The sequence below is a fragment of the Aminobacter anthyllidis genome, assembly GCF_018555685.1.
Lineage (GTDB): Bacteria > Pseudomonadota > Alphaproteobacteria > Rhizobiales > Rhizobiaceae > Aminobacter > Aminobacter anthyllidis.
On record NZ_JAFLWW010000009.1, the window covers coordinates 1 to 53,370 of the forward strand.

At 64.3% G+C, this 53,370-nt stretch carries 62 protein-coding genes and 1 pseudogene (1 of these 63 only partly in view); 26 read left to right on the forward strand and 37 right to left on the reverse strand.

All coding sequences use genetic code 11. The annotated features are described in order from the left end of the window. The 5 genes from J1C56_RS25040 to J1C56_RS25060 form a co-directional block, all read right to left on the reverse strand. On the reverse strand, positions 1–121 hold a 121-nt coding region (locus J1C56_RS25040; RefSeq protein ID WP_214392927.1), incomplete at its 3' end, for a hypothetical protein. A 64-nt stretch (positions 122–185) separates the two neighbouring features. Next, the gene (exoK, locus tag J1C56_RS25045; RefSeq protein ID WP_246591931.1) at positions 186–1,007 is read right to left on the reverse strand and encodes an endo-1,3-1,4-beta-glycanase ExoK; all 822 of its coding nucleotides are present in this window, start codon (positions 1,005–1,007) and stop codon (positions 186–188) included. A gap of 115 nt (positions 1,008–1,122) precedes the next feature. Beyond that, entirely contained in the window at positions 1,123–1,524 is a 402-nt protein-coding gene (locus J1C56_RS25050; RefSeq protein WP_214392728.1) for a hypothetical protein, read from the reverse strand. Positions 1,525–1,663: 139 nt separating this feature from the next. Next, positions 1,664–2,680 carry a glycosyltransferase family 2 protein gene (locus J1C56_RS25055; protein ID WP_214392729.1) on the reverse strand — a complete coding sequence of 339 codons (1,017 nt, stop codon included), beginning with the start codon at positions 2,678–2,680 and terminating at the stop codon, positions 1,664–1,666. A 302-nt stretch (positions 2,681–2,982) separates the two neighbouring features. Further along, on the reverse strand, positions 2,983–3,249 hold the full coding sequence (locus tag J1C56_RS25060) for an exopolysaccharide production repressor exox (protein WP_214392730.1): 267 nt from the start codon (positions 3,247–3,249) through the stop codon (positions 2,983–2,985). Positions 3,250–3,862: 613 nt separating this feature from the next. Here J1C56_RS25060 and J1C56_RS25065 point away from each other — a divergent pair. From J1C56_RS25065 to J1C56_RS25095, 7 genes are all read left to right on the forward strand, one after another. After that, positions 3,863–4,537 carry a sugar transferase gene (locus J1C56_RS25065; RefSeq protein ID WP_214392731.1) on the forward strand — a complete coding sequence of 225 codons (675 nt, stop codon included), beginning with the start codon at positions 3,863–3,865 and terminating at the stop codon, positions 4,535–4,537. 90 nt (positions 4,538–4,627) lie between these two features. Further along, a complete protein-coding gene (locus J1C56_RS25070) occupies positions 4,628–5,878 on the forward strand; it encodes a polysaccharide biosynthesis/export family protein (protein ID WP_214392732.1) in 1,251 nt (416 codons plus the stop codon). 18 nt (positions 5,879–5,896) lie between these two features. Further along, a complete protein-coding gene (locus J1C56_RS25075; RefSeq protein ID WP_214392733.1) occupies positions 5,897–7,192 on the forward strand; it encodes an O-antigen ligase family protein in 1,296 nt (431 codons plus the stop codon). 66 nt (positions 7,193–7,258) lie between these two features. After that, entirely contained in the window at positions 7,259–7,465 is a 207-nt protein-coding gene (locus J1C56_RS25080) for a hypothetical protein (protein ID WP_214392734.1), read from the forward strand. A gap of 342 nt (positions 7,466–7,807) precedes the next feature. Beyond that, the gene (locus J1C56_RS25085; protein WP_214392735.1) at positions 7,808–8,239 is read left to right on the forward strand and encodes a hypothetical protein; all 432 of its coding nucleotides are present in this window, start codon (positions 7,808–7,810) and stop codon (positions 8,237–8,239) included. 191 nt (positions 8,240–8,430) lie between these two features. Next, positions 8,431–9,672, forward strand: coding sequence for an MFS transporter (locus tag J1C56_RS25090; RefSeq protein ID WP_214392736.1), 1,242 nt, complete (start codon positions 8,431–8,433; stop codon positions 9,670–9,672). A gap of 150 nt (positions 9,673–9,822) precedes the next feature. Beyond that, positions 9,823–10,278 (forward strand): SgcJ/EcaC family oxidoreductase, encoded by a 456-nt coding sequence (locus tag J1C56_RS25095; RefSeq protein ID WP_214392737.1) that lies wholly within the window; start codon positions 9,823–9,825, stop codon positions 10,276–10,278. 3 nt (positions 10,279–10,281) lie between these two features. Here the strand turns inward: J1C56_RS25095 and J1C56_RS25100 are convergent, their stop codons facing one another. The 6 genes from J1C56_RS25100 to hemC form a co-directional block, all read right to left on the reverse strand. Then, positions 10,282–10,992, reverse strand: a complete 711-nt coding sequence (locus J1C56_RS25100; protein WP_214392738.1) for a glutamine amidotransferase — start codon at positions 10,990–10,992, stop codon at positions 10,282–10,284. Positions 10,993–10,999: 7 nt separating this feature from the next. Beyond that, positions 11,000–11,479 carry a tellurite resistance TerB family protein gene (locus J1C56_RS25105; RefSeq protein ID WP_214392739.1) on the reverse strand — a complete coding sequence of 160 codons (480 nt, stop codon included), beginning with the start codon at positions 11,477–11,479 and terminating at the stop codon, positions 11,000–11,002. Positions 11,480–11,526: 47 nt separating this feature from the next. Continuing rightward, entirely contained in the window at positions 11,527–13,098 is a 1,572-nt protein-coding gene (locus tag J1C56_RS25110; RefSeq protein WP_214392740.1) for a heme biosynthesis protein HemY, read from the reverse strand. Between the two features lie 10 nt (positions 13,099–13,108). Continuing rightward, complete coding sequence (locus tag J1C56_RS25115) at positions 13,109–14,491, reverse strand: COG4223 family protein (RefSeq protein ID WP_214392741.1); 1,383 nt, start codon at positions 14,489–14,491, stop codon at positions 13,109–13,111. A gap of 122 nt (positions 14,492–14,613) precedes the next feature. Beyond that, a complete protein-coding gene (locus tag J1C56_RS25120) occupies positions 14,614–15,330 on the reverse strand; it encodes a uroporphyrinogen-III synthase (protein WP_214392742.1) in 717 nt (238 codons plus the stop codon). Then, positions 15,331–16,260 carry a hydroxymethylbilane synthase gene (gene hemC / locus J1C56_RS25125; RefSeq protein ID WP_214392743.1) on the reverse strand — a complete coding sequence of 310 codons (930 nt, stop codon included), beginning with the start codon at positions 16,258–16,260 and terminating at the stop codon, positions 15,331–15,333. 98 nt (positions 16,261–16,358) lie between these two features. Here hemC and tsaD point away from each other — a divergent pair, with 98 nt between their 5' ends. Genes tsaD through J1C56_RS25150 form a run of 5 tightly spaced genes read left to right on the forward strand, consistent with a single transcriptional unit; the run spans position 16,359 to position 19,869 of the window. Further along, entirely contained in the window at positions 16,359–17,444 is a 1,086-nt protein-coding gene (gene tsaD / locus J1C56_RS25130) for a tRNA (adenosine(37)-N6)-threonylcarbamoyltransferase complex transferase subunit TsaD (protein ID WP_214392928.1), read from the forward strand. Continuing rightward, a complete protein-coding gene (locus tag J1C56_RS25135) occupies positions 17,441–18,424 on the forward strand; it encodes an NAD(P)H-dependent glycerol-3-phosphate dehydrogenase (RefSeq protein WP_214392744.1) in 984 nt (327 codons plus the stop codon). Before tsaD ends, J1C56_RS25135 begins: the two co-directional genes overlap by 4 nt. Positions 18,425–18,446: 22 nt before the next feature. Further along, the gene (locus J1C56_RS25140; protein WP_214392745.1) at positions 18,447–18,743 is read left to right on the forward strand and encodes a YciI-like protein; all 297 of its coding nucleotides are present in this window, start codon (positions 18,447–18,449) and stop codon (positions 18,741–18,743) included. Positions 18,744–18,766: 23 nt separating this feature from the next. Then, the gene (locus J1C56_RS25145) at positions 18,767–19,201 is read left to right on the forward strand and encodes an EVE domain-containing protein (protein WP_214392746.1); all 435 of its coding nucleotides are present in this window, start codon (positions 18,767–18,769) and stop codon (positions 19,199–19,201) included. Further along, complete coding sequence (locus tag J1C56_RS25150) at positions 19,156–19,869, forward strand: class I SAM-dependent methyltransferase (RefSeq protein ID WP_214392747.1); 714 nt, start codon at positions 19,156–19,158, stop codon at positions 19,867–19,869. The genes J1C56_RS25145 and J1C56_RS25150 overlap by 46 nt, the downstream gene beginning before the upstream one ends. Positions 19,870–19,880: 11 nt before the next feature. On the opposite strand, the gene gcvA is transcribed toward J1C56_RS25150, so the two are convergent. Beyond that, the gene (gene gcvA, locus J1C56_RS25155; protein WP_214392748.1) at positions 19,881–20,837 is read right to left on the reverse strand and encodes a transcriptional regulator GcvA; all 957 of its coding nucleotides are present in this window, start codon (positions 20,835–20,837) and stop codon (positions 19,881–19,883) included. A 134-nt stretch (positions 20,838–20,971) separates the two neighbouring features. On the opposite strand from gcvA, the gene J1C56_RS25160 reads away from it, so the two are divergent. Then, on the forward strand, positions 20,972–21,220 hold the full coding sequence (locus tag J1C56_RS25160) for a hypothetical protein (protein WP_214392749.1): 249 nt from the start codon (positions 20,972–20,974) through the stop codon (positions 21,218–21,220). Positions 21,221–21,313: 93 nt separating this feature from the next. On the opposite strand, the gene J1C56_RS25165 is transcribed toward J1C56_RS25160, so the two are convergent. Then, the gene (locus J1C56_RS25165; protein ID WP_246591950.1) at positions 21,314–21,781 is read right to left on the reverse strand and encodes a L,D-transpeptidase family protein; all 468 of its coding nucleotides are present in this window, start codon (positions 21,779–21,781) and stop codon (positions 21,314–21,316) included. Between the two features lie 211 nt (positions 21,782–21,992). Here J1C56_RS25165 and J1C56_RS25170 point away from each other — a divergent pair, with 211 nt between their 5' ends. Together J1C56_RS25170 and J1C56_RS25175 are read left to right on the forward strand one after the other, a co-directional pair. After that, positions 21,993–22,676 (forward strand): response regulator transcription factor, encoded by a 684-nt coding sequence (locus tag J1C56_RS25170; protein ID WP_067956144.1) that lies wholly within the window; start codon positions 21,993–21,995, stop codon positions 22,674–22,676. A gap of 129 nt (positions 22,677–22,805) precedes the next feature. Further along, positions 22,806–23,261, forward strand: coding sequence for a cyclic nucleotide-binding domain-containing protein (locus J1C56_RS25175; protein WP_184768185.1), 456 nt, complete (start codon positions 22,806–22,808; stop codon positions 23,259–23,261). A 169-nt stretch (positions 23,262–23,430) separates the two neighbouring features. Here the strand turns inward: J1C56_RS25175 and J1C56_RS25180 are convergent, their stop codons facing one another. The 3 genes from J1C56_RS25180 to J1C56_RS25190 all read right to left on the reverse strand — a co-directional run bounded on the left by J1C56_RS25180 (position 23,431) and on the right by J1C56_RS25190 (position 27,939). Then, positions 23,431–24,237 (reverse strand): exodeoxyribonuclease III, encoded by an 807-nt coding sequence (locus J1C56_RS25180; RefSeq protein ID WP_214392750.1) that lies wholly within the window; start codon positions 24,235–24,237, stop codon positions 23,431–23,433. A gap of 266 nt (positions 24,238–24,503) precedes the next feature. Beyond that, positions 24,504–25,163 carry an outer membrane lipoprotein carrier protein LolA gene (locus tag J1C56_RS25185; protein WP_214392751.1) on the reverse strand — a complete coding sequence of 220 codons (660 nt, stop codon included), beginning with the start codon at positions 25,161–25,163 and terminating at the stop codon, positions 24,504–24,506. A 118-nt stretch (positions 25,164–25,281) separates the two neighbouring features. Further along, entirely contained in the window at positions 25,282–27,939 is a 2,658-nt protein-coding gene (locus tag J1C56_RS25190) for a DNA translocase FtsK (RefSeq protein WP_214392752.1), read from the reverse strand. Positions 27,940–28,193: 254 nt separating this feature from the next. Here J1C56_RS25190 and J1C56_RS25195 point away from each other — a divergent pair, with 254 nt between their 5' ends. From J1C56_RS25195 to J1C56_RS25205, 3 genes are all read left to right on the forward strand, one after another. Continuing rightward, on the forward strand, positions 28,194–28,445 hold the full coding sequence (locus J1C56_RS25195) for a DUF1344 domain-containing protein (protein WP_214392753.1): 252 nt from the start codon (positions 28,194–28,196) through the stop codon (positions 28,443–28,445). A gap of 136 nt (positions 28,446–28,581) precedes the next feature. Further along, positions 28,582–29,001 (forward strand): hypothetical protein, encoded by a 420-nt coding sequence (locus tag J1C56_RS25200; protein ID WP_214392754.1) that lies wholly within the window; start codon positions 28,582–28,584, stop codon positions 28,999–29,001. A gap of 100 nt (positions 29,002–29,101) precedes the next feature. Then, entirely contained in the window at positions 29,102–29,995 is an 894-nt protein-coding gene (locus tag J1C56_RS25205; protein ID WP_214392755.1) for a sulfotransferase family 2 domain-containing protein, read from the forward strand. 173 nt (positions 29,996–30,168) lie between these two features. Here the strand turns inward: J1C56_RS25205 and J1C56_RS25210 are convergent, their stop codons facing one another. The 3 genes from J1C56_RS25210 to J1C56_RS25220 all read right to left on the reverse strand — a co-directional run bounded on the left by J1C56_RS25210 (position 30,169) and on the right by J1C56_RS25220 (position 33,017). Then, positions 30,169–31,554 carry an ammonium transporter gene (locus J1C56_RS25210; RefSeq protein ID WP_246591935.1) on the reverse strand — a complete coding sequence of 462 codons (1,386 nt, stop codon included), beginning with the start codon at positions 31,552–31,554 and terminating at the stop codon, positions 30,169–30,171. Positions 31,555–31,584: 30 nt separating this feature from the next. Continuing rightward, positions 31,585–31,923, reverse strand: a complete 339-nt coding sequence (locus J1C56_RS25215; protein ID WP_055975214.1) for a P-II family nitrogen regulator — start codon at positions 31,921–31,923, stop codon at positions 31,585–31,587. A 221-nt stretch (positions 31,924–32,144) separates the two neighbouring features. Continuing rightward, a complete protein-coding gene (locus J1C56_RS25220; RefSeq protein ID WP_214392756.1) occupies positions 32,145–33,017 on the reverse strand; it encodes an acyl-CoA thioesterase in 873 nt (290 codons plus the stop codon). A 93-nt stretch (positions 33,018–33,110) separates the two neighbouring features. On the opposite strand from J1C56_RS25220, the gene J1C56_RS25225 reads away from it, so the two are divergent. Beyond that, positions 33,111–34,373, forward strand: a complete 1,263-nt coding sequence (locus tag J1C56_RS25225) for a ubiquinone biosynthesis hydroxylase (protein ID WP_214392757.1) — start codon at positions 33,111–33,113, stop codon at positions 34,371–34,373. Between the two features lie 7 nt (positions 34,374–34,380). Here the strand turns inward: J1C56_RS25225 and J1C56_RS25230 are convergent, their stop codons facing one another. Then, on the reverse strand, positions 34,381–34,935 hold the full coding sequence (locus J1C56_RS25230) for a hypothetical protein (RefSeq protein ID WP_246591937.1): 555 nt from the start codon (positions 34,933–34,935) through the stop codon (positions 34,381–34,383). A gap of 541 nt (positions 34,936–35,476) precedes the next feature. Further along, positions 35,477–35,833 (reverse strand): YciI family protein, encoded by a 357-nt coding sequence (locus tag J1C56_RS25235; RefSeq protein WP_214392758.1) that lies wholly within the window; start codon positions 35,831–35,833, stop codon positions 35,477–35,479. Between the two features lie 192 nt (positions 35,834–36,025). On the opposite strand from J1C56_RS25235, the gene J1C56_RS25240 reads away from it, so the two are divergent. Continuing rightward, entirely contained in the window at positions 36,026–36,451 is a 426-nt protein-coding gene (locus tag J1C56_RS25240) for an OsmC family protein (protein WP_214392759.1), read from the forward strand. A gap of 47 nt (positions 36,452–36,498) precedes the next feature. Here J1C56_RS25240 and J1C56_RS25245 read toward each other — a convergent pair whose 3' ends face one another. After that, on the reverse strand, positions 36,499–37,473 hold the full coding sequence (locus J1C56_RS25245; RefSeq protein ID WP_214392760.1) for an AraC family transcriptional regulator: 975 nt from the start codon (positions 37,471–37,473) through the stop codon (positions 36,499–36,501). A gap of 74 nt (positions 37,474–37,547) precedes the next feature. Here J1C56_RS25245 and J1C56_RS25250 point away from each other — a divergent pair, with 74 nt between their 5' ends. The 4 genes from J1C56_RS25250 to J1C56_RS25265 all read left to right on the forward strand — a co-directional run bounded on the left by J1C56_RS25250 (position 37,548) and on the right by J1C56_RS25265 (position 40,668). After that, positions 37,548–37,811, forward strand: a complete 264-nt coding sequence (locus J1C56_RS25250; RefSeq protein WP_214392945.1) for a hypothetical protein — start codon at positions 37,548–37,550, stop codon at positions 37,809–37,811. A gap of 279 nt (positions 37,812–38,090) precedes the next feature. Continuing rightward, a complete protein-coding gene (locus tag J1C56_RS25255; RefSeq protein ID WP_214392761.1) occupies positions 38,091–39,209 on the forward strand; it encodes a Glu/Leu/Phe/Val family dehydrogenase in 1,119 nt (372 codons plus the stop codon). 483 nt (positions 39,210–39,692) lie between these two features. Beyond that, on the forward strand, positions 39,693–40,151 hold the full coding sequence (locus J1C56_RS25260) for a hypothetical protein (protein ID WP_214392762.1): 459 nt from the start codon (positions 39,693–39,695) through the stop codon (positions 40,149–40,151). 7 nt (positions 40,152–40,158) lie between these two features. Continuing rightward, positions 40,159–40,668: a MarR family winged helix-turn-helix transcriptional regulator gene (locus J1C56_RS25265; RefSeq protein ID WP_246591939.1), complete on the forward strand. Its 510-nt coding sequence runs from the start codon at positions 40,159–40,161 to the stop codon at positions 40,666–40,668. Between the two features lie 86 nt (positions 40,669–40,754). Here the strand turns inward: J1C56_RS25265 and J1C56_RS25270 are convergent, their stop codons facing one another. The 7 genes from J1C56_RS25270 to sdhC form a co-directional block, all read right to left on the reverse strand. Beyond that, a complete protein-coding gene (locus tag J1C56_RS25270; RefSeq protein ID WP_214392763.1) occupies positions 40,755–41,393 on the reverse strand; it encodes a YceH family protein in 639 nt (212 codons plus the stop codon). A gap of 13 nt (positions 41,394–41,406) precedes the next feature. Beyond that, positions 41,407–42,186, reverse strand: coding sequence for a succinate dehydrogenase iron-sulfur subunit (locus tag J1C56_RS25275; protein ID WP_184768200.1), 780 nt, complete (start codon positions 42,184–42,186; stop codon positions 41,407–41,409). A gap of 10 nt (positions 42,187–42,196) precedes the next feature. Then, a complete protein-coding gene (locus J1C56_RS25280) occupies positions 42,197–42,646 on the reverse strand; it encodes a DUF3052 domain-containing protein (RefSeq protein WP_214392933.1) in 450 nt (149 codons plus the stop codon). Beyond that, positions 42,646–43,506: a glycosyltransferase family 25 protein gene (locus tag J1C56_RS25285; protein WP_214392764.1), complete on the reverse strand. Its 861-nt coding sequence runs from the start codon at positions 43,504–43,506 to the stop codon at positions 42,646–42,648. Before J1C56_RS25285 ends, J1C56_RS25280 begins: the two co-directional genes overlap by 1 nt. Positions 43,507–43,604: 98 nt before the next feature. Further along, positions 43,605–45,443, reverse strand: a complete 1,839-nt coding sequence (sdhA, locus tag J1C56_RS25290; protein ID WP_246591941.1) for a succinate dehydrogenase flavoprotein subunit — start codon at positions 45,441–45,443, stop codon at positions 43,605–43,607. Position 45,444: 1 nt separating this feature from the next. Further along, complete coding sequence (gene sdhD, locus J1C56_RS25295) at positions 45,445–45,840, reverse strand: succinate dehydrogenase, hydrophobic membrane anchor protein (RefSeq protein ID WP_214392765.1); 396 nt, start codon at positions 45,838–45,840, stop codon at positions 45,445–45,447. A gap of 1 nt (position 45,841) precedes the next feature. Further along, a complete protein-coding gene (gene sdhC, locus J1C56_RS25300; RefSeq protein WP_214392766.1) occupies positions 45,842–46,258 on the reverse strand; it encodes a succinate dehydrogenase, cytochrome b556 subunit in 417 nt (138 codons plus the stop codon). Between the two features lie 412 nt (positions 46,259–46,670). On the opposite strand from sdhC, the gene J1C56_RS25305 reads away from it, so the two are divergent. After that, complete coding sequence (locus tag J1C56_RS25305; protein ID WP_214392767.1) at positions 46,671–47,024, forward strand: hypothetical protein; 354 nt, start codon at positions 46,671–46,673, stop codon at positions 47,022–47,024. Between the two features lie 3 nt (positions 47,025–47,027). On the opposite strand, the gene J1C56_RS25310 is transcribed toward J1C56_RS25305, so the two are convergent. The 4 genes and pseudogenes from J1C56_RS25310 to J1C56_RS25325 form a co-directional block, all read right to left on the reverse strand. Beyond that, positions 47,028–48,245 (reverse strand): GGDEF domain-containing protein, encoded by a 1,218-nt coding sequence (locus J1C56_RS25310; RefSeq protein ID WP_214392768.1) that lies wholly within the window; start codon positions 48,243–48,245, stop codon positions 47,028–47,030. Between the two features lie 175 nt (positions 48,246–48,420). Then, positions 48,421–49,830: a 3-isopropylmalate dehydratase large subunit gene (leuC, locus tag J1C56_RS25315; protein ID WP_214392769.1), complete on the reverse strand. Its 1,410-nt coding sequence runs from the start codon at positions 49,828–49,830 to the stop codon at positions 48,421–48,423. A 70-nt stretch (positions 49,831–49,900) separates the two neighbouring features. Next, positions 49,901–50,053, reverse strand: a complete 153-nt coding sequence (locus tag J1C56_RS25320) for a hypothetical protein (RefSeq protein ID WP_214392946.1) — start codon at positions 50,051–50,053, stop codon at positions 49,901–49,903. A gap of 60 nt (positions 50,054–50,113) precedes the next feature. Then, positions 50,114–51,006 (reverse strand): annotated as a pseudogene (locus J1C56_RS25325) (haloalkane dehalogenase). Between the two features lie 71 nt (positions 51,007–51,077). Between J1C56_RS25325 and J1C56_RS25330 the strand changes: the two are divergent. Beyond that, positions 51,078–51,554, forward strand: coding sequence for a MarR family winged helix-turn-helix transcriptional regulator (locus J1C56_RS25330; protein WP_246591942.1), 477 nt, complete (start codon positions 51,078–51,080; stop codon positions 51,552–51,554). A 65-nt stretch (positions 51,555–51,619) separates the two neighbouring features. Here J1C56_RS25330 and J1C56_RS25335 read toward each other — a convergent pair whose 3' ends face one another. The 4 genes from J1C56_RS25335 to J1C56_RS25350 form a co-directional block, all read right to left on the reverse strand. Continuing rightward, positions 51,620–52,168, reverse strand: coding sequence for an MgtC/SapB family protein (locus tag J1C56_RS25335; protein ID WP_214392770.1), 549 nt, complete (start codon positions 52,166–52,168; stop codon positions 51,620–51,622). Positions 52,169–52,306: 138 nt separating this feature from the next. Next, the gene (locus J1C56_RS25340; protein WP_214392771.1) at positions 52,307–52,723 is read right to left on the reverse strand and encodes a CopD family protein; all 417 of its coding nucleotides are present in this window, start codon (positions 52,721–52,723) and stop codon (positions 52,307–52,309) included. Continuing rightward, positions 52,720–53,049, reverse strand: coding sequence for a DUF3817 domain-containing protein (locus J1C56_RS25345; protein ID WP_214392772.1), 330 nt, complete (start codon positions 53,047–53,049; stop codon positions 52,720–52,722). The genes J1C56_RS25340 and J1C56_RS25345 overlap by 4 nt, the downstream gene beginning before the upstream one ends. Before the next feature lie 75 nt (positions 53,050–53,124). Further along, positions 53,125–53,370: the 3' end of a class I SAM-dependent DNA methyltransferase gene (locus tag J1C56_RS25350; RefSeq protein ID WP_214392773.1), read on the reverse strand. Its footprint extends 390 nt past the window's final position; 246 of the gene's 636 nt are visible here — the last part of the coding sequence; its start codon lies beyond the right edge, outside the window — the gene reads right to left on this strand; its stop codon occupies positions 53,125–53,127.

Below are 53,370 nucleotides of genomic sequence, written 5' to 3' on the forward strand. Positions count from 1 at the left end.
GGTTCAAGCGCTCGACCTTGGCCGCATCGACATCGACGCAGACAACGTCATGCCCGACCTCGGCCAACACCGCTGCCTGAACCAGGCCAACATAGCCAATGCCAAAAACTGTCAGATTCATCCGGTCAATTCCTGCTTCTTGATGATGTTGAAACGCGAGCGAAACGCGCGTTGGAGGCTGCCGGTCATTTCAGCGTGCAAGCGACCGAGCGCTCGAACTGGCAGGGCTCGCCGAGTGCCGTGTAAGCCACCCTGTCGACCGCCATGGTCACGGCTTCAGTGGGTTCGGTAAACCGCCCCATCCATTCGCTGAGCGTGCCGGTGCCCCACAGGCTGAAGAATATCTTCTGCGGGTTGCTGGGCAGTTGCGAGGGTTCGGTCACCTCATGTACGAGCTGGCCGTTGACGTACCAGCGCAGCCGTTCCTTCTCCCAGACGAAGGCGTAGTCGTTGAAGCCCTTGTCGGCGCCGCCGGGAACGTCGACGAGTTTCTCGTCGTTGGATTTGCCGCCGACATAGGCGTTGACCTGCACCTTCGAGGGATCCTTGGTCAGCACCTCGAAGTCGATTTCGTCATGCGGCTTTTTGTGGACCGGGCCGATATAGGTGAAGAAGGCCGCGTTCAGGCCCGAGCCGGTGCCGGTCTTCATCCGCGCCTCGTAGGTGCCGTAGCCGAAGCGCTCCTTGGTCTGCACTTCGCCGCAGGAATAGTCGCGGTTTTTCAACGGCTTCTTGTCGAAACTCAGCACCAGGTTGCCATCGGCGACCTTGACCTGTTCCTTCGACCAGGTGCAGTTCTGGTGCTTGCCGTTGTCCCAGCCATCGGAGACAAACCAGCGCGAACCGCTCAGTTTGTCGAATGTCTCCACGAAGGACTTGCCGGTGGCATCCTGCGCCAGCGCACCGCCCGAGGCAGCGAGCAGGCCGGCGAGTGCGGCCGCCAGGCGCAACGCCTTCGAGCGGCAGCGGCCATCGCCGGCTGCGTGATGTGTGACGTTTGCGTTCATAGCCAAGTCATCCTTGTGCCTTCGCGCCTCCCGCCCGAGAACCGCATTGCAACAGCCGGCCAGGGTCAGCCCCAGCCGGATAAAACCTCCCATCCTCCCAAGAAAAGCTGACCCGTCAGAGCCGGCGCCGAACCTCCTCCAGCGCCCCGGATGCCGATGATTCCTCGACGGTCTCGCGACCTTCATCGACAAACGTGTCCAGCACATGACGAAGCTCGGCAACGAACTCGGTCTGACGCCCCAAGGCCTCGATGCGGCGCAGGCAGGTCTTGAGCGTTTCCGTCAGCTGGTCCATTTCGGTTGCCCGCCGCTGCGAGACTTCGGAATTGTCCATCGCCTCGACGAGGAAGGCCGCATTGGCCGAGACCGCCTCGTAGCGCTTGCGGATGCCGGTTCTTTCCGCCGCGATCTCGGACGACAGCTGGTCGAGTGACCGCGCCAATTGATCGAAGCGGACCTTGTCCGTCGCCCGGTCTCGGTCGGGGCTGCGCGTGCGGAAAGCGAAGATTGATGCCATGTGGTGCTACTCCGCCTTTGCTGCCGGGCGGTCATCTTCAATCGCTGGGCCGGAGCACGGTAGAGCAGGCAAAGGGCCCGAGGCGAGAATGTGCGTCATTGCGTGCGTGCTCCGTGGCTCGTTGCTCTTGGGGCGTTCATCATGCGCTTCCGCCTGCGGATGCGGTGCCTGGCATCAGGTAGCGTGTGCTCGGCTCGCAGCCTTTCGGCGCCGACGAAAGCGCCAGGCGAAGAGGCTCGAGTTTGTCGAGTGTCACCCCTTTCGCCACGGCCCCTAGGTTGGCCGGCGAGGCGAAGGCAAAGGCCATGGCGCTGGAAAGCCCGTTGGCGGCCTTGAGATCCAGGAAATGCCGCAGGCGATACTTGTCGCGCACGTGGCGTTCATGGCGGCGCAGGATGGGCCGGTGGGCGGTCGCCAGCCCCGCCTGGGCCAGCAGGCGAAGATCGGCATCGGCCAGTCGCCGCAAATCCTCCGTGCGATGCTGGCCGCTGAGCGAGTTGGGCCGGACGATGGCGCAGTAGCCGCAGGAGCGGATCAGCTTGAAGCGCGCGCCCTTGAGCATCGCCTCGGCATAAAGCGCATAGTCTTCGCCAAGCCGCAGCTGCTCGTCATAATGCAAGCCGTGTGCTTCGAGCATCGCCCGCCGCATCACCGGCTTGAGGAAGCCGAGCTCGCCGCGCCTGGCGCCTCGGCTGGAAATGTTGCCTGCGATGAACTGGGTCACATCGAGATGAGTAGGATCGGCGTCGAAATGGGCAACGCGGCCCGACAGCACGTCGCGCACCGATGCGTGTTCGACGAAGACGATGTTGTCGGCGACGAGTTCCCAGTCATCGCTCGCAACGAGGCGCGCAAACCTTCCCGGCAGGAAAAAATCGTCGGCATCGAGGATACTGATCAGCGGCGCCCTGGACTGGCGAATCGCCATGTTGCGGGCAAATGAGGGTCCCCGGTTGACGTCCAGCCGCAGCACCAGAAGCCTGCCGCTGCCATCGTCGGTAGCTCGTGCCATGGCTTCGGTCGCATCGGTCGAGGCATCGTCCACGACCACGATTTCGCTCACTTCGGGCTCCAGCAGCGCCGAGGTGATGGCCGTCGTGATCGTTTCCGCCGCGTTGCGCGCAGCGATGATGACACAGACGTTGGTTCCGCTCACGTCGGTTGCCTTTCCGTCATAGCCCGCCGACGCAAGAGCTATATTGCACCTGCTAACAAGGGAACCCCAACTTTTGTTACGACGATTCACGGTTGGGCCTGGACTGGTTTGCCGTCGACAGCATCCGGATGCGGCTTTCCAAGGGGTGCGGGCGCGTTGCGTCGATCACGCCGGTCGCCTCGACAAACATCGGCGACGGCGATGCTGTATCAGGTAAAGCAGGTGCCGCGGGGGTCCGGACCGTCAGGAAAGACAGGGCGATTCTGCCCGGACATACCGTCCGCGGCCATGCCTTGGCGACCTTAGTGCGCGCTGCCTTTCGGGGTCAGATCCTTGGCTGGAACGGTGGCAGTGCCGTCAGCCGCGGTCGCCTTGCCGGTTTCGGCCGGTTTCGGCGCGGCGCGCAGCACCATTGCCAGCACGACAAGGAAGTATCCGACCTGAAGAACGACGGCGCAGATCAGCACGCGCAGCAAGATCGTGCCCCAGCCGGCAGCATCCAGATAGGACCACAGCGCCACGACCGCGATGACCATTGCCATGCCGAACACGAACTTGGGTAAAGTCATGTCAGCTGATCGTCAGGCCGGAGGCATCGGCACTGATTTCGTCGCCATGTTGCTTGCAACTCCCCTTGCCCTGAAAGCTTCCGCCCACGTCCGTTCCTTCGTTTTGTTTTGATACCGTCGCGGCCCCAGCCGGTCGGCCCGAAGAACGTCATTCCACTATATTGGCCCGCCCAACTGTCAGCAAGCGGAGCCTCTTGGAAGGCGAGTCTAGATGCCGAAGATGAATGCTGCATTGCACCGTCAGACAATGCCCCAAGTCGAAACCATTTTTTGCTTAGATGGCGTTATTTCAGGACATTTTGGCAACGACCGGCTATTCAAGCAATATGTTCGTATCTTGCGACGCACATTGCTCACTTATCGGCAGAACGTCGAAGATATAATCTAAGGCATTTGCGCTTGATTGACGTCACCCATTCTGCCTACCCATTAATCCATTGGACATAAAACTGTCGCATTGAAATCTTTTTGTGCACGGCATGCATGGTTCTTGGACATCTACTGGCAGGAATATTTCAGGCGTCAAAAAAACGTGTGTTGCAGCGCAGCATACCAGCCGTATCCTGACACGGGGCGATTCTGGGGCGATTTATCGACCAATTGGAGTTGCAGCATGAGGGATCTAGCCAAGTCGGGCAGCTTGGAGTTTCCACACTTGGCCGCCGATCTTCCTCCGCTCGGTGGCGTGGCCAAGCGCGGATTCGACATCGTCGGTGCAGGTCTCGGGATTATCGCGCTGAGCCCGCTGTTCCTGCTCATCGCCCTTCTGGTGAAGGTCTCCGATGGCGGTTCGGTGTTCTACGGCCATCGTCGCATCGGCCGTGGCGGCCGTATCTTCCAGTGCCTGAAGTTCCGCACGATGGTTCCGGACGGCGATGCGGCTCTCGCCGCACACTTTCGCGACGATCCGGAAGCCAGGGCCGAATGGGAAGCGACACGCAAGCTCAAGGATGACCCGCGTGTCACCCGTGTCGGCTCCGTGCTGCGCAAGCTCAGCCTCGACGAGCTGCCGCAGATCGTCAACATTCTGTTGGGCGACATGAGCATCGTCGGCCCGCGTCCGGTGGTGCGCGACGAGCTCGAATATTACGGCAAGGCTGTCGTCTTCTACCTCAAGTCGCGGCCCGGCCTCACCGGGCTTTGGCAGGTCAGCGGACGGAACGACGTGTCCTACGACAGCCGTGTGGCGTTCGACCGGCACTATGTCGAGAACTGGTCGCTGGTCGAGGACATCCGCATCATCCTGAAGACGGTTCCGGCCGTCTGCATGTCGCGCGGCAGCTACTGAGCCAGCCGCAATCGAGGCTGCGCCCGGCTGGCGCGCCGCCTCTCGTGCCCGCGGCGTCCAACGACCGCGGCAAAGGAACGGACGACAACGTTGAACCCACATCCTGGCTTCCATCGCCATGCAAGACGCCTGCTCGGTGTGAGCGGCGCGCTTTGTCTTACCCTCGCCTTTTCGGCATCGACGGTTTTCGCCGACGACTACCATCTCGGCACCCAGGACAAGCTGACCATCCGCGTCGTCGAATGGCAGACGGTCGAGGGCGCCTTTCGCGATTGGTCGTCGGTAAGCGGCGACTACACGATCGGGCCGTCGGGCAATCTGTCCCTGCCCTTCGTTGGCGAGACGCCTGCCGCGGGCAAGACGACCGCCGAGATCGCCGAAAAGATCGGCAAGACGTTGCAGGACAAGTTCGGCCTTTCCGACCGGCCGGAGGCTTCGGTCGAGGTGGCGCAGTACCGCCCCTTCTACATCTCCGGCGACATCCAGGCGCCGGGCCAGTATGCCTATGCCCCTGAACTGACGGTGCTCAAGGCCATCAGCATCGCCGGCGGCATGCGCCGCGGCGCGGACGGCGCCCGCACCGAACGCGAGCTGATCACCGCCGAAGGCAGCCATGCCGTCCTGTCCGACGAACAGCTTCGGCTGATGGTAACCCAGATCCGGATTGAGGCCGAGCTTGCCGGCAAGACCGAGATCGCGGCACCCAAGGCGATCGCCGAGCTGCCTGCGGTGCCCGCCATGATCGCCAACGAAACCGCCATCATGGCTTCGCGCCAGAAGAAGCTCACCTTGAGGCTGCAGGCCCTCGACAACCTCAAGGGTCTTCTCGAACGCGAGATCGTGTCGTTGGGCCAGAAATCCGAGACGCAGAAGCGTCAGATCGAACTTGCAAGGAAGGAACTCAGCGGCATCGGCACGCTGGCCCAGAAGGGCCTCGTGGTGAACACACGCGTACTGTCGGCTGAGCGCTCGATCGCCGAGATGGAGGGCAAGATACTCGATCTCGAGACGGCCATGCTGCGCGCCAAGCAGGACATCAGCAAGGCTGAGCAGGAGGCGATCGACCTCAAGAACGACGCCGAATCCGAACTGGCGGTCGAGCGGCAGAAGATCGTCGCCGAGCTCAATGCGGTGACGCTGAAGCTTGGAACGCAAAAGGGGCTCATCGCAGAAGCCGGAGGCACGGCCCCCGCGATTGCCGGCAGCCAGGCGATCTCCTATGTACTCGTCCGCAAGAGCGGCGACGGCAAAGCCAAGGACATGGCGGCCTCCGAGGACACGCCCGTCCTGCCCGGCGACGTGCTCAAGGTCGAGCGGTCGGGCGCCCCGCTCATGCAGTAGCGGGCGGCGGGCCGGAAGATGCGGATCAGAAGATCGTCGCTGGTCGATCCCGACTGCAACACGCTTTACGGCGCGTTCGCTGTCGCCGTGTCCTTCGCTGTCTTTGCCTATTCGTTCCGGATCGGCCAGGTGGCGATCCTGGCCTATTATGCGGTCTGGCTGCCGTTGATCCTCGTCGACTACCGCTTCACGCTCGGCCGCCTTGCCAGCTCGCCGCAGTTGCTCGCCTTCGCGCTGCTGGCGTGCCTGTCCTACTTCTGGTCCGACGCGCCTGACGTGACCATTCGGGCCGCAATGCAGTATCTGTCGCATGTGACCTGCGCCGTGATCGCTGCCCGGGTGATCAATGCGCGCACCCTGTCGATCGGCGCCATGACGGGCATCGCGTTCATCCTCGCCTATTCGATTCTTGTCGGCGGCTATGTCTACGACGCGCTCGACGGCACCTACAGTTTCGTCGGCGCTTTCGGCTCCAAGAACCAGCTCGGCTTCTACGCGTCGCTGGGCGTGCTCTTCGGCTGCTACTTCGCGCTGTTTCTGACACGCGGACGCATCGCCCGGCTTCTCGCTCTCGGCGTGGTCCTGCTCTCGGCAGCGTCGCTGGTCATGTCACAATCGGCGACCTCGATGCTCGCCACGCCAGCGGCCGTCGCATTGGTGATCGCGATCGCCGGACTGGAAGCGTTTTCGCCTGCTCATCGCAAGATCTTCTTCGTCGCGGGCACCATGCTTGCCGCAACGGCGGTGCTGGCCGCACTGAATGTCGGTGCCGTCGACATGGTGCTTGGCGCATTCGGCAAGGATTCGACACTGACCGGCCGCACCTATCTCTGGCAGCAGGGCATCGACGCATCCGTCAACACGCCGTTGCTCGGGGTCGGCTACGCCGCCTATTGGGTGCAGGGTTTTTCCGAGGCTGAAAGGCTGTGGAACGAGTTCTACATCGCATCGCGAACGGGCTTCCATTTCCACAACACCTACATCGAAGCGCTGGTGGAACTTGGCTATGTCGGCGCCGCCATGATCGTTCTGCCGCTGCTCGCCATCCTCAGGCTCTGCATCCTGCGCCTCCTCAATGAGGGCGACTGGACCGAGGCCCTGCTTCAGACGGGATTGCTCGCCCTGCTGATCATCCGCTCCTTCTTCGAGGTCGACATCCTCCAGCCCTACGTGATCGGCTCGTTCCTGCTCTATTATTGCTGGGCGCGCGCCAAGGAACCGGTGGTACGACGAAGGTCCAGATCGGCATCAGACTGGCGCCAGCATGCCACGACGACATCATCGAACAACGCTGTTTTAAGCATCCAGCGATAACGAAGCCGCCAGCATCAGGCTGCCCTGAAACCGGCATCAGCCCTCTGCCAATTCCTGAGCGACGTCATGGAACTGTCCGTCGTCTTGGGAATTGATTCAGCGAACATCGCTGGAGCCGACACAATGCCGACGCCACTACAGCCACAGCGCCCCAGGAAGGGCGAGCAGCGGACAGAGTTGTATTTTGTCGCGGCCACGATGGCGGCGATGGCAACAACGATGCTTCACACCAATGCGACCGCCTTCATCCTGGTTCTGCATCTGTTGCAGTGATTGGTGTGCCGGTTGGCCGGCATCCGGCCGCCGCGATTCGCAGCAGACACCGTTGGGCGGACCACCGCAGGTCATGCCCCTATCTCGGGAGTCACCGATGGATTGGACAGACTGGTTTTATCTCGCCCTGGTGTTTGGAGCATCGAGCGCGGTGATCTGGATGATGGGCGCATGATTCGACTTCGGCTTCGCCAGGCATCGTCCCGCCGAACGCAGTGCGAAGCTCGCCTGTTGGACCACAACGGAAGCAGGACTTTTGCCCACACCCGCATTTGGAACGGAACCGAAGCCGGTTCGGTCGATTAGTCATATGCGCGGGGACCAAAATTCGAGAGGAAGAAGATGAGACATTCACTCGCATTCGCGATCCTGCTTGCAACTGCGATGGCGGCTGCGCCCGCAGTCGCCGAAGACGCCGCAAAGGCGGCAGCGCAGGTGGACACCTCCACCACGGCCAGCACCGGTGCCAAGGCCGACCTCGGTACCGTCATGTCGGCCATCGAGGCCAGCAGGAGCACCGCTACGGCCATCCAGGCGATGACGTCGGTCCGCAGTGTCCAGATCGTCAAGGTCTCCGAGATTGCCACGGGCGACGACAAGCAGGCGCTGGACAGTGCGGTCAGCGACAATCAGTCTGACATCACCGGCGTGCAGGCAGCGATCATGGCCAACGCCACGCTGAAAAAGCAGCTGGACGCCGAAACGGTCGACACTTCGTCTATCGTTGCCGCTGCCATCAATGCCGACGGCTCCGTTACGGTCTTCGTCAGGTAGGAAGCCTTGCCAGGACCGCGCAGCATGGCCCGGGGGCTGAAAGCGCCGGGCCATGCTGGCCACTCCGGCCGAAAAACTTTGATCCAGCCGCACAAAACCAACCACGGAGCCACAAACTGCGCTATGCCAGCGCCGGTCGGTCGATCCAACACTGGTGGCCGGCGCTGCAACAGGTGCATTCTCCCGTCCCGATGACATCCCAGCCCGTCACAGCACCCGAGCAGCGCTTCGCCGCCTTTCGCCATGGCGCTTTCGCGCGTTTCTGGATCGCCCGCTTCCTCGCCACCTTCTCGACCCAGATCATCTCGGTCGGCGTCGGCTGGCAGGTCTATGACCTGACGCGCAATCCTTTCGACCTCGGCCTTGTCGGCGTCATCCAGTTCGCACCCGCCTTGCTCCTGGTCCTGGTCACCGGGGTCGTTGCCGACCGCTTCGGCCGAAGGCTGATCATGGGGCTCGCGGCGCTCGTCGAGACCGCCTGTGCCGCGGCCATGCTGGCACTGACTTTCCACGGCATGGCCAGTCCCTTGCCAATCTTCATCGTGCTTGGCGTCTTCGGCATCGCGCGCGCTTTTTTTGGCCCGGCCTCGGCCTCGCTTGTCGCCAATCTCGTGCCCGCAGAAGATTTTGCCAACGCCGTCGCCTGGAACTCCTCGGCCTGGCAAACCGCCACCATCGTCGGCCCGGTCGCCGGCGGCCTGCTCTATGGCGTCTCGCCCGAAGCCGCATACGGCGCCGCCACCGTGCTGATGCTCGCCTCGGCGGTACTGATCTTTTCGATCCCCAGGCCCAACCAGCGCAGCGAGACCAACAAACCCTCGGTCGAGACGCTGTTCGCCGGCTTCCGCTACATCTGGGGCGAAAAGATCGTGCTCGGCGCCATCTCGCTCGACCTGTTCGCCGTGCTTTTGTCGGGCGCCGTCGCCTTGCTGCCGGTCTATGCCCGCGACATCCTCGAGCTTGGGCCATGGGGCCTCGGCCTGCTCCGCTCGGCCCCCGGGGTCGGTGCACTCGCCGTCGCGGTCTGGCTCGCCGGCCATCCGATCCGCGACCATGCCGGCCTGGTCATGTTCGTTTTCGTCGCTTTGTTCGGCGTCTTCACCACGATATTCGGCTTCTCGACAATTCCGTGGCTGTCGATCGTTGCCCTCGCCTTCATCGGCGCCACCGACATGGTCAGCGTCTATATCAGGGAGACGCTGATCCAGCTGTGGACGCCCGACCATGTCCGCGGCCGCGTCAATGCCGTCAACGGCGTCTTTGTCGGCGCCTCGAACGAGCTTGGCGAATTCCGCGCCGGCACCATGGCCGCCCTCATCGGCACGGCGCCCGCGGTGGTATTCGGCGGAATTGGTGCCATTGCCGTCGCCGGCATCTGGGCCTGGACGTTTCCTGCCCTGCGCAAGGTCAGGCGCCTCGACGGGCGCGTCTGAACTTTCCAGCCTTGGATGCTTTGCCGGCGTTGCAAACATCACAACGTATTCATACATTCTTCTACATCGATTGGGGGATTGCGATGCTTGCTCCGCCAGATCGCGGCAAAGACGAACACTGTGCGAGCATCAGAATAGCGCGGAATGACCATGGCTAACGCGAATGAAAACGACCTCGCCTTGATCAACAAGCTGATCTCCGAGGTCGAGCGATCGCAGAACGAGCGCTCCGCCGAGGATTTCCTCGCCTTGTTCCGGCCCGACGCCATCTGGGTCACGGCCTTCGGCCGGCGCTTTTCCAGCAAGGCCGAGATCGCCGACTTCACCCGCAAGGTGCTGACACCGGATCTTGGCGACCAGTACGCCCGCTACGATGTCGCCCATGTCACGATGCTGAGCCCCGAGGTCGCGGCGGTGAATGTCCGCCAGCGCCCGATCCACAAGGATGGCAGCCCGATCGAAGGCGAACTGGAAGGTTCGCCGCTCTACGTGCTTGTCAAGGAGAACGGCCACTGGATGATCGGCGCCGGCCAGAACACCAAGGTGCAGACGGTGGCGATTGACACGCAGCAAGGCGAAATCGACGCCCGCGATGGCAAGAAATAGAACTCAGCCCTGTGCCGGCTCGCCGAAGATTTTTATGAGGAATTCGTCGAGCCAGCGCTTGAGGTGCATGTCCCAGATCAGCCGGCCGCCGAGGTGGTCGCGGCCGGGCTGGGCGCCGGGCAACACGAAACGCTCGGCCCCGCGCACCACCCAGCGCTGCATCATCACCCGCGTCAGCTCGGCGTGGAACTGGATGCCCCAGGCATTGTCGCCATAGCGGAACGCCTGGTTGGGATAGGTGTCGGACGATGCCAGAAGCACCGCATCGCCAGGCAGTGAAAACCCCTCGCGGTGGAACTGGTAGACCATTTCGGGCCAGTGCATCAGCTTGCGGCCCTCTTCGGTCGCCTTGATCGGATACCAGCCGATCTCGACAAGCCCCTCGCCATGGCCCTCGACCTTGCCGCCGAGATGGTTGACCAGCATCTGGGCACCGAGGCAGATGCCGAGAAACGGCCTGTTTTCCCTGAGCGGTACCGCCAGCCAGTCGGTCTCGCGGCGGACGAACTCGTCGTGGTCGTTGGCGCTCATCGGCCCGCCGAACACCACGGCACCGGCATGTCCGTCGAGTGTTTCGGGCAGATGATCGCCAAGCGGTGGCCGGCGGATGTCGAGATCGAAGCCGTTTTCGATCAGCACATGGCCGACGCGGCCGGCACTCGAATGCTCCTGATGCAGTATCACCAGGATCTTTGGTCGCGCCCCGCCCGGCATCGGCCGCCTACTCGTCCGTTTCGGGTCCGACGAAGCGCTGCGCCTTCTGCGCCGCCTTGCGCTTGGCCTCGACGCGGTCGCGGCTTTCGACGCCGATCAGCTCGGCGATGCGCCAGATGGTGTTGTCTTCCATCTCGTGCAGCTCGCCATCGGCGTAGACGATCTCCCACATCATGCCGATGAAGTCCTTGCGCGCCTGATCGTCGAGGCTGCGCTTCAGCACGCTGGTGAAGGCGTAGAGATCGACCGCCTCGTTGTCGGCCTGCTCGCCGGCCTTGATCAGCCTATCGAGTTCCGCGCCCGAAATGCCGTAGCTCTGGCTCAGCAGCTGCTTGACCCGCTCCCACTCGACGTCCTGCCGGTCGCCGTCGGCGTCCATGACATGGTACATCAGCGCCGCTGCCGCGACGCGCGGATCGTCCTCGCGGCTGGCCTTGGACCCTGCCGCCGGCAGGTCCTTCAGAAACGAAATCATGCGTTCGAACATCGTCGAATCCTGTTTGAACCAAGCCTAGACTTAGGGTCGGCGGGAAATCAAAACAAACGGAACCGTTTCTGGGCGTTTTCCCGCTCTACTTCGGGATCGACGCCCGGATCGTCGGGCAGGCGGATCGGCTCCGCCTTGTCGTCGTCGACAAGGGCTTCGATCCCGTCGGGCGCGGGCGGCACTGCCTTCGACGGCTCGACTGCCTTTTCCGGTTCGGCATCGCTTTCGACGATCACGTCGACGATGTCGTCGCCAGCCGGCTGTGCGGCGGCAATGCTCGGGATCGACACGCGTTCGACGGGCTCCTCATCCTGCTCGATCAGATGTCCGAGCCGCTCCTCCGGCGCCTTCCACTCGAAGGCGTCGAGCCTGCCGGTGACCGGCGAAAACGGTGCCCAGCGCTCGGAGATCACGCCATCCGCCACCCAGGCCGGGTCGCGCGGCGCGCGCACGGCACGCGACAGCCACTGCCGCACCTTGCCCTGGTCGCCGCTCTGCGCTTCCTCGATGTCGGCGAGCAGAAGGTAAGCGCCTTCGCGCGGCTGCATCCGCGCCGCTGCCTCGGCCTCGGAACGCGCCAGCTTGTAGTCCTGCGCCTCCAGCGCGGCGCGCGCCACGGCGAGCGAGGATTCGGGATGGTTCTGCTTCAGCGACTGCAGCTTCTTTGCCCGCGCCAGCCGGTCGAGCACGGCATCGCCGGGACGGCCATGGACGTAGAGCTCGGCGATGTCGGGCAGCGGCTCGGCCTTCCACGCCGTTTCCAGCACCTTGGAGCCCTTGCGCACGTCGTTCTGGCGCAACAGCGCCTTGGCGGCAGCGAGCGCCGCCGGCCCGAACTCCGGCCGCAGCCGGGCGGCTTCCAGCGCCGCCGTCCGCGCCGCGTTGAAGTCGCTTTCAAACAGCGAGATCGCCTTGGCGGTCAACAGCACCGAGCGCTTGTTGTTGGCCACGTCGCGCTCGATCTGGCGCGTCGACTTCTGCGCATCGATGAGCGCCAGCGCACCATCCCAGTCGCCGCGCTCGGACTTTTCCTCGAGCGTCGAATCGGCGGCCCAACCGAGCTGCGGCGCAAGCCCGGCAGCGCGGCCGGCATAGTGGCGCGCCGCCGCGCGGTCGCCGAGCCGTTCGGCTTCGAGATAAAGGCCGCGCAGGCCGAGCAGGCGCATTTCGGGATCGTCGAGCATCGCCTCGAACTTCTGCCGCGCGCCGTCATGGTCGCCCTCGAGCAGCGAGGCCTGGGCGTCGAGCAGGTGGATCAGCGGCTCCTGGTCCGAGTTGATCAGCTTGGCGGCTTCCTTGTTCTTCTTGCGCGCAAGCACCGCATCGCCCGCACCGGCGGCGATCATGCCGGTCGACAGCGCCTGGTAGCCGCGGTCGCGCCGGCGGGCACGGAAATGCCGGGCAATGGTGAAAGGGCTGTTCCAAACCGCTTTGGTCAGCCACCAGGTCAGCATTGTCGCCGCAACGATGGCGGTGACCGCCACCGCCGCCACCATCAGGCTGACCTTGTACTGGTAGCCGCTGAAGGTCACGACCATGTCGCCCGGCCGGTCGGCCAGCCAGGCAAAGCCCAGTCCGAGTACAAAAATAAAGGCCAGATAAAACAGGATGCGGATCATCTGGCGTCCCTCATGCCTTCATCGCGCCGGCGACGAGCTTGTCGACCAGCGTTTCGACATCGAGCCGCGCCTTGAGCTTGGTTATGAAGTCGGCGCCAGCGGCCTTGGCCGTATCGGGCAGCGTGTCGTATTCGGCCAGCGCCTTGGCGAAATCGCCCTGGGTGACCGCCACTTCCATGCGCGCCACCGTCTCCGGCACGCCAGTGCCTTCGACGGCGCCGATCGGGCGCACCTGCACCAGCTGCTCGGCGCTCGAAACCAGGCGTTCGAGGATGCCGGCATCCTCGCTGACCGGCTTGGCCGCCGCGATCATCGCATTCGCTGCCGCATCGGTTTCCGCAATGATGTCGGCGCGCGTCGCCACGCCCTTTTCGGCATGCGCCCTGAGTGCCGCCAGTTCCGGCGCCTCGGGTGAAATGGCGGCGAAGGTTTCGAGCTCGGCGCCAAAGCCCGCGCCGCGGTCGACAGCCGCCTTGAGCGCCGAGGCGGCGATCGCCAGCGCGATCTTGGGTTGCGACGCCTGCGCCTCGACCTTGGAGGTGAGCGCGGAGACAGACTGCTCCAGCGTCGCGATCTTGCCGTCGTCGGCGGTCGCGGCCTCGCCAGCCGACTTCACCGCGGCATCTAGGCCCGCGACGCGTTCGTTCAGCGTTGCGATCTCGCTCGAAGCTCCGCTGTTCTGGCTGAGTGAGGTCACCGCCGTTTCGATCTGCTTGATGCGTCCGTCGAGCCCGGCGAGCACTTCGCTCGATCCGGCCTGGGCCGGTGCCGATTTCAGTGCTTCGATCTCGACCTTCACCTCGTTGACCGCCGATGTCAGGCCCTCGACCTGGCCCTTGAGTTCGCTGCCGCCACTGGCGGCAGCGCCGAGATCGGCAAGCTGCGACTTCAGCGAGGCGATTTCGGCTTGCGTTTGCTCGTCGCCCGCGGTCCCGGCGGCACCGCCCGCCGAGCCCAACACGCCGGCATATTGCAGCCCGCCCGCGACCAGCAGCGCGATCAACCCGCCAGCCAGCCCCGGCAGCAAGCCGGACGTCGACTGGCGTGCCGGTGCGGTGGAAGTTGGCGCTGCGGAAGCCGCGCTTGCGGCACCCGAACCGGCATTCGAGGAGGCCGTACTTGTCGATGCTTCGGCCTTGGGCTTTTCGGCCGCCTTTTCATTGTCGAAGCTGTAGTCGTAGGAGGCGTAGCCGCTTTCGGCCTTGGCCGCTGTCTCCGCCGAACGGGTCTCTGCCGCCGCCATGGCCTCGTCGCCTGTCGTCGCCGAAACCGCCTCGGCCTCAGCTTCAGGCTTGCCCGGTTCTTCGACGCGCGACACGGCACCGGGCTCCAGCTCGATCGTCACCGGCTCGCGATGCGTCTTTGAATGGCGCGTCTTCGGCGTCTTGACCATGCTTGGGGCTCCGCGATTTCGTTGGCGTAGATCCCGCGACAGATGCGGGGTTCGAAGATCAAAATCAGTAACACCCACCGTCCCGCGAAAAAAGGCCGGTTGATGGCAAGTAGCTGTTCCCCTCAGTCCGGATCGCCGAGAAGGGCAAGCAGCGCGTCCTCGTTGGGGTCGGGAGCGACCTCGACCCTCAACCCGTCGACCATGGATGCGGCGATGCGCCCCGACAGGCAAAAACACGTCGCTTCCCGCATCAGGAAATCCGCCTCGGCCTGCATTTGCATGAGCGAACCGAAGGCAGCGGCGGCACGTGCCGAATAAACGAGCACGGCATCGATTGGTTGCCCGCCAAGCTGCTGGCGCACAAAGGAAGGAGCCGGATTGAGCGCGACCGTGTCATAGGTTTCGATCGGCACCACCCGCAAGCCATTGACGCCAAGGCGGCGTTCGAACTCCGGCATCCGCACCCGCCCACAGAGATAAGCGAGCGTCGCCTTGCCGAGTTCGATGGATATCATGTCGGCAAGGGCGGCAGCATCGCCAGGACCTTCGCTGACGGAGAAGAAGCCGGCTTTGCGGGCGCTTTCAGCTGTGCGCGCACCGACCGCATGGCAGGGCAGGCTTCGCAGCCGTTCGATCAGCCCGCTTGGGGCGTGCCGCAGCGCATTGGCGCTTGTCACCGCAATGGCAGTCGCATCGGCTGGAACGCTGTCGCGTGCCACCGGCAAAGCACGCGTTTCGGACAGCGGCAGCAGTACCGGTTCGAAGCCAAGCGCTTCAAGGCGCCGCGCGGTGCGGGTGGCGCCGGGTTCCGGCCTCGTCACCAGCACCCGCTGTGCCATCTAGCTCCATCCCTCGAAGAACGTCGTGCCGGCCCGTGCCCGCACCTCATCGCCGGCATTCCGGCCGATGTCGGCGGCATCCGCCACCCGACCCTCGGCCTTGGCCTCGTGCCACAGCGTACCATCTGGCGTCAGGATAAGCCCGGAGAAAGACAGCCTGTCACCATCGATCTCGGCATATCCGGCGATCGGCGTCCGGCACGAACCGTCGAGCGCCGCGAGAAACGCCCGTTCGCAGGCCAATGCCTGGCCGGTCGGCCTGTGGTCGATGGCGGCCAGCATAGCGGTGACAGCAGTGTCTCCGATGCGGCTTTCGATGCAGATCGCGCCTTGCCCTGGCGCCGGCGGAAACACATCGAGCGGCATCAGGTCGGTGATGACATTCTCAAGCCCAAGCCGCCGCAGTCCGGCATTGGCGAGGATCGTACCTTGCGCCACGCCCTCGTCGAGCTTCCTCAGGCGCGTCTGCACATTGCCGCGAAACATCACCACGTCAAGATCGGGGCGCATACGCCGGATCAGTGCCTGCCGCCTGAGGGAAGACGACCCGACAACGGCGCCTTGCGGCAGCTCCGATATGCTGGGTGCAGCTCGGCCGATGAACGCATCCCTTGGGTCCTCGCGTGGCAGAAACGCCGACAGTTCGAGCCCGTCGGGCAGTTGCGTCGGCATGTCCTTGGACGAATGCACGGCGATATCAATCTCGCCGGCATACATCGCCTCTTCCAGTTCCTTGGTGAACAGCCCCTTGCCGCCGGCCATCGATAGCGGCCGGTCCTGGATGCGGTCGCCGCTGGTCGAAATCGCCACGATCTCGAACGCCTCTTCCGGCAGGCCATGCGCCGCCATCAGCCGCGCACGCGTCTCGTGCGCCTGGGCGAGCGCCAGCAGGCTGCCGCGGGTTCCGATTCTCAAGGCTCTAGTTTGCATAGCGCTTGGTCCGTGATAACCCCGCGCTGGCGGGGCGGTCCCGTACCTCCTATCTAGGAAATTACCACCGGGCAATCATGCAGGGTAGCGACCAATTGATCCGTGTTCTTGGCATCGAGACAAGCTGCGACGAAACCGCGGCCAGCGTCGTTGCGCTTGAACCCGGCCAGGCCCCGCGTATCCTGTCGAGCACCGTGTTCAGCCAGATCGAGGAGCATGCGGCCTTCGGCGGCGTCGTTCCGGAGATCGCCGCGCGTGCCCATGTCGAGGCGCTCGACGGCATCGTCGAGGCAGCACTAGAGGATTCCGGCGTTGGCTTTGAAGACATCGATGCCATCGCTGCCACCGCCGGTCCCGGCCTCGTCGGCGGGCTGATCGTCGGGCTGATGACGGCCAAGGCGATCGCCGCGTCAGTGGGCAAGCCGCTGATCGCCATCAACCATCTTGAAGGCCATGCGCTGACGGCGCGGCTGACCGACAACCTGGCGTTTCCTTATCTGTTGCTGCTGGTTTCAGGCGGCCACACCCAGATCGTGCTGGTGCGCGGCGTCGGCGACTACCAGCGCTGGGCCACCACCATCGACGACGCGCTTGGCGAAGCCTTCGACAAGACCGCCAAGATGCTCGCCCTGCCCTATCCCGGCGGCCCCAATGTCGAAAAGGCGGCCCAGTCGGGCGATGCCACCCGTTTTGTCTTTCCCCGCCCGATGAAGGGTTCGGCCCAGCCCGATTTCTCCTTCTCCGGCCTCAAGACCTCGGTGCGCCAGGCGGCCACCGCCGTGGCCCCGTTGAGCGACCAGGATGTCGCCGACATCTGCGCCTCGTTCCAGGCGGCGGTCGCCGATACGCTCGGTGACCGCGTCAAGCGCGCGCTGGCCCGTTTCCGCGACGAGTTCCCCGACTGTGAAACGCCAGCGCTGGTTGTTGCCGGCGGCGTCGCCGCCAACAAACAGATCCGCGCCTTGCTCGAAAAGCTGTGCGCCAAAAATGGCTTCGCCTTCATCGCACCGCCCATGGCGCTGTGCACCGACAATGCCGCGATGATCGCCTGGGCCGGCATCGAGCGGCTGCGCGCCGGCCTTGTCGAGCCCGATGCATTCGATTTCGTGCCGCGATCGCGCTGGCCGCTGGACAGCGTCTCAGCCCCGATCGTCGGCTCCGGCAGGCGGGGAGCCAAGGCATGAGCGCATACAAGGTCACCGTTCTCGGCGGCGGCGCCTGGGGCACGGCCCTGGCGCTTGCGATGCTGCGCGCCGGCCATGCCGTCACGCTGTGGGCCCGCGACAGCGAGAGCGTCGACGCTATCCGTGCCGGCACCAACCCGCGCTATCTCCCCGGCATCACCTTCGAAACCGGCATTGCCGCCACCACCGACCTTGCCCAGGCACTTGCCGGCACCGATTGCGTGCTGGTCGTCACCCCGGCGCAGGCGCTGCGCAGCGTGCTGACCGACGTCAAGCCGCATATCGCGGAGCACGTTCCACTTGTGCTCTGCGCCAAGGGCATCGAGCGTGACACCGGCAGGCTTCTGTCCGATATCTCCAGCGCCATCCTGCCCGACAATCCGGTGGCCGCACTGTCCGGACCGAGCTTCGCCACCGACGTTTCTCGTGGCCTGCCCACTGCCGTCGTCGTCGCATCCGAGGACGAGGCGCTGGCCTCCGCGCTTGCGACGCGCTTCTCCGCCGCCAACCTGCGCTGCTATTCCAGCGACGATCTCATCGGCGTCGAAATCGGCGGCGCGCTGAAGAACGTCTTCGCCATCGCCGCCGGTGCCGTCACCGGTGCCGGCCTCGGCGCATCGGCCCAGGCAGCGCTTGTCACGCGCGGCTTCGTCGAGTTGCGCCGCATAGGCGCTGCCTTCGGCGCCCGGCCGGAAACGCTGATGGGCCTGTCCGGCCTCGGCGACCTGATGCTCACCTGCTCGTCGGTACAGTCGCGCAACTTCGCCTATGGCGTGGCACTCGGCAAAGGCGAGGAACTCGCCGGACGCCCGCTCGCTGAAGGTGTCGCCACGTCCTACATCGCCGCCCGCCTGACCCGCGAGCGCGGCATAGAGGCGCCGATCATCGAGGCCGTCGCGGCCCTGCTCGACAACGCCATCACCATCAACGAGGCCGTCGCCGGGCTGATGACCCGTCCGCTGCGCGCCGAGGCCGACTGAAGCCAAAGAGGATACGCAAAAGATGCTTTTCGCACTGATCTGCAAGGACAAGCCGAACCATCTCCAGGTCCGCCTCGACGCGCGACCCGATCACGTCGCCTTCCTCAACGAGCTGAACGCCAAGGGCGCGCTGAAATTCGCCGGCCCCTTCCTCGACGCAGACGGCAAGCCGGATGGCTCGCTAGTCGTCATCGAAGCGGCTGATGCCGCTGCAGCCCAAGGGCTCGCCGCCACCGATCCCTACGCCAAGGCCGGCCTATTCGAGAGTGTCGACATCCGGCCGTGGAACTGGGTGTTCAACAATCCGGCCAGCGCCTGAACCGCCAGCCTAGAGGGGACGACATGAGCGAAAAGAATTACTGGCTGTTCAAATCCGAGCCGTTCAAATTCTCCTTCGAGATGCTGAAGGCCAAGGGCAAGGACGGCACGCAGTGGGACGGCGTGCGCAACTACCTCGCCCGCAACAACATGCGCGCCATGCAGATCGGCGACTTGGGCTTTTTCTACCACTCCAATGAAGGGCTCGAGGTCGTCGGCATCGCCGAGGTCTGCGCGCTCGCCCACCACGACACCACCACCGAAGACCCGCGCTGGGAATGCGTCGACATCCGCTACCACAGCCCGGTCCCCAAGCCGGTCACCCTTGCCGACGTCAAGGCCAACCCGAAGCTCGAAAAGATGGCGCTGGTCACCTCGATGCGCCTGTCCGTCCAGCCGGTGACCCCTGACGAATGGCAGGAAGTCTGCCGCATGGCAGGACTCCCCAAGGCGCCGTGACGACAGGTTCCGCGACAAGACTGACGCCCGAGCGCGCGGAAACCTTCATCCGCGCCAACACAACGCTGATGCGCCCGCCGCATGTGCCCGAGGTGGCGCTCCATCTCGCCGACGAAGCGCATGATCTTTGGCACCGCACCGAGGAGCAGCTCGCCGAGATCGGCCTGCCGCCGCCCTTCTGGGCCTTTGCCTGGGCCGGCGGCCAGGGCTTGGCTCGCTATGTGCTCGACAATCCCGAAACTGTTACCGGCCAGCGCGTGCTCGACTTCGCCTCCGGCTCCGGCCTTGTCGCCATATCAGCGATGCAGGCGGGCGCTGCTGCAGTCGTGGGCGCCGACATCGACCCGTTCTGCGAGGCGGCGATCCGCCTCAACGCCGCCGCCAATGCCGTAGATGTCGATTTCACCGGCACCGACCAGGTCGGGCGCGATGACGGCTGGGACGTCGTGCTCGCCGGCGACGTCTTCTACGAAAAACCCTTTGCCGAGAGGCTCGTGCCCTGGTTCGAGGCGCTCAGGGCACGCGGCGCCGACGTGCTCGTCGGCGACCCCGGCCGCTCCTACCTGCCCAAGGAACGGCTTGAGAAACTCGCCACCTACGAGGTGCCGGTCACTCGCGCGCTCGAAGACGCCGAGGTCAAGCGAACCACGGTCTGGCGCTTCGCCTGACCGGCGCTTGCCTATGACGGCTTGAAATCATCCCAGCTTCGCCGGGTCGGATCGGCCTGCGGGTTGTGGACTTCGTTCAGCAGCCAGTCCTTGAAGGCCACGACCCGTGCATCGTTGGCAGATGCGATCGGATAGACCAGGTGGTAGGCGAATTCGCGCGCCACCTTGATGCCCAGCTCGAACGGCCGCACCAGCCGCCCCTCGGACAGGTCGTTGGCCACCATGGCGAAGTCGGCTAGCGCCACCGCGCTGCCGTCGAGCGCCGCTTGCACCGCGTCCGATGAGGTGGTGAACACCACGGAGCGGCTGTCGTCGAAATCGTCGACGCCAGCGGCTGCCATCCACATGCGCCAGTTCGGCCACGTCACGCCTTGCTGCGACCATTCGATATGCACCAGCGTGTGGCGGAACAGGTCGCGTGGCACGCGCAGCGGCGGGCCAGATGCCAGCAGCGCCGGGCTGCACACCGGAATGATGATGTTGTCGAACAGCCTGTCGGCGACGAGCCCCGGATACTTGCCCGTGCCGAAGCGGATGCCGACATCGACGTCGTCGAGGTCGAAATCGCGCACCTCGTAGCTGATGTCGAACCTGAGATCGATGTCGGGATGCAGCTTGCGGAAAGCGTCGATGCGTCGCATCAGCCACTTGGCCGCGAATTGCGCGTCGAGCGTCACCTTGAGCAAGGCCGTCCCGCGCGTCAGCTTGCGCGCCTTGGAAACAGCACGGTTGAGCAGGTCGAGTGCATCGACGGATGCATCCACCAATGCCGCGCCTGCTTCGGTCAGCCGGATGCTGCGGCTGGTGCGGGTGAACAGAACCACGCCCAACTGCTCTTCGATTTCCTTGATCTGGTGGCTGACCGCAGCCGGTGTCAGGCCGAGCTCGTCGGCGGCGCGGGTGAAATTCAGGTGCCGGCCGGCAGCCTCCAGCGTCCGCAGTGCACGTGTTCCGGGTACGAAGCGCATCGCGTGATCTTCAAATTTGGTTTGATGATCGAGAAAGAACTACTCGTTTCTCTTTTGTCTTTCAAAGACGCATCATGAGCCCAGTTCAATCAATGTCAAACCGGATTTGATGTCCGGACGAAACGGAAACTGCCATGTCTACCGATGTCCTGAAAGCCACCTTTGTCCAGCCGGCACGGCTGCAGCCGGTTTTCGATTGGTTTCGCCAGATGAGGGCAGCGCTCAACGTGCCGACGCAGGATGCAGCCGAGCTATCCGAACACTATCGCCGCGACACCGGCATCGCCAGCAAGGATATCGCCAAGGCTGTCGACGCCGATCTCGGACGCCTCGGCCTTCTCGATATCGGCTGGCAGCAGCCGCGCCGGCGGAACCATCGCTGAACCCCATCTCCCAAGCTCACTCTGGGAGCACGCTCGGCCCGAGGATCATGTCTCCCGATCTTCGGGCCGCTTTCTTTTCGGCGCGGCGACGCGCTAGCGCACCACCTTCAAAACAGTGCGCCGCGACAGCTGCGGCAACAGCCGCGCCATCACGCGCGCCGTCACTGCCACGCAGCCTTGTGTCGGGGTAAAACCCGGCCGCGCCAGGTGGAAGAAGATCGCGCTGCCGCGCCCGCGCCGCCTGGGCCGGATGTTCCAGTCGAGCACCAGGCAAGCGTCATAGAGCCGGTCGTCACGCTTCATGCGCTCGTGGCTGGCGCCGTAAGGGATTTTCACCGGCCTGTTGTAGTTGCGATCGTCTGGCACCTCGCACCAGCCGAGATCGGCGCCGATCGGGCGCATCGGCAAGCGGCTTTGCCCAACCACGAACTGGTCGCGCCGGAAATAGCCCGACAAAATACGCATCGCCGCCAGCGGCGTGCCGCCGTCGCCTTCGCGCTTGTTTGCGGTGATGCCGCCTCGCCCGAGCGCGCATGGGCACACCGTGCCCCCTATTTGCAGCAACCCCTTGCTCCGGTCACCGGGCTTGGCCCGCACGACGATTGTCGAAATGCCATTTCGCAAAAATGCACCCGCCCCAATTACGCCTTTGATTTTTCTTGTATGATCGCCTTGCGGAACAAATCACTACCGCTGAAAGTTGTGGCGATCAGCTTCCGCATTCGATTGCCGCGGTCAACTGAATACTGATTTTGAAACAACGGATTGATCCATGACCTCACGCACCATCCTCATCGTCGACGATGACGACGATCTGCGCAGCACGCTGGTCGAGCAGCTCGCGCTCTACGAGGAGTTCGAAGTCCTTGAGGAAGCAACCGCGGCCAAGGGCGTCAACGCGGCACGCGCCGGCCTCATCGACCTGCTGATCATGGATGTCGGCTTGCCCGACATGGATGGGCGCGAGGCGGTGAAGATCCTGCGCAAGGGCGGCTACAAGGCGCCGATCATCATGCTCACCGGCCACGACACCGATTCGGACACGATCCTCGGTCTCGAAGCCGGCGCCAACGACTACGTCACCAAGCCGTTCCGCTTCGCAGTCCTGCTCGCCCGCATCCGCGCCCAGTTGCGGCAGCACGAGCAGAGCGAGGACGCCACCTTCTCGGTTGGGCCCTACACCTTCAAGCCGAGCCAGAAGCTTCTCATCGACGCCCGCGGCGGCAAGGTCAGGCTGACCGAAAAGGAAGCCTCGATCATCAAATACCTCTACCGCGCCGACCAGAAAGTGGTGACCCGAGACGTCCTTCTCGAGGAAGTCTGGGGCTATAATTCGGGGGTCACGACCCACACGCTGGAAACCCATGTCTACCGGCTGCGCCAGAAGATTGAGCGCGATCCTTCCAATGCGGAAATTCTTGTGACAGAAAGCGGCGGATACAAGCTGGTCCCCTGACTGGTTTGCTGAATCGGCCCGAAAATCAGCTTTGGTTTTCGGGGGGATAAGCGGAATATGTTGTTAGTTTGGAACGGGGAACCGGACTAACAACAGGGAAGGGAGCCAGTCTGAGAAGTCGGGGACATAATGGCGCTGGATGACGACATCCGCATCCTGTCCGGCGTGAGGCTGTTTGAGGGCTTCACACAAGAGCAGCTGCGTTTGCTGGCTTTCGGTGCGGAGAATGTGAACCTCCCCGCCGATCGCAAGCTCTACCGCGAGGACGACGAGGCCGATTCGGCCTATGTCGTGATATCGGGACGTATAGCGCTTTATCGCGAGGTTGACGGCGTGCGCGCCGAAGTCGGCACCGCCGGCCCCGGCTCGATGCTTGGCGAACTCGCCCTCATCGCCGACACCAGGCGCCTGACCAGTGCGGCTGCGGCCATCGATTCGGAAATCATCCGGCTCAACCGCAAAATGTTCCATCGCATCCTCGAGGAATACCCCGAGGCCGCGGCCCGGCTGCACCAGCACATCCTCGAAGACCTCCAGGACATGCTCGCCCGCATCGAAAGCCTGGCGCCGAGATTCGGGAAGTAGCTGCTGCCCGACCTGTCGATTCAATCCGGGCAGCTAGGCGCGGCCTGATTCAGGTCAGGCCGAGCCGAAAATGGTGGATTTCGAGAACCGGAGCGGAGCGGACATTCAGGTCCGTGAGCACCGGAAGCGCAGAAAGCCGCCATTTGCAGGGCGGCCTCACCTGAATCATTCAGTCCAGGTCGAAGCGCGCAATGACCGGCACGTGGTCCGACGGCCGCTCCCAGCCGCGCGCGGCGCTCAGGATGTCGATGCCGGTGAGCCGTGGCGCGAGATTCGCCGACGACCAGACATGGTCGAGCCGGCGGCCGCGGTTGGAGATCTCCCAGTCCTTCGCCCGGTAGCTCCACCAAGTGTAGATCTTCTGGTCGTCGGGCACGTTGAGCCGCATCAGGTCGACCCATTCGCCGGCCTTGCGCATCGCCTCGAAATTCTCGGTCTCCACCGGCGTATGACTGACGACGTTGAGCAGTTGCTTGTGCGACCACACGTCGTGCTCCAGCGGCGCGATGTTGAGATCGCCGACCAGCACCGAGGCCGAGTTCTCGTCATGGTCGGCGCGGATCGCGTTCATTTCCGAAACGAAGCCGAGCTTGTGGCGGAACTTCGGGTTGATCTCGACATCGGGTTCGTCGCCGCCGGCCGGAACGTAAAAATTGTGCAGCACGACCTTCTTGCCGCCGGCATCGAAGCGCACCGACAAATGCCGGCTGTCGTCGATCTCGCAAAAGCGGCGCTTCTCCACGATCTCCAGCGGCCGCCGCGCCACCGTTGCGACGCCATGATAGCCCTTCTGGCCATGGATCGCGATGTGCTCGTAGCCAATCTTGCGGAACGCCGCCGACGGGAACTGGTCGTCCGGACACTTGGTTTCCTGCAGGCACAGGACATCGGGCGCATATTCGGTGAGCAGCCGCTCGACCAGCGGCATGCGCAGGCGCACGGAGTTGATGTTCCAGGTGGCGATGGAAAAGGACATGGCGGGTTCCAGCACGAAGTTCGCGGCGGAACCTGCCAGCCAAGACCTGCGATGACAAGGCGCGATGCCCGAAGCAGCGCCATGCGCGCCGCTGTCCACAACTAAGCCTTGCAGGCTCAACGCAAGAGGCTGCCCGATAACTCGCCCTGCCGAGTCATATGGCGTGGTTTTCGAGAACCGGAGCGGAGCGTACTAAAGTACGTGAGCACCGGAAGCGGAGAGAACCGCGACAGATGGCCGGCAGGGTAGAGCTGGCAGGCGGCCTCTTAGTCGCTCTTCTTTTGCGCGTTCAGCTCGCGGTTGAGCTTGTAGTCGATCTTGAACGTATCGCCGGGGAAGGAGCCGCCCTGCTTGACGTTGAACACCATCACGGTGGTGTCCTTGCCCTGCGCGTCGGTGATCGTCCACTGGCGCAGTTCATAGGTCTTGGGGTCGAACATCATGGTGATGGTCGAGTTGCCGAACACCTGCTTGTCGGACAGCTTGATCGTCGTCAGGTCGTCCTCTTCGGTGACGCTCCTGACCTTGTTGCCGCTGAGGTCGATCCGCTCGTCCAGCAACAGCTTCAGCGGCGTCTTCGACAGCGGATAGAGATCGGAGGTACGCATCTTGGAATTGAGGATGACCACCGACTGGCCGTCGGAGATGACCTTGAAGTTCGACGGCGCCTCGTAGTTGAAGCGGATCTTGCCCGGGCGCTGCAGGAAGAACTTGCCGCCGGTCTGCTCGCCGCGCGGGCCGAACTGCACGAACTCGCCCGACATCGAGCGCACGCTCGAGAAATGGTCGGCGATGCGCTGGGCGGCATCGGAGCCTTGTGCCTGGGCCGGGCCGTTGAAGGCGATCAGCGGCGTCGCGCTCAGCGCGATCGCGGCCACGAAGCCGAGCAGGCGTCGGCGGGTCGGGGTGCGGATGTCGTCGTTCATGCCGGTTACTCTCTCATTCCAGTTCGACGGTTGTATCGGCACTTAGTAGGGCTGAAGTTTGACATGGTTCACGCCACGCGTCCCTGAACGCGAAAACGTGATCGCCGGTTCCCCTATCCTACATCTTGTCGTCTTCTGTCGGCACCAGAATTTCACGCTTGCCGGCATGGTTGGCAGCACCCACGATGCCTTCCTTCTCCATCCGCTCGATGATCGAGGCAGCACGGTTGTAGCCGATGCCGAGCCGGCGCTGGATGTAGCTGGTCGACGCCTTGCCGTCGCGCAGCACCACGGCCACCGCCTGGTCATAGGGATCGTCCGAATCCTCGAAGTTCCCGCCGCCACCATTGCCACCGCCGCCCTTGCCCGACGGCTCGTCCTCGTCCTCGCCGTCGTCCTCGGTGATGGCGTCGAGATATTCCGGCACGCCCTGCAGTTTGAGGTGGGCGACGACCTTTTCGACCTCCTCGTCGGCGACGAACGGCCCGTGGACGCGCTGGATACGGCCGCCGCCGGCCATGTAGAGCATGTCGCCCATGCCGAGCAGCTGCTCCGCGCCCTGCTCGCCCAGAATGGTGCGGCTGTCGATCTTCGACGTTACCTGGAACGAGATACGGGTCGGGAAGTTGGCCTTGATCGTGCCGGTGATGACGTCGACCGAGGGACGCTGCGTCGCCATGATGACGTGGATGCCGGCGGCGCGGGCCATCTGCGCCAGGCGCTGGACGGCGCCTTCGATGTCCTTGCCGGCGACCATCATCAGGTCGGCCATCTCGTCGATGATGACGACGATATAGGGCAGCGGCGCCAGGTCGAGATTTTCGGTCTCGTAGATCGCCTCGCCGGTCTGGCGGTCGAAGCCGGTCTGCACCGTGCGCGAGATCTGCTCGCCCTTCTTCTCCGCCTGGCTGACACGCGCGTTGAAGCCGTCGATGTTGCGCACGCCGACCTTGGACATCTTGCGGTAGCGGTCTTCCATCTCCCGCACCGTCCATTTCAGCGCCACCACCGCCTTCTTCGGGTCGGTGACGACAGGCGTCAGCAGGTGCGGAATGCCGTCATAGACCGACAATTCCAGCATCTTCGGATCGATCATGATCAGGCGGCATTCCTGCGGCGTCATGCGGTAGAGCAGCGACAGGATCATGGTGTTGATCGCCACCGACTTGCCCGAGCCGGTGGTACCGGCAACGAGCACGTGCGGCATCTTGGCGATGTCGACGATGACGGCCTCGCCATTGATAGTCTTGCCGAGCGCCAGCGCAAGCTTGGCCTTGGTCGTCTCGAAATCGCGGCTCGCCAAGATCTCGCGGAGATAGACGGTTTCGCGCTTGGCGTTGGGCAGCTCGATGCCGATGGCGTTGCGCCCCGGAACGACGGCGACGCGGGCGGCGATCGCGCTCATCGAGCGCGCGATGTCGTCGGCAAGGCCGATGACACGCGACGACTTGATGCCGGGCGCCGGCTCGAGCTCGTACAGCGTGACGACCGGACCGGGCCGGACATGGATGATCTCGCCCTTGACGCCGAAATCCTCGAGCACGCCTTCGAGCAGGCGCGCGTTCTGTTCCAGCGCATCCTTGGACAGCGATGCGTCGCGCACCACGTTCTTGGGCTCGGCCAGGAAATGCAGCGACGGCATCTCGAAGGTCTCGGCGCCGATCAGCGTGGTCTGCGCCTCGCGCTGGACGCGGGCACCTGGAGCGGGCCGAGGTGCGGGGGCTTCGACACGGGCGACGGGTGCGCCATTGGCCGGCGAACGGAAATTCTGCACCTGGGCATTGGCGCCGTGGCGCGGTTCCGCCGGCATGTCCATGTCGTCGTCGCCAAAGACATCCTGGTCGTCCGGGTCGATCGAGACGGCGCGCTCCTGCGACACCATCTGGGCGAAGAATTCGGGCTCGACCCGGGCGCGGCCGCCTGTTGTAACGCGCTGTTCGGCGCGTTCGGCCGATTCAACGCGCTCGGCCGCCTGCCGCCAGGCGCTTTCGCGCTTGACCGGCGGCGCGTCGTAGCCTTCCAGCTCGCGGCGCTTGGCGGCGCGGCGGCGCATATAGGCCTTGGCCGACAGCCACCAATGGGTGATGGCGCCAAGCGCCAGCACACCCTCGTTTTCGTCCTCGTCCTCGTCGTCGAAGCTGGCGAAATCCTGCTCGCGCATATCCGGCTTGGGCTTGGGATTGACCACCGCAAAGCCATTCTCGCGGTTGAGCAGGCCTGCGCCGAAGGCAAACAGCCAGATCGCCGGCGCGATCAGCAGCACGCCGATGACGGTGGCGATCAGCCCGGTCGGATAACCGCCGATGAACAGTCCCGGCACCTTGAGCACCATGTCGCCAAACACGCCGCCAAGGCCGGTCGGCAGCGGCCAGGTGGGGGGCGCGCCGACACAGCCGGCAATCGCCGCGCCAAGAAGCGCCGAGCCGAACCAGACAAGGCCGCGCTTGGGCATGCGGTCGACGCCGCGCGCGGTGACGAACAGCACGCCCCAGATCACCGCTGGCATCAGGGCCGCGACCGAAGCCAGCCCGAAGAACTGCATCGCGAGATCGGCAAACACTGCGCCGGGATAACCCATGGCGTTGGTGACCGGATTGTCGGTGGCGTGGCTGAAGCTTGGATCGGCGACGTTCCAGGTGCCGAGCGCCGCGAGCCCGAAGGCAACGAAGGCAAACAGGCCCAGACCCGCCGCGCGGCCTGCCTGCCGTCGCGCGAATGCCTGAATGCCGTGCCCCGTCTCGGTCAGCGCGAGCGGTGAGGAAACCCCAGAACGCATGCCTCGTCCCCGTCCATTGATGCCGTGGCCCACATGCGAACGCATCGCGGGCAGATTCGGCTGTCAGACTATCGGGGCGAAGGTTAAGGCGGCATTAAGGTTAAGCCATTGTTCACATGGCAGGCATGCGACCGCTTCGTCGAGCCTCGGGGAGGCCTCGCCGCCCCTCGTCCCGGCAGCAGCATTTTTGATGCAACCATCCCACCACTCTGACGTTTGGTTTGCCGGAAGGGACTCAAACCAGGAGAAACAGAATGAGAAAGCTCATTTTGGCTTTGGGAACCGCCGCACTGATGGCAGGCGCAGCCTGGGCTGCTTCGGCCGATGGCGTGATCAAGGAGTTCAACAAGGACACCCGGGTCATCACGCTGGAAGACGGCAAGACCTACACCGTTCCCGCTGATGTCGCGCTGCCGGCCGATCTGGCCGCAGGCATGAAGGTATCGATCACGGTTGCCGACGATGATGCCACCAAGGTCACTGCGGTGATGACATCGGCGATGTAACCGGCCATCTGCCCGGCATGAAAAAGGACCCCGCCCACACAGGGCGGGGTTTTTCCGTTCCGGGGCCAAAACAGGCTTGCCGCAGAGGCCGCGGCGCCATAGTTTTCAATATTAGACAAATCTAATGGAGGCAGCGATGAAGCACCATAGCATCGAGCAACTGCAAGCCTTCGCCGACGTCCAGCCGCTCAGCCCATACCTGCCGATGACGCGCACCGAGCGTCTCGAGCGCTGGGCACGGCTGCTTGAGGACCAGCCGGACCGGCGCCTGGGCACGCTTTCCGGCACCGAGTATGCCCCGCGCGCCGAACGGCTTGCCATGCGCGTACCGGGCTCACCCATCACTGTGGCATTCGAGGATCCCGCCTTCCGGGCAGCGGGCCTCGGCGACGACAGCTACGGCGAGGCCAAGCGCTTCTTCGACCTGTCCGACCGGCAGTTGCACAACATCGTCTGCTACTGCCATTTCGGCGATGCGGTCAGGGGCGCAAGTGCCGCCCGCCGTGTCCGCTCGGCGATCGGCTTGTGGCCACGCATCCGGGCATTCTTTGCCTGAAGGCGCAACGCTGTCGACCTGAACACCCCCTGCGTGGGCCCGGCTCGCCCGGGCCCCGATGCGGGTCGACGTCAAACGATAGACACATTAGAAACATTGAATGTTCGAATCGCTCTCCCGGCATCGTCCTGCCGGTACGGCAACGTCGCAATTCTTCTTCGCATCAAGCCACAGCGCCAGGAGCCAGATGCCGACAGGACTGAGATTTTTCAACGCCACCTATTATCCCGTGCCCAAGAGCGGCAGCAGCAGCGTCAAATACCTGCTCATGCAGGTCGCCGGCCAGCATGAAGCGCTCGACAATCCCGACGACGACGTCCACCACCACCTCGGCACCACACTGGTCGATCCGTTTCGGCCGCTGCACAACGCCGATGCCAAGCCGTTCACCATCGTCAGGGATCCGGTCGAGCGGCTCCTGTCGGCCTATTTCGACCGCGTCGTCAAAGCCGGGCTTCTGAGCGGCGACGAAGCTGACGCCGGCATGGCGCGCCGGCTCGGCCTTTCGCTCGAGCCCGATCTTGAGACCTTCATCCTGAACGTCGAGCACTACTGCCGCATCTCAGCCGATGTCCGCTTCCACATCGCTTCGCCGCGCTATTTCCTCGGCAGCAACCTGTTCTTGTTCGACAGAGTGTTCAAGCTGGAGAAGGTCGACCAGGTCGCCGCCTATATCAGCGAGATCGTCGGGCAGGCCGTCGAGATGCCGCATATCCACGTCTCGGGAGGCCGGACCAAACCGTCCGAACTGTCCTCGGCTGCACTCGCCAAGGCGCTGCGCTTCTGCCGCTACGATTACGCCTTCCTCGTCGATCTCTACGATCCCAGTCGTTGGGGCACCATTCCGCGCGGCACGCGCCGCGATCCATCGACCCTCAGCGTCTACCGCGATCCGGCGAGATACGAGGGCCACAGCTATCCCCGCACGCCGCGCAACCTGCGCAACTTCTTGACCAAGCGCCCGCTCGATCCGGCATTGCCGAAGGCCGACTAGAAACATTTCCGGATAAAAAGGAGGCCCGGATTGCTCCGGGCCTCAAAGCGCAGCTGCCTTTCGAGCGGCCACGACGGGATTTGGGAGGATGGTACGCGGCCGGTGATCTGGCCGCGCGGCGCCGGAGCATGTCCCCCGGGGAGTGGGGAAGAGGGGTCACGCTCCAACAGGCATCACGAGTGGTAGGCCACTTCGCCGTGCGAGGTCAGGTCGAGACCCTGGCGTTCGGCTTCGACTGTCGGGCGCAGGCCGACGATGAGATCCACCAGCTTGTAGAGCACCAGCGAGCCGATGCCGCACCAGATGACCGTCACCGACACGGCGAGAAACTGCGTCCACACCTGGGCGCCGACCGACATGTCACCGTAGCCGATGCCACCGAGGCTCTCGGCATTGAAGACGCCGGTGAGGATGGCGCCGATAATGCCGCCGACGCCGTGGATACCGAACACGTCGAGCGAGTCGTCGTAACCAAGCTTGATCTTCACCACCGCCACGAAGAAGTAGCAGATCACCGAAGCGATCGCGCCGAGCGCAATCGCGCCAACAGGACCGACGAAGCCGGCTGCCGGCGTCACGGCAACGAGGCCGGCAACCATGCCCGAGGCAGCACCCAGCATCGAGGCCTTGCCGCGGGCAACCACTTCGATGATCACCCAGGCGAGGATCGCGCCTGCGGTCGCGGTGAAGGTGTTGATCATGGCAAGCGCTGCACCGCCATTGGCTTCAAGATTGGAGCCGGCGTTGAAGCCGAACCAGCCGACCCACAGGATCGAGGCGCCGACCATTGTCAGCGTCATCGAGTGCGGCGCCATGTTGTCCTTGCCGTAGCCGGTGCGCTTGCCGATCACCAGCGCGCCAACCAAGGCTGCGATGCCCGCATTGATGTGCACGACGGTGCCGCCGGCGAAGTCGAGCGCGCCCCAGCCATAGATCAGGCCGTCTGAATCCCAGACCATGTGGGCGATCGGGAAGTAGACGAAAGTCACCCACAGCGCGACAAACAGCAGCACCGCCGAAAACTTGATGCGTTCGGCGAAAGCGCCGACGATCAGCGCCGGCGTGATGCAGGCAAAGGTCATCTGGAAGACGATGAAGACATATTCGGGAATGACCACGCCCTTGGTGAAGGTCGCTGACATGCTTTCAGGCGTCACGCCAGCAAGGAATGCCTTGCCGAGGCCGCCCCAATACGGGCTTGGCGCGTCGCCGAAGGCCATCGAGTAGCCCCAGAACGTCCAGATCACGATCACCAGCGCGACGATCATCGTGCACTGCATCAGCACCGACAGCATGTTCTTGGCACGCACCAGGCCGCCATAAAACAGCGCCAGGCCCGGCAGGGCCATGAACAGCACCAGAAGCGACGAGGTCAGCATCCAGGCGACGTCGCCCTTCTCCATGACGTCAGCCGGCGCGGGCGCCGCCGCTGCTGCGGCATCGACCGCAGCGGGTGCGGTTTCCTGGGCGAAGGCCGCGACCGTTCCCAGGGCGGCGAGCGCGAGCGTGCCGACAAGGGCCGAGCGCGCCGCCGTCTTCAATGAGGTTGGAATTTGCATTGAGGTCTCCATGAGAATTGGTTGGCCTGCTCAGAGCGCGTCGGTGTCGGTTTCGCCGGTACGGATGCGCACGGCCTGGTCGATGCCGAAGACGAAGATCTTGCCGTCGCCGATCTGGCCGGTCTTGGCAGCCCCGGTGATCGCCTCGACCGCCTTGTCGACGAGGTCGGTGGAAACGGCGACTTCGATCTTGATCTTGGGCAGGAAACTCACGGCATATTCGGCGCCGCGGTAAATCTCGGTATGCCCCTTCTGCCGCCCGTAGCCTTTGACTTCGGTGACGGTCAGGCCCTGGATGCCGACATTGGTGAGCGCTTCGCGCACCTCGTCGAGCTTGAACGGCTTGATGATAGCCATCACGATTTTCATCAGGTTTCACCCCTTGCTGTTGCGGGTCCCCCGCGTTGCAGACGTCGCCAGCGGACCCGAAGACCACCGGTGAGTGATCCAGGCCATTCAAGCTCCGTGCCAGTTTGCACAGAGGCGATCTAAGTAACTGAAAATGAAAGGAAAAGCCTCGGAGGCAAGCAGCATTCTTCGCAGGCGCAGCAAAGCATCTGCTTACATAATGTGCAAAATATCCAGAATGCCTATTTCGTAGGCTTCGTGCGTAGGCGGATCAGGCCTTCCTGTGCCACCGAAGCGATCAGCGTGCCGTCCTGGGCATAGAGCGCGCCGCGGGTGAAGCCGCGCGAACCCGATGTCGACGGGCTGTCCTGGGTGTAGAGCAGCCAGCCGTCGAGATCATGCTCGCGGTGGAACCACATCGCGTGGTCGATGCTCGCCGCCTGGATGTCGGGATCGAAGATGCCGCGGCCATGGGCAAAGGTTGCCGTATCAAGCAGCGTCATGTCGGAAAGATAGGCAAGCACGGCGGAGCGCAGTGCCCGGTCGTTCGGCACCGGGCCGGTCAGGCGGATCCACACCTTCTGCAGCGGCGCCAGCTTGTCGCGGCTCGAATAATGCTCGGCATAGACAGGCCTGAGCTCCAGCGGCCGCTCCTTGGCCCAGAACAGCCGGATCTGCTCGGGAACATGGGTGGCTTCGGCCAAAAGCTCGCGCTGCGACTTCAGCTCTTCCGGCGGCGGCACGTCGAGCGGCATCGGCATCTGGTATTCGAGCCCGACCTCGTCGACCTGGAAAGACGCTTCGAGCGAGAAGATCGCATGGCCGTGCTGGATCGCCACCACGCGCCGCGTGGTGAAGCTGCCGCCATCGCGGATGCGGTCGACCTCGTAGACGATCGGCACGGTGATGTCTCCCGGCCGCATGAAGTAGCCATGCAGCGAATGCACGTGCCGCTCCGGCTCGACGGTGCGCTGTGCCGCCACAAGCGCCTGGGCGATGGTCTGGCCGCCGAAGACACGTTGCCAGGCAACCTGCGGGCTGCGACCACGATACAGGTTGTGTTCCAGCTTCTCGAGATTGAGAATGCTGAGAAGCTCTTGTATTCCGGCCGGCATGCTTTCCCCTCTTCGGGACGAAGTATACCCCGGTTTCCAGCAGGAAGCCCCCGTCGAGTCAAGGCGGGAAGCCTAGCCGTAAAGGACGCCGCCATGGTCACGCGCGAATCTGACGACAATAAATCGACGCCGCTCGACGTGCTGGTCGCCGGCGCCGGCTATGTCGGCCTCGCCACCGCCGTGTCGATCAAGCAGGCGCGGCCCAATCTGCACATCGCCATCGTCGACGCAGCGCCCGCCGAAGTCTGGCGCAAGGATGGCCGCGCCTCGGCAATTGCCGCCGCTGCCTGCCGCATGCTCGACCAGCTCGGCTGCTGGGCAGAGATCGCGCCCGAGGCGCAGGCGATCAACGACATGGTCATCACCGATTCGAAGAGCGCCGACCCTGTCCGCCCGGTGTTCCTGACCTTCGATGGCGAACTCGACGCGGGCGAACCCTTCGCCCATATGGTCGAAAACAAGCTGCTCAACGGCGCCTTGCGCCGCCGTGCCGCCGAACTCGGCATCGACATCATCGAAGGCGTCGCCGTCCAGGCCTTCGAAGCCGGCGTCGCCGGCGCCAAGGTCCACCTCGCCGACGGCATCAGCATTGACACGCGCCTCCTGATCGCCGCCGACGGCGTCAACTCGAAACTGCGCGACATGGCCGGCATCAAGACAGTGCGCTGGGAATACGGCCAGTCCGGCATCGTCTGCACCGTGGTGCACGAGCGCCCGCATGAGGGCCGCGCCGAGGAGCACTTCCTGCCCGCCGGCCCCTTCGCCACCTTGCCGCTCAAGCCGACGAAGGATGGCGTCAACCGCTCGTCCATCGTCTGGACCGAACGCACCGAGGACGCCAACAAGCTGGTGGCGGGCGACCCGTTCGTCTTCGAGATCGAGCTCGAACAGCGCTTCGGCCTCAAGCTCGGCGAGATCCGCGTCGAGGGCAAGCCGCGCGCGTGGCCGCTCGGCCTGACGCTCGCCCGCGCCTTCGTCGCCCCGCGCTTCGCGCTTGCCGGCGACGCTGCCCACGGCATCCACCCGATCGCCGGGCAAGGCCTCAACCTCGGCTTCAAGGATGCGGCAGCCCTTGCCGAAACCATCGTCGAGGCCGATCGGCTCGGCCAGGACATCGGCGCGATGGATGTGCTCGAACGCTACGAGAGCTGGCGCCGCTTCGACACGGTGCGCATGGGCATCACCACCGATGTGCTCAACCGGCTGTTCTCCAACGACATCGCCCCCGTCCGCGCCATCCGCGACATCGGCCTCGGCCTCGTCGACCGCGTGCCCCGGCTCAAGGATTATTTCATCCGCCAGGCCTCCGGCCTGACAGGCGAAACCCCGCGCCTGCTCAAGGGCGAGGCGATATAGCCGAAGGTCAGTTGACCTGGAAGCCGAGCTTCTGGCGCAGGCGCTGCAGTCGCTGATCGTACAACGGCGGCAAGTCGCCTCCCGCCCTGACCACATCGCTTGTCATTTCCAGGAAATGATGGCGTTCGTTTTCGTCGAGGCGATCGCGGAGGAACGGCGTCAGCTTGTCGATCACGACATTTGCATCATCGATCTGGGATGCGGCCCATTTTCCGTAGATGACCGCTTCATCCGCCTTCTTCGCGTCGGCAATGCCCGAGATGGCGGCCCGGATGGCGTTTTCCCGGAGCGGCGTCATCGGCACACCTTCCGCGGCAACGGCGGAGATCAGCGTTGCGGCTGCAACGACGGGATCATCGATGGCAGCCAAAGGCGAGAGTTCAGCCTGCTTGCGCAATTGCTTGCGCCGAAACGATCCGCGCACACGCCCAACCGCATCTGCGACTTCACTTGCAACTTCGCTCAAGTAACGAACCCGGTACCACCAGAACGCGGCACCGCCCAGAAGACCGAGCACAATAACCAGAATATGCATTTCCGCCCCCATCGACATTTCAAGCATATGCAAAACTGATATCGACCTCAACACGCCGCAGTTGTTAACATCCGGCTTCGTCGTTCCTCCTGATCGCCCAAATGAGCTAAAGCTAAACAAACTGAACGACGTGCGTTGTCCGCAATATTCGAGCCGCGAATGACCGGCGGACGCACCTGCTCAAGGGCAACGCGATATAGCCACGGCTTCATTCCGCCTCTGCCAGTCGCGATAGCAGAGATTGGCAGAAGCATCCCAACAGTCCGTCATTCCTCGTGAGCGAGCAAAGCGAGCGGAAGAGTGTCGGGAACCCATGCCGTAACGCCGGTGAAGCCAGAACCGGTCAAGAACTCGCCCACTCACCCCGCTATTGCGCAGCTGGTCTGTCGTGCGTCCTTCGACGGGCTCAGGATGAGGACAGTTGGCGCTATTGCTGCCTCGCCGAATCGTGTCGGCTGGCAGCGCTGAGGGTCCTCATCCTGAGCTTGTCGAAGGACGCACGACCGGGCAGCCTCGCCTAAAGGTAAGGGCATCGGGTCGCCTCCGGAGCCAACGCCGGCCAGACGCCCTACGCCCCGGGAATATCGTAGATCGCCCGCACCTCGACCTTGCCCATCGCGGCAAGCGGTATGTGCGACGCGATCTCCAGCGCCTCTTCCTCGCCCGCCGCCTCGATCATGACGAAGCCGATCAGCTGTTCCTTGGTCTCTGCGAACGGTCCGTCGGTAACAAGCCTCTTGCCGTTGCGCCGCATCACCGTCCTTGCCGTTTTCACCGACTGCAGCGCCTCGGCCGCGATCAGCTTGCCCTTGGCTTCCAGCTGCTGGTCATAGGCCAGCGAGTCGGTATCGAGTTTCTCCTTCTGCTCGGGCGACAGCGTTCCGAACAGGCCTTCTTCGAGATAGACCAGGCAGACATATTTCACCGATGCTCTCCTTTGGTTGACCCGTGCACGCCACAAGGACGCCGGCGGCGGCGACAAGCCGACATTTTGGCGAGAGAGTTTTTTCGCACGGCGTGGCTTTCCTGGCGACGGGACGCTGGCAGGCGCGCGAGGCAGCGCTATAGTCTCACCCGGTTGCCGCACCTGGCCCCGTCAGAAATCATGGAGAACATCATGAACCACAGCGCCAACGCCGTCTGGAAAGGCAATCTGAAGGAAGGCTCGGGCACGCTCAATACCCAGAGCGGCGCGATCAAGGACCAGCCCTATTCGTTCAAGGCCCGCTTCGAGGACGAAACCGGCAAGTCGGGCACCAATCCCGAGGAGCTGATTGCCGCCGCCCATGCCGGCTGCTTCGCCATGCAGCTGTCGCACTTCCTCGCCGAGAACGGCACGCCCGCCGACAAGCTCGACGCCAAGGCCGTCGTAACGCTCGTCCCCGGCACCGGCATCACCGAGAGCGCGCTCACGCTGGTCGGCACCGTGCCGGGCATCGACGATGCCAAGTTCCAGGAACTCGCCGCCAAGGCCAAGGAAGGCTGCCCGGTGTCCAAGGCACTCGGCGCGATCAAGGTCTCGCTCAACGCCAGCCTGGCCTGACCAAGACTCGGTAGGGCGCCGGGCACACGCCGGCGCCCTTTGCCGCTTCACGCAGCCAGTCCTTCGGCCCGCACCTCGGATGGGGTCGCGTCGAAGCGCCGGCGAAACACCCGGTTGAAATAAGACAGGTCGTTGAACCCGGCCTCATAAGCGATGTCGGTGATGCTGCGCTGTGCCCACATCGGGTCGGCCAGCATGCGGTGCGCCCGCTTGAGCTTCTGGCCGAGCGCGAACTCGGTGAATGACAGTCCCTCGCTCTCGAACAGCTTCCTGACATAGCGCGGCGACAGCTTGTGCTCGGCGGCGATCGCCTCGGCCGACAGTCCGCGCAGGTCGCCCCGCGCCGCGATGTCAGACTTGATCGCCGCAAGCCTGGCGGCCCGCAGGCCGCGCCCGAGCGCCACCTGCTCGGCATCGCGTTCGGCCCCCAGCGTCAGCGCGGTCAGGTCGAGCAGGTGGCTTGCCACCATGCGCGCCATGTTACCCGGCAGCGGCTCATCCAGCTTCTGCAGTGCCGTTGCGTAGGTAATCAGGAGCTGCATCGGGCCGTGGCTGATCGGAATCGGCCGCATCATCATCTTAGAGACGTCGCCGAGCAGCGGCTGCAGCGCCTTCCTGTCGAAGCGCAGGTTCACATAGGTAAAGCCCGGCCGCGTGACGTTGGCGCCGACCCGTCCGCCGGGCACAAACATCGCGCAGCCGGGACGAATGCTCTCCTCCTGGCTGCCGACCTGCATGTGGCTGCCACCCGACAGCGCAGCCAGCAGGATCACGTCGTCATTGTCGATCATCGCCTTGCCGATGCCGACCTTGATCGGCGAGGCCGTGCCGGTGGCGATGCCCACGCCGGGCAGCAAGCGCACCCGCATGTCCATGTGGACAGGCGAATCATCGACCGGATCGAGATCGGCATTGAGGATGGTGCGGCCATAGACCTCGCGCAGAACGGCAAGCCGCTCCTGCGCCGGAAGGTCGTCTGTCAGCACGCGAAAGGAGGCATTCTGCCCGTCAGGATTCGTCATTGGTCTACTCAACGATACACAACCAAGGCGGGCAGGAGCTCTTTCTATTTCGCGCGGATGAATAGGTCAAGCCCGTGCCGCCGAAACCCGAAGAAGGGGCCGCGCAGTCCAAGAACGGCATCGTCCGCCCGTCTAGTTTGCGCTCGCGAATCGAAGTGGTCAGTCCAGCGAACGAGGTAACGGACATGTACCGCCTGCAATTCTGGAAGACGTTCGCGGCGCTTGTCGCGGCCGGCTTCAACCCGCGCGCCTTCCTCGCCCCCATGGCGCTCGGCGGCAAGCTCCCCGAAGCGGCTGAGACGCGGCAGCCGAAGGAGAACAAGGAACCGGAGGCCTGATCCGCAAGGACAGGCCCTGAAGCGCCGGCGTTCGACGCCGGCGGCTGACGGAGTCTGGCTGCAAGGAATGCCAGGGCAGTGGCATTCCGACCAGCCGGCAGGCCGGGCGCGTGGGGGGCAGACCCGCGTCCGGCCACCTTTCGCTCGTCGGTTTTGCGTTTGTTGCGCGGCAAAGCGGCAGCGCGCAATGCGCAGTCGCGCCGCGCCCCGTCTTCGAAACCAAAAATCGCCGGAAATGTTTAGCTTTCGGGGGGACCAGCGCACCCGGGAGGAACCCTCATGCTGAACGTCCTTGAACCGCGTAATCCGCAGCCATCGGTCGCGACCACGCTCGAAATCACCGACATCACCTCGGACGTCGCCCATCTCGACGGCTTCGACCATCACGAGCAGGTCTGGCTCGGCCGCGACACAGCGCGCGGGCTGACCGCGATCGTCTCGGTCCACACCACCGTGCTCGGCCCCGCCCTCGGCGGCACCCGCATCTGGCCGCACATGAGCTTCGAGGCCGGCGTCATCGACGCGCTGCGCCTGTCGCGCGGCATGACCTTCAAGTCGGCCATTGCCGGCCTGCCGCTCGGCGGCGGCAAGGCGGTCATCATCGCCGACGCCAGGACCGAAAAGACGCCCGCGATGCTCGAGGCCTATGCCGAGATGCTCAACGCGCTTGCGGGCCAATACATCACCGCCGAGGACGTCGGCATGACGCTGGCCGACGCCGACTTCCTTGCCGAGCGCGCGCCCAATGTCAGCGGCACCACCAAGGGCGGCAGCGGCAACCCCTCGCCCTTCACCGCCGAAGGCACCTTCGTCGGCCTCAAGGCGGCATTGCGCCACCGCACCGGCAGCGACGACCTCGCTGGCGTCCGCGTCGCCGTCCAGGGCCTCGGCTCGGTCGGCTGGTCGCTGTGCCAGAAGCTCCACGCCGAAGGCGCCGTCCTGACCGTCTGCGATCTCGATGCTGTCAGAACCGCCCGCGCCGCCGAGCAGTTCGGTGCCATGATCGTCGAGGGCAATGCCATCATTTCAGCCGACGTCGACATCTTCGCGCCCTGCGCGCTGGGCGGCATGCTTTCCGCCGACACCATTCCGCTGCTCAAGGCGAAGATCGTCGCTGGTGCCGCCAACAATCAGCTCGCCACCGCAGAAGACGGGCAGCGCCTTGTCGAGCGCGGCATCCTCTACGCGCCCGACTACGTCATCAACGCCGGCGGCGTCATCAACGTCGCGGCCGAAATGGCAGATGGCGGCTACGACGTTGCCACCGTCACCCCGCGTGTCGCCCGCATCGCCGACACGCTGACAGCGATCTTCCAGCGCGCCGACCGCGAAGGCCGCACCACCGACGCGGTCGCGGAAGCCATGGCGCGCGAGATCGTCGAAGAGGCGAGGAAGTAAGGCCATTAGCTCCCTTCTCCCCGCCCGCGGGGAGAAGGTGCCGGCAAGCGGATGAGGGGCAGCGCCGCCTCCCCGGATAACCACCAAATGCAAAACGGCCTGGCTGCTTACGCAACCGGGCCGTTTTCATATCGGTAATGAAACTGCGCCCCGCCGTTCCATCACCTTCTTGAACTTGGCAATCGCCTTGGCGGTATTCAGACCCTTCGGCAGGCCTGGGCTCAGTTCATGATCGTGCAGCAGCGATAGATCTGAACGGATCCTCGACATTATTGAGGCGCCGCGCTTTGACCTCGTCCCGACAGTCGATCAACCCAGAAATGCCTCTCGCGGCACCGCTGCCAACTGCCAGCCCGTCGCCCACAGGATCTCCATCCGCGCCTTCGTGAAATCGTTCATATTTTCTCTGTCGCCACATATCTTGATTATAAAGATATTAGATTATAGAGGCAATTTCCCGCTTCCCTTCACAGAGGTTCAGCCATGTTGTCATTTCCGCTCATCTCAACCGGCCTAACCGCCGCGCTTGCTCTGATGTCCATCGGCGGCGGTCTTTATGAATTCTCGGTCGTCGATCCGGCCTGGCCCGAACGCCGCGACCTGATCCAGCCGGAACTCGGCGGCCTGTCCCGCCGGCGCTTCTGGATCCCGGCGCATACCGCCTTTGAGCTCGCCCTGATCGTCACGCTGGTTGCCGCCTGGTCGATCCCCGACGCCCGCTTGTGGCTGCTCATCGCACTCGGGACGCACCTCGTGATGCGTGTCTGGTCGGCCTTCGATTTCATTCCCAAGGCGCTGGCCTTCGAAAGGCTGACATCGACGGCAATGGATCAGCGCGCTGCCCGGCGTTGGGCGCAGCGCAGCAGGCTGCGCCTGCCGCTCGATCTGGCGGTTGGCTTGTCGATGCTGCTGGCTTTCGCCGCCGCTATCCGCTCGCTATGAGTATCGGATGCAAAACGACGCATCCTCCCATCACGAACTCATCGCCGCACTCGACCGTGAGGTGCGGCGCATGGGGGCGCAGAACATCGTCACCAGCCAGACGGTGGCCGAACGCTTCGGCCTGCACACCACCGATCTCGAATGCCTCGACCTGTTGTTCATGCGCAAGGCGGCGACACCAGGCGAACTCGCTGCTGCCACCGGGTTGAGCTCGGGCGCCATGACAGCCCTGCTCGACCGCCTCGAACGCGCCGGTTATGTCGAGCGCCAGGCCGATCCGGGCGACCGCCGCCGTGTGCTGCTCCACATCAAGGCGGAAGCCATCAAGCCGATCGAGGCGGTCTACCGGCCGATGCAGGCGCGCATGCAGGAGCTGTGGTCCGGCTACAGCCAAGCCGAGCTAGCCACCATCGTCGATTTCATCAAGCGCAGCACCGACCTCGCGGTCAGCTGCGTTGCAGACATGCGCGGCGATGCAGCGCCGATGCCACCTAAGCGCAGCCGTTCCAAAGGCTAGAGACCTGCGCAGTACGAAAAACGCCGGGCATGCACCCGGCATTGCTGGCGTGAGGCGATGGCCCCACTTGCGCCAGAAGACGTAGCCTATCCGCCGACAGCGTCGAGCCGCGCCTTGAGTGCGGCCACTTCCTCTTCCAGCAAGCGGACGCGTTCCTCGAGTTCCGAGACAACGGGGGCAGTGGCGCTCGGCGCCCGGCTTGTGGCGATGGCTGCGGCATCGACATCGCCTGACAAAAGATGCGCGAAGCGATCCTCGCGCTGGCCGGGCGCGCGGCCGATCTCCTTGACCAGCGCCGGCCTGCGGCCGATCAGCATGTCGAGTTCGCTGCGCAGTGCGTCGGCATCGGCGAAATTCGCCATGCGCTCGGCACGGGCTTGCAATTCGTAGACGGTCTGCGGTCCGCGCAGCAGAAGCAGGCCGATCAGCGTGCTCTGATTGCGCGTCAGCGAAAATTTCTGCGCCATCTGATGTTCGTAACGCTCGACGCGCGAGGCGAATTGCTGCTTCGCCAGCCCCTTCGCCTGCAACGTGCCGAGCGCCCGGCTGACGTCGACGACCTCAAGGGCCATCACCGGCTCGCGCGACGTCTTCTGGTTGGCGGCGGCAACCAGCGCATTCGACGTCATCGGATAGACGTCGGGCGTCAGTTCCTTCTTCTCGATCAGGCAGCCGAGCACCCTTGCTTCGACCGGGGTCAGATGGGGAAGGTCCGTGTCCGTCATATGCGCTATCGCCTCAGACTCGGCGCTCCACCATCATCTTCTTGATCTCGGCGATCGCCTTGGCCGGATTGAGACCTTTCGGGCAGGTCTGGGCGCAGTTCATGATCGTGTGGCAGCGATAGAGCCGGAACGGATCCTCGAGATTGTCGAGGCGTTCGCCCTTGGCTTCGTCGCGGGAGTCGATCAGCCAGCGATAGGCCTGCAGCAGCGTTGCCGGCCCGAGATAGCGGTCGCCATTCCACCAGTAGCTCGGGCATGACGTCGAGCAGCAGGCGCACAGGATGCACTCGTAGAGGCCGTCGAGCTTCTGGCGGTCCTCATGGCTCTGCAGCCATTCCTTCGCCGGCTCCGGCGACACCGTCTTCAGCCACGGCTCGATCGAGCGGTGCTGGGCGTAGAAATTGGTCAGGTCGGGCACCAGGTCCTTGACCACGGGCATGTGCGGCAGCGGGTAGATCTTCACTGCGCCCGAAATGTCGTCGCAGCCCTTGGTGCAGGCCAGCGTGTTCGAGCCGTCGATGTTCATCGCGCACGAACCGCAGATGCCTTCGCGGCACGAGCGGCGCAGCGTCAGCGTCGGGTCGATCTTGTTCTTGATGTAGAGCAGCGCGTCCAGCACCATCGGGCCGCAATCGTCGACGTCGACGAAATAGGTATCGATGCTCGGGTTCTCGCCATCGTCGGGCGACCAGCGGTAGATCCGGTACTCGCGCAGGTTTGTGGCACCTTCCGGCTTCGGCCAGGTCTTGCCTTGCTTGATCTGCGAGTTCTTGGGGAGTGTTAGTTCGACCACGATCGGTTCCTCACAGCTTGGCGCGCAGTTCCTTGCGGATGACGAGCTTGAGCCCGCTCCACACGGCATCCACGGCACAGACCTTTACGTCGACCAGCCCTTTAGGCAGCACGACGTCGCGAATGACATCCTCGGTGATGTCGGTGGCGATCTTCGACGCCTTCTTGGGCCAGGAGATCCAGACAGCGCCATCGGGCGCGATCATCTTCTTGAAAGTCTCGACATTGCCTTCGAGATCGGCGCGCTTGCCGGTGAATGCATGAACGATGTCATGCCTCTCGCCCGCCGCGCCAAGTGCTGCCCACTCGGTCAGCGCCGTCGCCCCGAAGTCGCGCGCCGTTGCCAGTCCACCGAGATTGTCAGGCAGGTTCACGAACACCACGCTCTGGCCGTCCTTGAGGCCGAGCTTGGCCGCCAGCGGCGTCTCCGAATATCCGGCATCTGGCAAGGTCGCGGCCATCATGCTGCCGCTCCCGCCGCCAGCCGGCGCATCTGCTGGCTGACATCAGCCGGCGACCACGGCGCCGTGTAGACCTTAAGCAGCGACAGCGGCGAACCGTGCACGGCGTTGAGCCACAGCTTGAGCCTCAGCGTGCCGCGCACCAGGCCCTGCTGCAGGAAATGGAACGGGTCGCGCCGCTTGACGTGGCGGTGCGGCGTGCGCAGCTCGCCCATCGTCGTGTCGGCGCCGGCCTGGACGATCAGCCACGGCGAGGTGTGCATCACGTCGCAGCCATGCAGGCCCGGATTGGAAATGAAGTCGTCGACCGGCACGGCAAGCTTTCCGGCCCTGGCAAGCAGCTGTTCCGCCGCCTTGCGTGTCACCAGATAGCCAGCACCACCGGAGGACGGGCGCAGCGAGCGCACCAGCTTGGCAGCACCCAGGTCGGCCACCGGCACGGACAGCCTGCCGCCGCTCCGCACAAGCCCTTCCATCTTGACGATGTCGAAGGCCACGCCGCTGGCAAGAAGCCGCCGCATCGTCTCGGCATAGCCGTCGAGCGGCACCGCGTCGTCTTCCAGGATCACCGCATGATCGTGGCCGGATGCCAAAAACGCCCTTAGCGCCAGCATGTGGCTGGCAAAGCAGGCTTCCTCGACCAGCGCGAACATGCGGTGGCGCAGCGGGTTCCAGCCGATGCCGTTGGGCGGCATGGTCAGCGTCTGTCCGCGCACCGCAAGCACGTCGTCCGGCTTGCGCACATCGACGGCCTTGACGCGTTCGAGCGGCCACGGCATCGCGCCGAACAGCCGCTGGATTTCGGCCCAGCGATGCGGCGAGCGGTCGAGATTGATGGTGAAGAAGCCGAGCTCGCTCATCCCCGGCACTCCCGGCGATGACAGGCGCGCGCGCAAGCGAGGATGGCCGTTTCAGGCCTTCCAGCTTGCTTTGCGCTGCGCCGTGCCTCGGCCATGGCTCAGTACACCCGCGCCTTGGGCGCGATCTTGGCCAGGGAGATGCCGCCGTCTTCTTCCTTGAGCAGCGGCTCGGTGTGCACAGGGCGATAGGTCAGCGTCACCTCGCCGTCCTCGGCGACATGGGCCAGCGTGTGCTGGCGCCAGTTGACGTCGTCGCGGGCCGAGAAGTCCTCGCGGGCATGGGCGCCGCGGCTTTCCTTGCGCGCTTCCGCACCGTAGACGGTGGCGATCGCGTTCGACATCAGGTTCTCGAGCTCCAGCGTCTCCACCAGGTCCGAGTTCCAGATCATCGAGCGGTCGAAGACCTTGACGTCCTTCATCTCGCCCCAGATCTTGGAGATACGCTTGCAGCCCTGCTCAAGAGAATCCTGGGTGCGGAAAACGGCAGCGTCTTCCTGCATCGCCTTCTGCATCTTCTCGCGCAGCACCGCAGTCGGCGTTCCGCCATTGGCGTGACGCAGGCGGTCGAAGCGGTCCATGATCTTTTCGACCGAGGCCGCGTTCGGCGACGGGATCGGCGCGTTGCGGTCGACCACTTCGCCGGCCCGGATCGCTGCCGCACGGCCGAACACCACCAGATCGATCAGCGAGTTGGAGCCGAGGCGATTGGCCCCGTGCACCGAGGCGCAGCCCGCCTCGCCGACGGCCATCAGGCCGGGCGAAACGCGGTCGGGATTACTCTTGGTCGGGTTCAGCACTTCGCCCCAGTAGTTGGTCGGGATGCCGCCCATGTTGTAGTGCACCGTCGGCAGCACCGGGATCGGCTCGCGGGTCACGTCGACGCCGGCGAAAATCTTCGCCGATTCCGAGATGCCGGGCAGCCGCTCGTGCAGCACCGCCGGATCGAGGTGATCCAGGTGCAGGAAGATGTGGTCCTTGTTCTTGCCGACGCCGCGGCCATCGCGGATCTCCAGCGTCATGCAGCGCGAAACCACATCGCGCGACGCCAGGTCCTTGGCCGACGGCGCGTAGCGCTCCATGAAGCGCTCGCCCTCGGAGTTGACGAGATAGCCGCCTTCGCCGCGCGCGCCTTCGGTGATCAGGCAGCCCGAGCCGTAGATGCCGGTCGGATGGAACTGCACGAATTCCATGTCCTGCAAGGGCAGGCCGGCGCGCGAGGCCATGCCGCCGCCGTCGCCGGTGCAGGTATGGGCCGAGGTCGCCGAGAAATAGGCACGGCCGTAGCCGCCGGTCGCCAGCACCACCATCTTCGCCGAGAAGCGATGGATTGTGCCGTCATCGAGGTTCCAGGCCACGACACCGGTGCAGGTGCCATCCGGCTCCATGATCAGGTCGAGGGCGAAGTACTCGATGAAGAACTGCGCGTTGTGCTTCAGCGACTGACCGTAGAGCGTGTGCAGGATGGCATGGCCGGTGCGGTCGGCGGCAGCACAGGTGCGCTGCACGGGCGGGCCGTCGCCATAGTTCATCATGTGGCCGCCGAACGGGCGCTGGTAGATCTTGCCTTCTTCGGTGCGCGAGAACGGCACGCCGTAATGTTCGAGCTCGTAGACCGCCGCCGGTGCTTCGCGCACCAGGTATTCCATGGCGTCGACATCGCCGAGCCAGTCCGAACCCTTGACGGTGTCGTACATGTGCCACTGCCAGGAATCCGGGCCCATGTTCTGCAGCGAGGCGGCGATGCCGCCCTGCGCCGCGACAGTGTGCGAGCGGGTCGGGAACACCTTGGTGATGCAGGCGGTCTTCAGCCCCTGCTCGGCCATGCCGAGCGTGGCGCGCAGGCCGGCACCGCCGGCGCCAACGACGACGACGTCGAACTTGTGGTCGACATAGGTATAGGCGGAAGCTCCGCTGGTCTTGCCGTCCTTGGCCACCATGTCAGCCTCCAAATGCCAGTTTGAGCAGGGCGAAGAGCGAGGCAACGCCGACCGCTACGGTAAAGAAAGTGTTGAGCATGATGAGCGTCACCTTGAGCAGCTCGCCATGCACATAGTCCTCGATCACCACCTGCATGCCGAGGCGCATGTGGTAGAGGCCCGAGACCAGCACCAACGCCAGCACCAGCGACACCAGCGGGTTGGCCAGCGAGGCGCGCACCGTCGCGAAATCGGCGCCGTTGAGCGCGATCAGCAGGCCGACGAAGAAAAGCATCAGCGGGATGTTGGCGACGGCGGTCAGGCGCTGGCGCCAGAAATGCTCGGTGCCCTCGCGGGCCGAACCCAGGCCGCGGACCTTGCCGAGTGCCGTGCGCATGTCGTTGTTCGAGCCGCTCATCTTATGCTCCCCGCGCCAGGTAGCCGGCGATCCAGATCGCCGCCGTCAGCACCACCGAGGCGATGAGCGTCGCCCAGGCGAATTTCGAGGCGGTCTGCTTTTCAAGCGCCGCACCGGTGTCCCAGACCAGGTGGCGAAGGCCGCCCAGCATGTGCAGCATCAAGGCCCAGGTGTAGCCGAGCAGGACCAGCTGGCCGATCCAGCTGCCGAACACCCAGCTGACGAATTCGAAATAGTGCTGCGACGTCGCCGCCGCGATCAGCCACCAGGCGACCAGCAGCGTGCCGAAGTAGAGCGCGCAGCCGGTGATGCGGTGCAGGATCGACGTCGTCATGGTGATTGGCGGGCGGTAGATGCTCAGATGCGGCGACAAAGGCCGCGCACGCGATGTGGCTTGGGTGGCTTGTGATTTGCTCATGGCTCCCCCGGTCTGCATCCGAGCGTGGCTATGTTTGAATACGGCGCCGTCGCACCGTTTTGCGACGTCGGACTGCGCGCTTTCTAAAGCTCTTTTTGCACCGCGTCAAAGTCAGAAAACCGTTCTGGCGCACCTATTTAGTCGCATCACGGCTTCAATCGATTGAACAAATGCCGCCGCTACCCGCATGGGTGAGTCGTCTCGAAACATGCCTGCGGAACAGGCAATGATGGCATCCCCCATTGGGACGATGCCCGGCTACCCGTTCGTTGGCGCGGGCAAGACGTCGGGCGCGCCTGGCAACGGAAAATTAACCATGTTTGTTAATCTTTTGCGCCCAAACAGGCGCCAAGCCTTAACAAAGATTAAGAAACGGTTAATCTCCGGTTCGATCGAACAGGGAGATTATCCGATGCGCTCCATACTGGCTTTGACCGCAGCTGCGTCGCTGATGCTTGGCGCAGGCATGGCGCTCACCTCTCCGGCCGCCGCCGGCGGCAGCCATGATCGCGTCTATGCCGATTCTTTCGGCAACCTGATCGTCGAAAGCACCACCGGCTACAAGCGCATCATCGTTGGCGAAGGCGCTTCGGCCCGCAAGCTAGCCGCCTACACCGGCTCGACCGGGCCGAAGGTGATCTATCTCGACGGGCCGGACCGCAAGGCAACGCACTGCTACCGTCCGCCCATGCTGCTCAAGGGGCGCAGCTACATGTATGGCTTCTCCGAAGGCGAAATCCCGCAGCCCGGGCTGGTTTGCCGCTGAGCTTTACCTGCTCGTTGGCTTGATGCCGAACGGTACGACGGTCGAATCCGCAAACAGCGCGATCGAACCCCACACCCGGACGCAGTCGCGCCCATCCTTCTTTGCCTCGTAGAGCGCTGCGTCGGCCCGCACCATCAACTGGTCGATGCTTTCGCCGGCGACAAGCTCGGCGACGCCGAAACTTGCGGTGAAGCGGCAGTCACCCGGCAGGCCGTCGACCGGCATGCCCGAGAACGCCGAGCGCGCGCCTTCGGCGAACAGCCGCGCCGACGCGAGATGCGCACCCGGCAGGATGATGGCGAATTCCTCGCCGCCGATTCGCCCCGCGACATGGTGCCCGGCCATCGATTCGCGGATGAACCGCGCGAAGGCTTCGATGACCCGGTCGCCCGATGCATGGCCGTAGCTGTCGTTGATCGACTTGAAATGATCGAGGTCGGAGATGACCAGCGTGATCGGCAGCCCCTGGCGCGTCGCGTCGCGCATCGCGCTGGCCGCCCGCCGCTGGAACCCGCCGCGGTTGAGCAGGCCCGACAGCGCATCGGTTTCCGACTTCTGCGTCGCATCGAGCAGGATATCGCGCACCAGGATCACCAGCAGCATCAGCGCGATCGACAGCGCGAACACAGTGCCCAGCGCCTGCGAGATCATCGCATAGGTGCTCTGGAGGTAGTGATGCGGATCGGAGCCCGGACCGCCGACGGCGAGCGCCAGGTAGGGTTTGGAGAAGAACTGCAGCGCGCTCGCCAAAAGTACGCCCGCAAGCACGTAGTCGAACTGGCTGAGTTTCCGGCGCGAGCGCAGGATTGTCGCCGCGCCGACCGCTTGTGCCACCGCATAAGGCGTCTGGTAGGTCATCATGCGCAGCAGCGAATCGCGGAGCAATCCTTGCGTGGCAAAGACCGCGATCGTCGTCACGACGAGGAACGCCGCCATCAGCCGCCATGCCGGCTGCGCCTCGTAGCGGCTGGCCAGTCCAATGTTCATGATCAGCAGCGTCACGAGGAAGGCGACGAAATTGGCGGTGACGATGAACCGCGTGTCGTCGAACAACGGGATCAGGAATTCGGTGCCGATGTAGACGATTCCGGTGAGATAGCAGAGCGCGAACCAGCGCGCCGAGATGCGCCTGTCGTCATAGATGGCGATCGACATGAACGCGCCGGCCAGGAGGCCGGCGACAAACACGTTGATTGCGAGAATGAACTCTGCACCGCTCATCGTTCGCTGCAATCTCCTTCGCGCGGATATCACCACAACCCAGCGAAAAAGACGTTAACGCGACGCTCAAAATGCGGGTTATCTCAGCCCATTCCCCCGTTACGAAAAAGGCGGCGGAACAGTTGCTCCGCCGCCTCGGTAATTTTGCAATCAGCCGGTTGTGCCGGCCTGGCCGTCAGTGCCAGTCGCGAATGTCGACGAAATGCCCGGCGATCGCCGCCGCTGCTGCCATGGCCGGCGACACCAGATGGGTGCGGCCCTTGAAGCCCTGGCGTCCCTCGAAGTTGCGGTTCGAGGTCGAAGCGCAGCGCTCATGCGGCTTGAGCCGGTCGTCGTTCATGGCCAGGCACATCGAGCAGCCCGGCTCGCGCCAGTCGAAGCCGGCGGCAACGAAGATCTTGTCGAGGCCCTCGGCTTCCGCCTGTTCCTTGACTAGGCCCGAGCCCGGCACGATCATCGCACTGACCGTCGAGGCCACCTTGCGGCCCTCGACGACCTTGGCGACGGCGCGCAGGTCTTCGATGCGGCCATTGGTGCACGAGCCGATGAAGACGCGGTCGACCGAAATGTCGGTGATCTTGGTGCCGGCGGTCAGGCCCATATAGTCGAGCGCGCGCTTCTTGGAGTTGCGCTTGTTCTCGTCCTCGATGATCTCAGCGTCCGGCACGACGCCGGTGACGGCGACGACGTCCTCGGGCGACGAACCCCAGGTGACGATGGGCGGCAGCTTGGCGGCGTCGAGCACCACGACCTTGTCGAAATGCGCGCCTTCGTCCGAATGCAGCGTCTTCCAGTATTCGAGCGCCATGTCGAAGGCCTTGCCCTTCGGCGCGCGCGGCTTGTCCTGGACGTAGGCGTAGGTCTTCTCATCAGGCGCTATCAGGCCGGCACGGGCCCCGCCCTCGATCGACATGTTGCAGATCGTCATGCGGCCTTCCATCGACAGCGCGCGGATCGCCTCGCCGGCATACTCGATGACGTAGCCGGTGCCGCCGGCGGTGCCGATCTCGCCGATGATGGCAAGCACGATGTCCTTGGCGGTGACGCCTTCCGGCAGCTGGCCGTCGACGCGCACCAGCATGTTCTTGGCCTTCTTCTGGATCAGCGTCTGGGTCGCCAGCACGTGCTCCACTTCCGACGTGCCGATGCCGTGCGCCAAGGCGCCGAACGCGCCATGCGTCGAGGTGTGGCTGTCGCCGCAGACAATCGTCATGCCGGGCAGCGTGAAGCCCTGTTCGGGGCCGACGATGTGGACGATGCCCTGGCGCTTGTCGTTCTCGGAGTAGTACTCGACGCCGAAATCAGCCGAGTTCTTGGCCAGCGCCTCGACCTGGATGCGGCTTTCCTCGTTCTTGATGCCGTTCTTGCGGTCCGGCGAGGTCGGCACGTTGTGGTCGACGACGGCCAGCGTCCTTTCGGGGTGGCGCACGGTACGGCCGGTCATGCGCAGGCCTTCGAACGCCTGCGGGCTCGTCACTTCGTGCACGAGATGGCGGTCGATGTAGAGCAGACAGGTGCCATCGTCCTGGCGGTCGACAATGTGGTCGTCAAATATCTTGTCGTAGAGGGTGCGCGGTGCGCTCATGGCTTTGGATCCGTCGATGTGAACATGGGAAGGCTGCGGCGCCGAAAGCCCGTCGGCTCGGCGAAAACGACTAGATAAGTCGGCTGGTCAACGCGCCTGAAATCCGGGCAAAGAAACGCGACGGCAGGCGCTTGTGGTCCTGCAGCACGAAACCCTTGTAGGCCGGATCTCCAAAGAGCTCTTCCATAAGCGGCTCAATACCAATCTTTTGACGTTCCGGCAATCGCAAGCTCCAACTGGCCCAGGCGCCGGCGGCGCAGTCGCCGCCGGGCTGGACAAAAGCCTAGGCCATTCGCGCCAGCGCCGGGACACTCCCGCGCAGCCCATGCCTGTCCGCCCAGCTTGAAATGGCTGTTGCAATCGCCTCTGGCTGATCCTCCGGCGCCGCATGGCGCGCCGGACCGCAGTTCTCAATTTCCAGGCCGGCGATGTTCTGGGCGCACCAGTCAGCCATCTCAGCGCCAATCATCAGTGTCTCCGCCGAACCATCGAACGTCAAAAGCAGCTTGGGCACCTCCCCGCTCCCGGCCAGCCACCGGTCATAGGCCTCGATCCGGGCGATGACGTCGGCCGGCTCGCCTTCGATCGGCATGGCGCGCGGCCATGCGAGCAGCGGCCGCCGGCTTTCGCGGGTCGGATAGGGCTTGCGGTAGACGTCGAGGTCGTCGTCGCCCAGCCCCTTGAGCACCGTCGCGCGCAGGGCGAACTCGATGAAGAAGTTCTCGTCCAGCACCTTGGTCTCGCCGGTACCAGCCCCGCGCAGCGTCTCGTAGCGCGGCCTGGCGCTGTCGGGGAAATCGGCCCATGTCATCGGTCGCACGATCGTTTCCATCACGGCCAAGCCGCGCACCCGCCCGGGATGGCGTGCCGCCAGTCGAAGGCCAGCGCCCCGCCCCAGTCGTGACCGACGAGCACCACCTCATCCAGCCCCATCGCCTCGAACCAGGCGTCGAGATAGCGGGCGTGGTCGGCGAACGTGTAGGCGATGTCAGGCTTGCCCGAACTGCCCATGCCGATCAGGTCGGGCGCAAGGCAACGCACCTCGCCGCCGATACCGGGCAGCACGTTGCGCCACAGATAGGACGATGTCGGATTGCCGTGCAGGAATACGAACGGGGCACCATGGCCAAGTTCGACATAGGAGATTGTGGAGTCGAGTACGCTGATTTCCGGCATCTGGCTTTCCTTCCCGCCCGTCAGATAGTAAGGTACCTGTCTAATATCAACTAGTCAGGTGACTGTCTACCTTGAAAGAAACAATTCCGGAAAATCCGCCGCTCGGCCTTCTGCTGCGCCTCGTCCACCAGCATTGGACACAGGCCGTCGACAATGCGCTCGACGCCGCCGGCTTCGGCGACATCCGGCCACCCCATGCCAATGTCTTCACCTTCACCCCGGCCGAAGGCATCCAGGTCAGCGAACTCACCAAGCTTGCCCATGTGCGCAAGCAGACCATGACCCAGGCGGTCGAGGAGCTGGAGAAGCTTGGTTATGTCGAGCGCCGGCCCGATCCCAACGATCGCCGCGGCCGCCTCGTCTTCCTCACCGGGCGCGGCAAGGCCGTACGGCCGATCGCATCCGCCACCGGCCGCAAGGTCGACGAGCGCTGGGCCGAACTCACCAGCGCGGAGGAAATGGAAACGCTGCGCCAGGCACTGCGACTGCTGTTCGAAAAGGTACGCGACGACGTGCCGGCACGACCGGCGTCCGATACGGATGGCTGATCGTTGTCGCTAAGCAAATTCGACAAAAAGTGCGAAGCGGTTTTCCGTCCGGCGCCGGGACAACGCTAAGCGCGCTTGCCCTTGGCCTCTGCCTTGCGCGGCACCGGCTTTTCGTCGCGCTTGTCTTCGCTCAGGTCGAACTTCACCTCGATCGAGTGCATCAGCCCGAGAACGACAAGCACCATGAAGGTGCCGAAGCCGGCGATCTGCCAGAAGCCGAGCCCGGCGGCGAGTCCGATGGCGCCGGCCAGCCACATGCCCGCACCTGTGGTCAGTCCCTGAACCTCGCCGCGCGCAAACAGGATAGTGCCCGCGGCGAGGAACGCGACGCCAGCAGTCACCGCCTCGACGGCGCGGATCGGATCGACCTTGACCATCTCCTTCATGCCGTCGGCCGCAAACATCGGCGCATGCACGATCTCGATGGTCAGGATGCCGAAGGTCGCGGCAGCCACGCACACCAGCACATGGGTTCTCAACCCCGCCGGCCGGTTGCGCCATTCACGTTCGAAGCCGATCACCGCGCCGAAGATCGTCGCCAAAAGCAGCCGGGCAACGATGACGGGAAACGAGGTGTAGGTCGGATGGCCGAATTCTTCGACGAGTTGTTCCATGAGGCCCTCATTCTGGTTCGGCCCCCAACGCGCCATGGCAAGGCTGGTTCCGCCGCGCCAGCCTGAAAGCGTGCCGCAACGCTGCATCGGCTCGCTCGGAACGAGCCCTAATCAGAAAGGCCCGTTCAAACGGCCCGTTCAAAACGGCTTGACGATCACCAGTCCGACGGTGCCGAGCAACAGCAGGCCAACCAGCCAATGCAGCTTCAGCACGATGGCCGCCGGCTTGGCCAGCCTGGCGCCGGCGAGCTGCCGCAACTGGCCCGACAGCACGCCGTGCAGCCCCGACATCGCCATCACGAGCGCAAGCTTGGCATGCAGCCAGGCATCGCCGAAGAAGCCGACGTCATAAGCGAGGTAGAGGCCGAGCCCCCACGTCGCCAGCATCGCTGGCGTCGCCAAGGTTGCAAATCCCGCCCGCAGCAGGGTCGCCTGCTTGGCATCGATGCCGCCGGCTACCGCCATGCGCGACAATGTCAGCGGCACGAAGATCATGCCCGACAGCCAGACCACCATCGCCACGACATGCAGCGACTTGATGACGAGATAGCTCATAGGCCGGCCGTCTGGTTGGCCGCCCTGGCGACGAGGTAGCGATCGTTGATGAAGGTGCCGAAAGGCACAAGGCAGGCAAGGCCGGTGCGCAGCATCTCCCTGGGCGACCAGCCGCCGCCGGAAAAATTGTCGACCAGGCAAACGACGTAGAACACGAAGGCGAGGCCGTGGACCGGCCCGGCCGCGCTGACGATCGCGGGATAACCGGCCAGATGTTTCATCGGCACGGCGACCAGCACGAGGAAGAGCAGCGTGCTGCCTTCGAACAGGCCCGCGAGGCGCAGGCGGGAAAGTGGATCGGCGAGGGTCTTGCGAATGGTTTCCATGGCGCGAGATTTGTCCGCGACCGGGCCATCCGCAATCGTCCATCCGGTCGCAGAGGCCGAATGACGCGCGACATATCAGACAACCCTGAATATGTAGGCCTTCACCAGCACATCCGGTTCGCCGACCGCAAAGGCACGGAAAGGCGGGCTTGCCTCTACCGGCAGCCATTTGCCTGCCGCCTCGAGCGCGGCGAACTTCTCCTGGAAGCCGCCTGCCTCCAGCACGGTGTCTCGCACGGTGAATATGGCATGGCCGCCACTGGCGGTGACCCGCACCAATTCATCGAGGCTCGATGCCGGTGCATGCCCTGACGTGAACAC

Excerpts from the sequence above, each read along its gene's own strand:
- J1C56_RS25305 (WP_214392767.1), top strand. The coding sequence starts at position 46,671 with ATGCGCTCCATACTGGCTTTGACCGCAGCTGCGTCGCTGATGCTTGGC.
- J1C56_RS25115 (WP_214392741.1), bottom strand. The coding sequence starts at position 14,491 with ATGGTCAAGACGCCGAAGACGCGCCATTCAAAGACGCATCGCGAGCCG.
- J1C56_RS25185 (WP_214392751.1), bottom strand. The coding sequence starts at position 25,163 with ATGAACGACGACATCCGCACCCCGACCCGCCGACGCCTGCTCGGCTTC.
- J1C56_RS25065 (WP_214392731.1), top strand. The coding sequence starts at position 3,863 with ATGAGGGATCTAGCCAAGTCGGGCAGCTTGGAGTTTCCACACTTGGCC.
- J1C56_RS25240 (WP_214392759.1), top strand. The coding sequence starts at position 36,026 with ATGAACCACAGCGCCAACGCCGTCTGGAAAGGCAATCTGAAGGAAGGC.
- J1C56_RS25135 (WP_214392744.1), top strand. The coding sequence starts at position 17,441 with ATGAGCGCATACAAGGTCACCGTTCTCGGCGGCGGCGCCTGGGGCACG.
- J1C56_RS25225 (WP_214392757.1), top strand. The coding sequence starts at position 33,111 with ATGGTCACGCGCGAATCTGACGACAATAAATCGACGCCGCTCGACGTG.
- sdhC (WP_214392766.1), bottom strand. The coding sequence starts at position 46,258 with ATGAGCAAATCACAAGCCACCCAAGCCACATCGCGTGCGCGGCCTTTG.
- J1C56_RS25105 (WP_214392739.1), bottom strand. The coding sequence starts at position 11,479 with ATGTTCGAACGCATGATTTCGTTTCTGAAGGACCTGCCGGCGGCAGGG.
- J1C56_RS25335 (WP_214392770.1), bottom strand. The coding sequence starts at position 52,168 with ATGGAACAACTCGTCGAAGAATTCGGCCATCCGACCTACACCTCGTTT.
- J1C56_RS25160 (WP_214392749.1), top strand. The coding sequence starts at position 20,972 with ATGTCTACCGATGTCCTGAAAGCCACCTTTGTCCAGCCGGCACGGCTG.
- sdhD (WP_214392765.1), bottom strand. The coding sequence starts at position 45,840 with ATGAGCGGCTCGAACAACGACATGCGCACGGCACTCGGCAAGGTCCGC.
- J1C56_RS25140 (WP_214392745.1), top strand. The coding sequence starts at position 18,447 with ATGCTTTTCGCACTGATCTGCAAGGACAAGCCGAACCATCTCCAGGTC.
- J1C56_RS25170 (WP_067956144.1), top strand. The coding sequence starts at position 21,993 with ATGACCTCACGCACCATCCTCATCGTCGACGATGACGACGATCTGCGC.
- J1C56_RS25270 (WP_214392763.1), bottom strand. The coding sequence starts at position 41,393 with ATGACGGACACGGACCTTCCCCATCTGACCCCGGTCGAAGCAAGGGTG.
- J1C56_RS25260 (WP_214392762.1), top strand. The coding sequence starts at position 39,693 with ATGTTGTCATTTCCGCTCATCTCAACCGGCCTAACCGCCGCGCTTGCT.
- J1C56_RS25100 (WP_214392738.1), bottom strand. The coding sequence starts at position 10,992 with ATGCCGGGCGGGGCGCGACCAAAGATCCTGGTGATACTGCATCAGGAG.
- J1C56_RS25120 (WP_214392742.1), bottom strand. The coding sequence starts at position 15,330 with ATGGCACAGCGGGTGCTGGTGACGAGGCCGGAACCCGGCGCCACCCGC.
- J1C56_RS25345 (WP_214392772.1), bottom strand. The coding sequence starts at position 53,049 with ATGGAAACCATTCGCAAGACCCTCGCCGATCCACTTTCCCGCCTGCGC.
- J1C56_RS25340 (WP_214392771.1), bottom strand. The coding sequence starts at position 52,723 with ATGAGCTATCTCGTCATCAAGTCGCTGCATGTCGTGGCGATGGTGGTC.
- J1C56_RS25205 (WP_214392755.1), top strand. The coding sequence starts at position 29,102 with ATGTTCGAATCGCTCTCCCGGCATCGTCCTGCCGGTACGGCAACGTCG.
- J1C56_RS25210 (WP_246591935.1), bottom strand. The coding sequence starts at position 31,554 with ATGCAAATTCCAACCTCATTGAAGACGGCGGCGCGCTCGGCCCTTGTC.
- J1C56_RS25110 (WP_214392740.1), bottom strand. The coding sequence starts at position 13,098 with ATGATCCGCATCCTGTTTTATCTGGCCTTTATTTTTGTACTCGGACTG.
- J1C56_RS25060 (WP_214392730.1), bottom strand. The coding sequence starts at position 3,249 with ATGACTTTACCCAAGTTCGTGTTCGGCATGGCAATGGTCATCGCGGTC.
- hemC (WP_214392743.1), bottom strand. The coding sequence starts at position 16,260 with ATGCAAACTAGAGCCTTGAGAATCGGAACCCGCGGCAGCCTGCTGGCG.
- J1C56_RS25200 (WP_214392754.1), top strand. The coding sequence starts at position 28,582 with ATGAAGCACCATAGCATCGAGCAACTGCAAGCCTTCGCCGACGTCCAG.
- J1C56_RS25310 (WP_214392768.1), bottom strand. The coding sequence starts at position 48,245 with ATGAGCGGTGCAGAGTTCATTCTCGCAATCAACGTGTTTGTCGCCGGC.
- exoK (WP_246591931.1), bottom strand. The coding sequence starts at position 1,007 with ATGAACGCAAACGTCACACATCACGCAGCCGGCGATGGCCGCTGCCGC.
- J1C56_RS25265 (WP_246591939.1), top strand. The coding sequence starts at position 40,159 with ATGCAAAACGACGCATCCTCCCATCACGAACTCATCGCCGCACTCGAC.
- J1C56_RS25220 (WP_214392756.1), bottom strand. The coding sequence starts at position 33,017 with ATGCCGGCCGGAATACAAGAGCTTCTCAGCATTCTCAATCTCGAGAAG.
- J1C56_RS25085 (WP_214392735.1), top strand. The coding sequence starts at position 7,808 with ATGAGACATTCACTCGCATTCGCGATCCTGCTTGCAACTGCGATGGCG.
- J1C56_RS25150 (WP_214392747.1), top strand. The coding sequence starts at position 19,156 with ATGGCAGGAAGTCTGCCGCATGGCAGGACTCCCCAAGGCGCCGTGACG.
- J1C56_RS25180 (WP_214392750.1), bottom strand. The coding sequence starts at position 24,237 with ATGTCCTTTTCCATCGCCACCTGGAACATCAACTCCGTGCGCCTGCGC.
- J1C56_RS25280 (WP_214392933.1), bottom strand. The coding sequence starts at position 42,646 with ATGGCCGCGACCTTGCCAGATGCCGGATATTCGGAGACGCCGCTGGCG.
- J1C56_RS25195 (WP_214392753.1), top strand. The coding sequence starts at position 28,194 with ATGAGAAAGCTCATTTTGGCTTTGGGAACCGCCGCACTGATGGCAGGC.
- J1C56_RS25190 (WP_214392752.1), bottom strand. The coding sequence starts at position 27,939 with ATGCGTTCTGGGGTTTCCTCACCGCTCGCGCTGACCGAGACGGGGCAC.
- J1C56_RS25175 (WP_184768185.1), top strand. The coding sequence starts at position 22,806 with ATGGCGCTGGATGACGACATCCGCATCCTGTCCGGCGTGAGGCTGTTT.
- J1C56_RS25245 (WP_214392760.1), bottom strand. The coding sequence starts at position 37,473 with ATGACGAATCCTGACGGGCAGAATGCCTCCTTTCGCGTGCTGACAGAC.
- J1C56_RS25255 (WP_214392761.1), top strand. The coding sequence starts at position 38,091 with ATGCTGAACGTCCTTGAACCGCGTAATCCGCAGCCATCGGTCGCGACC.
- J1C56_RS25145 (WP_214392746.1), top strand. The coding sequence starts at position 18,767 with ATGAGCGAAAAGAATTACTGGCTGTTCAAATCCGAGCCGTTCAAATTC.
- J1C56_RS25285 (WP_214392764.1), bottom strand. The coding sequence starts at position 43,506 with ATGAGCGAGCTCGGCTTCTTCACCATCAATCTCGACCGCTCGCCGCAT.
- sdhA (WP_246591941.1), bottom strand. The coding sequence starts at position 45,443 with ATGGTGGCCAAGGACGGCAAGACCAGCGGAGCTTCCGCCTATACCTAT.
- J1C56_RS25095 (WP_214392737.1), top strand. The coding sequence starts at position 9,823 with ATGGCTAACGCGAATGAAAACGACCTCGCCTTGATCAACAAGCTGATC.
- J1C56_RS25230 (WP_246591937.1), bottom strand. The coding sequence starts at position 34,935 with ATGCTTGAAATGTCGATGGGGGCGGAAATGCATATTCTGGTTATTGTG.
- gcvA (WP_214392748.1), bottom strand. The coding sequence starts at position 20,837 with ATGCGCTTCGTACCCGGAACACGTGCACTGCGGACGCTGGAGGCTGCC.
- J1C56_RS25050 (WP_214392728.1), bottom strand. The coding sequence starts at position 1,524 with ATGGCATCAATCTTCGCTTTCCGCACGCGCAGCCCCGACCGAGACCGG.
- J1C56_RS25080 (WP_214392734.1), top strand. The coding sequence starts at position 7,259 with ATGGAACTGTCCGTCGTCTTGGGAATTGATTCAGCGAACATCGCTGGA.
- J1C56_RS25215 (WP_055975214.1), bottom strand. The coding sequence starts at position 31,923 with ATGAAAATCGTGATGGCTATCATCAAGCCGTTCAAGCTCGACGAGGTG.
- J1C56_RS25075 (WP_214392733.1), top strand. The coding sequence starts at position 5,897 with ATGCGGATCAGAAGATCGTCGCTGGTCGATCCCGACTGCAACACGCTT.
- J1C56_RS25090 (WP_214392736.1), top strand. The coding sequence starts at position 8,431 with ATGACATCCCAGCCCGTCACAGCACCCGAGCAGCGCTTCGCCGCCTTT.
- leuC (WP_214392769.1), bottom strand. The coding sequence starts at position 49,830 with ATGAGCGCACCGCGCACCCTCTACGACAAGATATTTGACGACCACATT.